Here is a 43,929-nt window from a genome sequence, read left to right on the forward strand (position 1 = left end):
GCGGTCATTGCGACAGCCCCGGCCGGCGGATGGACGGCGCGGGCGAGGCTCATGAGCGCAATCGCAATGCCCACCGCCAAGGCGACGCGGAGCGACGGCTCCGAAACGGTGAGACACACGGCAACGCCGACAATTGCGGCAAGCGTATTGCCGACGATTGCGGACCATGGCTGGGCCAACGGGCTGTTGGGCACTGCAAAGATCAGAACCGAAGTCGCGCCGAAGGGCGCCACGAGATAGAGCCCGAGCCTGAGATCCACCGTCGGCGCCAGAACGAACAGTCCCACGATGACAAGACCGAGCGTGGCGCCGAGCCCCGCCCGGATGGATTCCCGAAGGGAAATGGGCGCCATCGCGGGCCCGATGGCCCGGATCAGACGCCCTGTGATTGTCATTGATTTCGTCATCGCAACCGAGCTTCATTCTACCGCGATCTGGACCAGATCGGTCTGGTCGTGCGATCGTTCTCCTCGTTATGTCGATGCAAACGGGTGTGCAACAGACCATGCCGAGCAAGTATCCCAACCACTGCACCTTCGGCTATGGTTCTGGCGCAAATTCCTTGTAATGACCGACATTTCAAATGAGGCCTGAACTTTTACGCTCAAAACGGGACCCGGGTCGATCGGCTGGAGATTTGAGTCAGCGGCTGAAGCGCAAAATCGAACGAAACAAGTTGAAAGCCGCGCCCTCGGTTCATCTACACCCATATCAGCGGCAGAAACGGCCGCTCAAGCTTGCGCTTCGAGCAGGCGTTCGGCGGTGAACCTGTCGGTAATCAGAAGGTCGATGACGCCGGTGCGGAGCGCGCCGCGAATGGCTTCTGTCTTGGAGCGGCCGCCGGCGAGCGCGATGACGCGGTCGACCTTGGACAGTTCCTCGAGCGTCATGCCGATCACGCGATCGTGCAGCGGCGTCTTGACGAAACCGCCTTCGGCATTGAAGAAGCGCAGGCTGATATCGCCGACGCCGCCGGCTTCGGCGACTTCGGCAAGCTCGCGCGAGGAGAATACGTTGCCGCTGCGCGCCAGCATGCCGGACGGCTCCATGGCGCCGATGCCGACGATCGCCAGCGTGATCCTGGAGAACAGCTCCATGGTCTGGCGCACATAGGTATCGCCGAGCAGCACCAGCTTGGCCTCCCGCGATTGCGCCACGCCCGGCGCGCTCAGAAGATGCGCCTCGGCGCCCGTCAGCCGCGCCAGCCGGGTCGTGAGCTGGTTGGCATGGATCTGGACCGTCGGATCGCCCATGCCGCCGAGCGTCTGCACCACGTAGCGGGCCTTGCCGGATTTCATCGGGTGAATATTGTCCACCATTCGCAGAATGGTTTCCGACCAGCTCGAAACCCCGATGATTTCGCCGGCCTGCAGCGTCGCTTCAAGAAAATGCGCCGCCGCTTCGCCGATCCGCGCCATGATCGCGCCATCGCGATCCTCCGAACACTCGACCACGATCGCCTCGGACAGGCCGAACCGGTTCCTGAGGCCGGATTCGAGTTCGGCATAGGTTCCGGAGGGGGCGACCACCGTGGTGCGGACGATCTCTTCTTCCTGCGCGCGCTTCAGCATGCGCGACACCGTCGCCTGCGAAATCCTGAGATGCTTGGCGATTTCCGACTGACGCTGTCCCTCGATATGATACATCTGCGCCACGCGGGCGATCATCCGTAATTCGTTGAGGCGGGACATGGTCTCTGCTAGCTCGTCGTGGCTTGTGTGAATATTTATTCTCTACACGGCGAATGTGGTCCGGGCAATCGCTTTTGTCCATTCTCCAATAGAACGATCGCGCCTGTCGGCCGGCACGGCAGGCGCAATTTCAGGCTCGGGTCGGGCAAGCGCCGAAAGCGCCTCCAGATCGGGCCAAAAACCGACAGCAAGCCCGGCCAGATGGGCCGCGCCGATCGCCGACGCCTCGGCATTGCGGCACGGCGTGACCGGGCGATCGAGATAATCCGCGACGAGTTGCATCAGGAAGCGGTTGCGGCTCGGCCCGCCATCGACGGAGATCCGCCCGACATGACCGGCCGCTCCCGCCATGATCGCGTAGACGTCGTGCACCTGGAAGGCAAGGCTTTCGGCCGCGGCTCGGGCGATATGCGCCGGCTTGGTGGAAAATGACAGGCCGCAGACGAGACCGCGCGCATCGGCATCCCAGTGCGGCGAGCCGAGCCCGACATGGGCGGGCACCAGCGCGACGCCGCCGGTATCCTCGACGGTTTCGGCAAGCACAAGCAACGCCTCGACGCTTTCGAGACCGAGCAACTCCGCCGTCCATGGAAAGATCGAGGCGCTGACCAGAATATTGCCCTCGAAGGCGAAGGTCGGGCGACCGGCGATAGACCAGGCGATGGTGGTGGTGATCCCGTCCGGCGGCACGATGTAGTCGGCAAGCGTCGTCATCACCGATGAGCCAGTCCCGAATGTCATCTTGCCGTCGCCGGTGGCAAAGGCGGCATGGCTGAACAGCGCCGCATGGCTGTCGCCGATGGCCGACGCTATTGGAAGGCCGTCTGGAAGGACGCCGGCGTCTTTTGTGGCGGCAAAGATATGGGCGCTGTCGAACACGGAAGGCAGCATGACGGGATCGACGCCGAAGAGCCTGCAGAGATCATCGTCCCAGCAACCTTCGGCGAGGTTGAAAAGCTGGGTGCGTGCGGCATTCGATCGGTCGGTGGCATGGACACTGCCGCCGGAGAGCCTCCAGATCAGCCAGCTATCGACGGTGCCGATGCAGATGTCGCTTGCCGCGCGTCCGTGATTGTCGAGCAGCCAGGCGACCTTGGTTGCGGGAAACATCGGATCGAGCGGCAGGCCGGTGCGGGCGATGACATCGGCTTCGTAGCCGGCCTCGCGCAACGCCCTGCACGCGTCGGCCGTGCGGCGGCACTGCCAGCTGATGACCGGACCAAGAGGGCGGCCGGTATTGCGGTCCCAGATCAGGATCGATTCCCGCTGATTGGAAATGCCGAGCGCGACGATTTCGGTCTCCGGCGCCTTCTTGAGGCATTCGGCAATCGCGATGGCGGTTGCCTGCCAGATAGCCTCGGCATCCTGCTCGACCCAGCCGGATTTCGGATGGCTGATGGGCACGGTGGCCGAGGCGCTGGCGATGATGTCGCCGGCATGGGAGACCAGCACCGCCTTAGAATTGGTGGTGCCCTCGTCAATCGCCAGGATCGCCTTGCCCGTCATGTCATCCCTTCCGCGCGATCAGCGCTTCGGCGCTTTCGGCGATCGCTTCAGGCGCCATGCCGAAATCGTCCAGCAGCGTGTTGGCCGAACCGGTATGGGCGAAAACGCCCGGCACGCCAAGCCGTTTCATCGGCACGGGCGCGGCGTCTACCACGACTTCGGCGACGGCGCTGCCCAGCCCGCCGAAGATCGTGTGCTCCTCGCAGGTCAGGATCGCGCCGGTCTCACGGGCCGCGGCGATGATCGCATCCTCGTCGATCGGCCTGACACTTGCCATGTTGAGCACGCGGGCGGCAATGCCGCGCTGTTCAAGAATGGCGGCGGCCAGCACCGCCCGGTGGGTCAGAACCCCATTGGCGATAATGGTGAGGGCGTCGCCGTCACGCAGCATGTCGGCCTTGCCGAGTCTGAACTGATGGCCTTCCGGAAGCAGGTCCGGCACGCCGACGCGGCTGAGCCGCAGGAAGCAGCCGCCCTGGTGTTCAGCAGCCCAGCGAATGGCGGCGGCAGTCTCGATGCGGTCGGCGGGCGCAATCACCGGCACGTTGGGCAATGCGCGGATCCAGGCGAAATCCTCGATCGAATGGTGGGTCGGGCCGAGTTCGCCATAGGCCATGCCGGAGGAGATGCCGACAAGCTTCACATTGGTTTCGGAATAGGCGACATCGGCCTTGATCTGCTCCAGCGCGCGCCCGGTCAGGAACGGGGCTGCGGCGCAGACGAACGGGATCTTGCCGCCATTGGCGAGACCCGCGCCGACGCCGACCATGTTCTGCTCGGCAATGCCGACATTGATCAGCCGCTCGGGAAATTTCTCGCCGAAGCCGCCGAGCTTGGAGGAGCCGACGGAATCATTGCAGACGGCGACGATGTTGCTGTCCTGTGCCGCCAGTTGCTCCAGCGTCTCGGTGAAGGCGTTGCGGCAGTCGTGCAGTTTCGCGGTTTCGAACGGCATGTTCATCGGATGGCCTCCTCGAGTTCGGCCATGGCCTGGCGGTATTGTTCTTCATTCGGCACCTTGTGGTGCCAGGCGACATTGTCCGACATGAAGGAGATGCCGTGGCCCTTGTTGGTGTGGGCGACGATGCATTTCGGTCTGCCGGGGGTGATGGCATCGGCAGAAAGCGCGCGGCAGATCGCCTCCATGTCATGGCCGTCGATTTCTTCAACAGCCCAGCCGAAGGCTTCGAGCTTCGGCGCAAACGGCGCGATATTATTGGTGTCGGCCAGCCGCGCGCCCTGCTGCAGGCGGTTGTGGTCGATGATCAGCGTCAGGTTGTCGAGGCCGAAATGGGCACCGGCCATGATCGCCTCCCAGTTGGATCCCTCCTGCATTTCGCCGTCGCCGGTGATGACGAAGGTGCGCCAGCCGGCCCTGTCGAGCTTTGCCGCCTTCGCCATGCCGACGGCGACCGGAAGACCATGGCCGAGCGGCCCGGTATTGGTTTCGACGCCCGGAACCTTGACCCGGTTGGGATGCCCGTTGAGCCGCGAGCGGTGCTTGAGGAAGGTCGAAATCTCGTCCTTCGCGATGAAGCCCTTTTCAGAGAGCACAATGTAGAGCGCGAGCGCCGTATGGCCCTTCGAAAGAACCAGCCGGTCGCGCGCGGGATCGAGCGGGGCCGCGGGATCAACCTTCATTGTGTGAAAGTAGAGCGCGGTCAGGAGATCGGTGACGGACATTTCGCCGCCGACATGGCCGGCACCGGCTTCGTAGACAGCCGTAACATCGCGGCGTCGGATGCGATTGGCGATAACGCGCAGTTCCTGGGGGTCCATATGTCACCTATGCATAATTATTCTTATACCATTAAACATGCGCAATCGATCTTTGTCAAGGCGGACTGGGCGCCGCAAAGCCAAGATAGTCATTCCATTCTCACGAAGAAAATAGAGAGAAGAAAGCTTTCGCGAAGGAAATTTGTAATTCAGCCACGGCTTGACACGCCTAAATGCATCCGTTATGGATTTTCCATCAAGTGTGAATACATATGCGCATGGAGGAGGAAAACATGGCGATGACACAGGAGTCTCCTGCGCAGAAGCCGCGCCTTTCGGAGGTGGTATCGCTGTCGGGCGCGACCGGGCCGCTGATCGGTCTGGTGCTGCTGTGCATCTTCCTGACCTTCGCGACCGACTCGTTTCTGTCCTTCCGCAATTTCCTGAACATTCTCGACCAGATCACCGTGCTCGGCATCATGGCCGTCGGCATGACCTTCGTCATTTTGATCGGCGGCATCGATCTCTCCGTCGGCTCCGTGCTGGCGCTGGCGATGATGGTGCTCGGCTATCTCAATGTCGAAGCCGGCATGCCGATGATCGTCGCCATCGCGGGCGCGCTCGCCGCCGCCGCGGTCTGCGGCATCGTGTCGGGGCTGATGATCACCGAATTCAAGGTGCCCGCCTTCATTGCCACGCTGGCGATGATGTCGGTCGCGCGCGGGCTTGCCAACATGATCACAAACGGCTCGCAGATCATCGGTTTCGCGCCCTGGTTCAACATGAGCGCGATCATCCGCTATGGCGGGTTCCTGACCATGACGGTCGCCGTCATGCTGGCGGTGTTCGTCGTCGCGATCCTGTTCCTGCGCTATCGCCAGGGCGGCCGCGTGCTCTACGCGATCGGGGGCAATGCTGAAGTCGCGCGCCTTGCCGGCATCAATGTCCGCAGAACCACGATCCTGGTCTATACGAGCTGCGCGGCTCTGGCGGGCCTTGCCGGCGTACTTCTGGCCGCAAGGCTCGATTCCGTGCAGCCAAGCTCCGGCGTTTCCTACGAGCTCGATGCGATCGCGGCCGTGGTCATCGGCGGCACCAGCCTTTCGGGCGGATCGGGCGGCGTCGTCGGCACGATCATCGGGGTGCTGATCATCGGCGTGTTGCGCAACGGCCTCAACCTTCTGTCGGTCTCGCCGTTTCTGCAGGCCGTCATCATCGGCGCGGTCATCGTGCTCGCGGTCGCTGCCGAAACCTTCAAGCACAGGAGCAGGTAGATTTCGGCCGGCTCAGGCCGGCCAGACAATGGGCCCGGAACCGGGCTTCAACAGGGTTGAAAACCCAAACACCAGGAGGAGAATATCGTGAAAACCTACAAGAAAATCATCGCGGCTGCGCTCGCATCCGCAGCACTGGCCGGACCGGCGCTCGCCGAAGACGTCAACAAGATCGGCCTGGCCGTGCCGAACCTGCAGGCCGACTTCTTCAACCAGATCAAGCTTGGCGTTGAAAACTACGGCAAGGAAAAAGGTATCGAGGTCATCGTGGTCGATGCCAAGAACGATACCGCGACCCAGGTCAGCCAGGTTCAGGACCTGATGACCCAGGGCATCGACGCCTTCATCTACATCCCCGCGGGCGCGGCAGCGGCCGCCGTCCCGACCCGCCTCGCCCGCGCTGAAGGCATTCCGGTGATCAATGTCGACCGCACGCCCGAAGGCGCGCCGGGCGATACCTTCATTGCCGGCGAGAGCGTCGAATCCGCCTATCAGGTCTGCAAGCACATCATCGATCTCGCCGGCGGCGAGGGCAAGATGGCGATGATCCACGGCCAGAAGGGCACGACGCCGGAAGTCGACCGCACCAAGGGCTGCATGCGCGCGATCGAGGAAAATCCGAACGTTGAGCTGGTCACCGAACAGTGGAGCCAGATGTGGTCGCCCGACGAAGGCTTCTCCATCGCCCAGAACATGCTGCAGGCGCATCCGGACCTGAAGCTGATCTTCGGTCAGGCTGACGGTCTCGCCATGGGCGCCGCCAAGGCTGTGGACGTTGCAGGCCTCTCCGACCAGGTCATCATCGGCGGCTATGACGGCGACGTCGCGGCGCTCGAATACCTTGCCAAGTGCGAAGGTCCGTTCGTGGCGACCGCTACCCAGAGCACCCAGATGATGGGCCGTCTTGCCGTCGATTCCGCGATTAAGGTTGCCGCCGGCGAGAGCGTGCCGGAGCGCCAGACACCGAATGCGGTTCTGACCACCTGCGAGAATGCGCCGCAGTTCGTCGAGAACCATCCGTAATCCTGCGGACGACGCGACATAGATAAAGGGCGGCGCCATGACGGAAAACGGCAAATCTCCAATCCTGTCCCTGAGGGGCATTCGCAAGTCCTATGGACCTGTCGAGGTGCTGCACGGGATCGATCTGGATATCCATGCCGGCGAAGTCGTGGCGCTGCTCGGCGAAAACGGCGCCGGTAAATCCACCGTTTCAAACGTCATCTCCGGAACGGTCCTCCCCTCGTCCGGCGCGATGACCTGGCAGGGCGCGGCCTACGCGCCCGCCAACCCGCGCGAGGCGATCGACGCCGGCGTCGGCATGATCCATCAGGAACTGCTGCTGCTGCCGCATCTGACGATCGCGGAAAACATCTTCGTCGGCCGCTATCCGATGAGGAACGGACGTGTCGACCGCGCCGAGATGAACCGGCGCGCCGAGCACGGTCTGGAACGGCTCGGCCTCAATATTTCGCCGCGCCGCAAGGTCGAGAACCTGTCGACGGCGAGCCAGCAGCTGATCGAGATCGCCAAGGCGCTGACGCTCAACGCGAAGCTCCTCATCCTCGACGAGCCGACAGCCGCGCTCGGCGGCGAGGAAACCCGGCTCCTGTTCAAGCAGATCGAGCGGCTGAAGGCCGAGGGCGTCGGGATCATCTACATTTCCCACCGGCTGGAAGAGATCAGGCAGATCGCCGACCGCATCGTGGTCATGCGCGATGGCGACAAGGTTCAGGAGTTCGATACCGCCGACCTGCCGGTGCGCACCATTGTCGAAGCGATGGTGGGCCGCAGCATGGAACAGATGTTTCCGCCGCTGCACCAGCCGAGCGAGGAGACCGTGCTGGAGGTCAAGGGCCTTTCGGGGCCGAGCGGGCGGTTCAACGATGTGAGCTTCTCGGTCCGGCGCGGCGAAATCTTCGGCATAGCCGGGCTCGTGGGCGCGGGGCGCACCGAACTGGTGCGCGCCATTGCCGGCGCCGACCCGATCGCCGCCGGCACGATCACGCTGAACGGCGAGGACATCACCCCCGCCTCGCCGGCAGAGGCGATCGCCAACGGCATCGTGCTTGTGCCGGAGGACCGCAAGCTGCAGGGCGTGATCCTCGATCACACGATCGCCGAGAATATCGCTTATTCGAATTTCGAGACGGTCGGCCGCGGCGGCTGGCTGAGCAGGAACCGTATCCGCGCCTTCGCCGACGACAATATCGCGAAATTCGGCGTCAAGGGCAAAGGCCACCAGAAGGCGGGCGAGATGTCCGGCGGCAACCAGCAGAAGGTGGTGATCGCCAAATGGCTCGCCCGCAATCCGCGCGTCGTGCTGCTCGACGAGCCGACCCGCGGCATCGATGTCGGCGCGCGATCCTCGATCTATGAAATCATTCACGATCTTGCCGAGAACGGCGTCGCCGTGATCGTCGTCAGTTCTGACCTCGAGGAGGTGCTCGGCGTCTCCAACCGCATCCTCGTGATGGCGGCCGGACGGCAGACGGGTATTCTGGACCACAGCGAGGCCAATGACATCTCGGTGATGGAACTGGCTACGGCCTGACACATACAGGGAGTTCACCATGAACCGCTTCAAGGGCAAAACCATTGTCGTTACCGGCGGCAACAAGGGCATCGGGCTTGCGATCGCCACCCGGTTTGCGCAGGAGGGCGCCAATCTCGTGATCGCCTCCGTCGAGGCCGAGGTCGAACAGGCGGCGCAGTCGCTTTCGGAGGCGACCGGCGCGAAGACGGCCGGCGTGATCTGCGACGTGACCGACCCGGAAGCCGTCAAGGCGCTTTACGACCGCGCTGAAGCTGAGTTCGGCGGCGTCGATATCTCCGTGCAGAACGCCGGCATCATCACCATCGCCAAGGTCGAGGACCTGACGGTTGCCGAGTGGGATGCCACGATGGCGGTCAACACCAAGGGCGCGTTCCTGTGCTGCCAGCAGGCGATCCGCCACATGCGCGCTTCGGGCAAGGGCGGGCGACTGATCAACATCGCCTCCGGCCAGGCGCGCGACGGGTTCATCTACACCCCGCATTATGCCGCCTCGAAATTCGGCGTCATGGGCATGACCCAGAGCCTTGCCAAGGAAGTGGCGCTCGACAACATCACCGTCAACGCCATCTGCCCCGGCATCATCAAGACCGATATGTGGGATTATAACGACCGCGTCTGGGGCAAGATGCTCGGCGATTTCGGCCCCGGCGAACTGATGGCGAGCTGGGTGGAGAACATTCCGATGAAGCGCGCAGGCGAAGGCAAGGATGTTGCCGGCCTGATCGCCTTCCTCGCCAGCGATGACGCCGAATACATCACCGGCCAGACCATCAATGTCGATGGCGGCCTGATCATGTCATAACGCGTCCGGAAGAAGCTTCCCGACGCCAGATCAAGAGAGCCGGCTTTAAACGGGCGCGACCCGTTGCCGCCGGACGAGAAGAAGGTCACCATCATGAATGACGCCGCAATCAGTTTGAACGCTCCGGCCCTGTTCGATCTTTCGGGCCGGGTGGCTCTGGTGACGGGCGCCGGCAGCGGCATCGGCCAGCGCATCGCCATGGGACTTGCCCAGTGCGGCGCCGACGTCGCGCTCGTCGACCGGCGCACGGATGACGGGCTTGCGAACACCGCCGCCTTCATCGCGAAGACCGGACGCCGGTCCTTGCAGATCGCCGCCGATGTGACCTCGGAGGCGGCCCTTGAGGACGCCGTTGCGAAAACCGAAGCCGAACTCGGGCCGCTGCGTCTGGCGCTGAATGCCGCGGGCATCGCCAATGCCAACCCTTGCGAGGAAATGCCCGAGGATCAGTATCAGACGCTGATGGACATCAACATGAAGGGCGTATGGCTGTCGTGCCGGGCAGAAGCGCGTGCCATGCTTTCCCACGGCAAGGGCGGCTCGATCGTCAACATCGCCTCGATGTCCGGCGTGATCGTCAATCGCGGCCTCAACCAGGTGCACTACAACGCGTCCAAGGCCGGCGTGATCCACATGTCGAAATCGATGGCGATGGAATGGGTCGATCGCGGCATTCGCGTCAACTCGATCAGCCCCGGCTATACCGCCACGCCGATGAACACCCGGCCTGAAATGGTGCACCAGACCAAGGAATTCGAAAGCCAGACGCCGATGCAGCGCATGGCAAGCGTCGACGAAATGGTCGGCCCCGCCATATTCCTGCTCTCCGACGCATCCTCCTACTGCACCGGCGTCGACCTGCTGGTCGATGGCGGCTTCTGCTGCTGGTAAACCTTGAGCCTGAGACCGGTGGCCGGCGGCTCAAGATGTCGCTGTAATTCGGCATAGTCGTTCGACGACACCGAACTTGCTCTATACGTCTTTGAACGATCAAAAGCACGTGAGGCCCCGGCACCGTCCCGAATGACAGGCTGATTCTTCTGCAGAAAAGCAACCTTGATTGACACAGGCGAACACAATCGTCGACAAACGCTATATTGCGGCGACAAACTCGCAATGCATTGAAGGTCATTGCAACGGCATGGCCCCGATTGTGAGCGCCGCCCGGCGCTGGCTTCGCAATTGAAAGCAAGGTGGATATGGACGGCGAGATGGCGAATGTGGCTCACATCGACATGCTCGCAGAGCGGGTGAGCGCCAGCGCCCGCAAGTTCATCGTCATCACCGCCGTCGCCGGCATGGGCAAGAGCCTGCTTCTGAGGAAACTCTCAAAGGCCCTTGATGTCACCGTGTGTACGACCCCGGAAGCGGATGGGACGGCGACCGGGCGGACGTTCCTGTGGGATATTCCATCCCGGGCTGAAACCATCGCCTTCGACGAAGCATTCTTCGAACACTTCGAGCGGGTGGTCATCGCCCGCCGACCCGAAACGGATGTGCCGGGGATCGAGCGCTTGATCGTCCATGGCGATGCCCTTTTTCTCGACGATCATGACCTGCTGCTGCCGGAAGGCGATCCCGCGCATCGCTATCAATGCGGCTGGCCGGTTCTTCATGGCGTCGATCTTGAAGACCCCGCAAGACGGCATCAGTTCAAAGCCTATATCGGTTTTGAAATCCTGCGCCCGCTGACAGCCATGCAACTCGCCACCCTCTGGCGGATGTTCAACGGCCACGCGATTGCTGGGAGCGCCGCCGAGCTGCCATTCCTGCCTTTCGTCGAGAGGACGGCCGACGGCATCCTCTCGGCCTGCGCCAGCGGCGAACTGCGCGGGATCGTGCGCGATGCGGCCAATGAGGAGATCGGGCGGCGCATGGAGCGCTTCGAGGCGGCGACGCCGCTTGCCCGCGCGCTGCATCGGTCCGGCCACACTGAAAAGGCAATATCCGCGCTTCAGTCCGCCGGGATGGAGGAACCGGCCGTCCGTCTTTTTGCCGAGGCGGGTGGGGTTTTCTATATCCATATCGATGGCCCTGAGGCGTATGCCCGTGTGCTTTCGGGCTTCAGCCCCGCGATTTCGGCCGATAACGAGACCGTGGTGATCGCCAATGCCATGCGAGCGCTCAAGGCCGGCGAGACGGGGCGGGCGAAGAAGCTGATCGCCGATCGTTTCGGCCGCCAGAGCCTCGACCCGATGGCCGTCTTTGCGGGTGGCGCGCCCTACTCCCTGTCGTTCAAGGGCTTCCGGCTGGTGATGATGATCTATGAGGATATCGTCATCACCGACGCCATGTTCGAGCGGCTTTACGACTATCTCGACGAGTTGCCTCTGGAAGCGGCGCTGCTGCGCGGGTCATTCTATAATGCCGTGCTTGAATTCTATATCCGTCAGCGCCGCTTCAACGAGGCCGAAATGGCTGCGGCGCATGCGCTCTCCAGCTATCGTGCGGCCGGCGTTCCGCTGCTTGTCTTCTACATCTGCGTCCATCAGGCCGTGATCCGGTTGCTTTCGGGCGACGCCATCGGCGCCGGCAGCCGCATCGCCGAAGCCCGGCGGCACATGGCGGCGGTCGGCTTCGAAAGCCCTGCCGACGCGCGGATCCTGCGGCTGATCGAAGCCTGCCACGCCTATGAGGATGGCCGCCCGCAGGTGCTGATTGCCTTCATCAACCATGAATTCGATACGTTTTCACAGGCCGAAACCTGGCCAAGCCTCGTCGAATTCGCGCTCCACTACGGCAGCCAGGCGCTCAGCGAACATTTTTCAACGATATCCGCGCTCGGCTTTCTGGATCGCTGGCGCCTCCACCAGACGCATGACCGCCAGCTGCGGTTCATGATCGAAATCCGCGCCGCGCTGGTGATGCAGAACGGCAACCGCTGGAACGATGCCGCCGCGACCCTTTCCGCCATGCAGATGCGGATCAACCGCACACGGGTCGAGGCTGCGCTGGACGAACTCGCCCGGCTTTCGATGCACGATGAAATCGAGGTGGCCTTCGCATGGCTCCGACAGATCGTCCATGAGCGACCAGACCGCGCCTATCTGGACCGCCAGATCAATGCGATGATTGCCAACGAAAGGGTGACGGGCCGCCAGCGGCGTGCGCTGCAGATATGGCTGGCCTTCGTGTTGAAACGGACCGGCCGGGCGACGGAAGCCCGCGCGGTTCTGCAGCGCATGTTCGATGATGCCGCCCGCACCGGCACGATCGCGCCACTTCAGGAGGAACGCCGGTTTCTCGGCGAGCTGATGGGCGACAGCCGCATCGAAGGTTTTGTCTCGGCGGCAGGCCCGGCCCGCCGGATCATGAAACGGTTGTCCGAAACCGGCATCAAAGGGCGCACGATCGAGCAGGAATCCGGGTTGTCGCGTCGCGAGGTTCGCATTCTGCTGATGATCTGCGAGGGCGCCTCTAACAAGTTCATTGCCGGCCGGCTCGGTATCTCGGAATCGACGGTCAAATTCCACGTGACCAATCTTTACCGCAAGCTCGGCTGTACAAGACGCCGCGAGGCCATTGCGGTGGCGCGGGCGCGCAACTGGTTGCACTGACCCGCCGCCAGGTCGGTCGCGCATTGCAAAACCTGTCCCTTATTCTTAAAAACCTAGACCTTTTCTATCTTGTCGCATCTTTTTCAGCCCTTCAGACTGAACCCATAAGATCACCGCCGGCACACCCACGATTGTCGGCGGCATAAAGGGAACAGTGGCCCCGACAGGGCCGAGGCTATGGAGCGGCGCATTCGATGCACCTGCGCTATCTGGAGATTTTTGTCAGGCGGCTTGCCGGCTTCGTGCTGGTTCTTTTCGTATTGTCGCTGATGATCTTCGTGCTCGCCCGCGTGGTGCCCGGCGATCCGGCCCGCATGACGCTCGGCCCGAGCGCGACACAGGGCCAGGTCGACCAGCTTCGAGAACGCATGGGGCTCGACCAGCCCATCCTGGTGCAATATGGCCGCTATATCGGCAAGGCGCTTCAGGGCGATCTCGGGGACTCGATCGTCTCCGGCAACCCGGTGAGCCGGGACATCGGGGAATTCCTGCCGGCAACGCTTGAGTTGATCATCGCCACGGTGATTATCGAGCTTATCTTCGCCATCCCCCTCGGCGTCATCACCGCCCGCTATCGCAACAGCTGGATCGACAATGCCGGGCGGCTGTTTTCGCTTGTCGGCGTCACCATCCCGGCCTTTCTGTTCGCGATCACGCTGCAGCTCGTCGCCGCCCGCTTCTTTCCGTCATGGCCCATTCTCGGCCGCGTCGACTACGGTCTCGGCGCGCCGTCCGGGCCTACCGGCTTTCTGCTGGTCGACGCCGTGCTCGCCGGCCGCGGCGATGTGTTTTTGAGCGCGCTCGCCCACCTCGCGCTGCCCGCCACCGCGCTGGCCATGGCCGGTATCGGCCAGATCACCCGCATCACCCGTTCCGCCATGATCGACAATCTTCGGCGCGACCATGTTCTCACCCTGAAATCCTTTGGCGTGCCCGAGCCGGTGATCGTGTTCCGCTATCTGCTGAAGCTGTCGTCGATCGCACCGCTGACGATCATGGGGCTCGAATTCGCCTCGCTGATCGGCAACGCTTTCGTGGTCGAGATGGTGTTTTCCTGGGGTGGCTTCGCCTCCTACGGCCTGACCGCCATCCTGCAGAAGGATCTGAATGCGCTGATGGCCGTGGTCCTGGTCTCCGGCGTCTTCTTCATCGTCGCCAATCTCGTCATCGACATCGTCGTCAGCATCATCGACCCGCGCCTGCGCCTCGGGGAGGCTGGACAATGAGCGAGCAGACAGGCCTGACAGCAGGCTACATGACCTGGTATCGCTTCAGCCGCAATCCGGCCGCCGTCATCGGCGGGCTGATCGTGCTGTCGGTCCTGCTGATGGCGGCCGCGGCCCCCTGGATCACGCCGTTTCCCGACCATGTCGGCGCCGTCGTCGATTTCCGCAACCGCCATGTGGCGCCGAATGCCATCAACTGGTTCGGCACGGACAAGGCCGGGCGCGACATCTTCTCGCGCACGATCTTCGGTTTCCGCGTTTCGCTTCTGCTGGTGGTCGGCGTCCTCGGCATCTCCGTGCCGGTCGGCGCGGTGCTCGGCATGGTCTCCGGCTATTTCGGCGGCTGGTGGGAGCGCATCATCACCGGGCTCACCAATGTCATGCTTGCCATGCCGCCGCTGGTCATGGCGCTTGCCATCGGCAACATCCTCCAGCCGAACCTGATCAACGCGATGATTGCGATCACCCTGCTCTGGTGGACCTGGCACGCCCGGCTCGTCTATCGCGTCACCCGCTCGATCGCGACCGAGGACTTTATCGAAGCTTCACGACTTGCCGGCGCCGGCCCGCTGCATATCCTGTTTCGCGAAATCCTGCCCAACTGCGTCTCGGTCATCTCGGTCAAGACGACGCTCGATGCCGCCTTCGTCATCCTGTTCGGCGCGACGCTTTCCTTCCTCGGCTTCGGGGTGAAGCCGCCGACGCCCGATCTCGGCTCGATGGTGGCCGACGGTCGCCAGTTCCTGCCGGAGAAATGGTGGGAAGTACTCGCCCCCGGCTTCGCCATCTTCTACGCCACGCTCGGCTTCAACCTTCTCGGTGACGGCCTGCGCGACATGTTCGACGTGGAGGCGTAAAACATGGCTGTACTGCTGCTCAAGGTCGAGAACCTCAATATCGCCTTCACCGGCTATGGCCGCCGCAGCCATGTGCTGAAGGATGTCGGCTTCGAGATCGCCGCCGGCGAGCGCGTGGCGCTGATCGGCGAGACCGGCTCCGGAAAGTCCGTGACCTCGAAGGCGATCCTCGGCACGCTGCCCGACAATGCCGTGATCGAAAACGGCGATATTGCTTATCGCGGCACAAGCGTGTTTGCGATGCCGTCCCGGGAGCGGGAGGGACTGAAGGGCACCGCCTTCTCGATCATCATGCAGGACCCGCTGTCCTCGTTCAATCCGGTCTTCAAGGTCGGCCGCCTGCTGGATGACGTGCTTTATTATGCCGACCGGCGCAACGCCGTCGTCAGCAATGCGGGAGATCGCAGAAAGCGGGTCTTCGATGTGCTTCGCCGCGTCCAGCTTGCCGATCCGGAGCGGATTTTCGCGGCCTGGCCGAACGAGCTATCCGGCGGTATGCGCCAGCGCGTGCTGATCGCGCTTTCGCTGCTGCACCAGCCGGAACTGCTGATCGCCGACGAGCCGGGAACCGCGCTCGACGTCACCACCCAGGACGAAATCCTCAAGCTTATCAATCGCCTTGTCGGCGACGAGGGGTTGTCGCTGCTGATGATCACCCACAATCTCGGCGTCGTCCGCCAGACCGCCGACCGGGTGCTGGTGATGCGCCACGGCGAGATCGTCGAACAGGGCACGCTGTCGGAGGTCTTCACCGCCCCGCGGCAGGCCTACACCCGCGACCTGATGGATGCCGTCCCGCCGCTTTACGGGCCACGCGTCGTCAATCAGCCGGCGAGCGCAAAGGCACCGATCGTCACGCTCGAAAATGTAGACAAGGTCTACCAGGCGAAGGGCCTGCTGTTTTCCCGCGGCCCGGGGCACCATGCCGCAAAATCGGTCAATCTCGCGGTCGCCGAGGGCGAGGTCTTCGGGCTCGCGGGCGAAAGCGGCTCGGGCAAGACCACGGTCGCGCGCATGGTCATGCGTCTCGTCAAGCCGACCTCGGGCACCATCCGTGTCGGTTCGGCGGCGGAAGGGGCCGATCCCCGCCGCCTGACCCAGATCGTCTACCAGAACCCCGGGACCTCGCTCAATCCGAAGCGCACAGTGTCGCAGACCCTCTCAGTTCCGCTTGCCTATGGCGGCTACGACCGGACGACGGCGGAGGCGCGCAAGAAGGAGCTGATGGCGCTGGTGCGGCTGCCGGAGAACTTTCTCTCCAAATATCCGCACGAGCTTTCCGGCGGGCAGAAACAGCGTGTCGCCATCGCCCGCGCGCTTGCCGCCGATCCGCGCATCATCATTCTGGACGAGCCGACATCGGCGCTCGACGTTTCGGTGCAGAAGACGGTGATCGACCTCCTTCTAACCCTGAGGCAAGAACTCGGCCTCACCTATGTGATCATCAGCCATGACCTTTCGCTGATGCGCAATTTCTGTTCGCGCATCGCCATCATGCTGAAGGGCGAAATCATCGAGCAGGGCCTGACGGCAGACGTCTTCGCCCGCCCCGAACACCCCTATACCCGCGCGCTGATCGCCGCCATTCCGGTCCTGAGTGACGCGGAAGAGGCCGAGAAACCGAAGGTCAGCGCTGAGGAACGCGCCCGCTTCCTGGTGCAGAGCACCGGCGAGCAGGAGAGATGAGACAAGTGCAGGACCGCGCGCCCGAGGCGCCGGCAAGACAAGGAGACGACCCCGTGTATCGACTGGGAATTGACGTCGGCGGCACGAATACCGACGCCGTGGTAATGGAAGGCAACAAGGTGCTCTCGGGCGTCAAGGCGGCGACCACGGAGGATGTGACGAGCGGCGTCATCGAGGCTCTGGAAGGCGCGATCAGGAAGGCGGGCATTGACCGCGCGAAGATCGGCAACGTCATGATCGGCACCACCCATTTCACCAATGCCGTGATCGAACGGCGGCACCTCAACAAGGTGGCCGCCATCCGCCTCGGCCTGCCGGCAACCGCCTGCCTGCCGCCGATGATCGACTGGCCGGAAGACCTGAAGGGCGTCGTCGGCAATCTCGGCTATCTGGTCAAGGGCGGCTACGAGTTCGACGGCCGCGAGATATCGCCGCTCGACGAGGCCGAGATCGCCCGCATCGCCGGCGAAATCCGCGACAACGACATCAAGGCCGCCGCCATCACCTGCGTCTTCGCGCCAATCAACGACACGATGGAAAAGCAGGCGAAGGCGCTGATCGAAAAGCACTGCCCCGGCCTGCCGGTGGTGCTTTCCACCGATATCGGGCGCATCGGTCTTCTTGAGCGCGAAAGTGCCGCGATCATGAATGCCAGCCTGTTGTCGCTCGCCGACCGCACCGTCAGCGCTTTTGCCAGGGCGCTTGCCGATGCCGGGCTCACCTGCCCGTTCTTCATCACCCAGAACGACGGCACGCTGATGGCCGCCGACACCGTGCGCAATTTCCCCGTTCTCACCTTCGCCTCGGGGCCGACCAATTCGATGCGGGGTGCTGCCTTCCTCACCGGCGTGCGCGAGGCGATCGTGGTCGACATCGGTGGCACGACGAGCGATGTCGGATCGCTGCATCTCGGCTTTCCGCGCCAGGCGGCGACGGTTGTCGATGTCGGTGGGGTCCGCACCAATTTCCGCATGCCCGATGTGTTCTCGATCGGTCTCGGCGGCGGCTCCCTTGTGAGGAACGATCACACCGGCAAGGTCACGGTCGGGCCGCAATCGACCGGCTACCGCATCACTAAGGAGGCGAAGGTGTTCGGCGGCGAGACGCTGACGGCCACCGATATCGCCGTCGCGCTCGGCAAGGCCAGCGTCGGCGATGCCGCGAAGGTCAAGGACATCGACTCGACCTTCGCGAAGGCCGCCGAGGCCGAGATCATCGCCCTGCTTGAAAACGCCGTCGAGCGCAGCCGCATGTCCCCGGAACCGATCCCGGTGATCGCGGTGGGTGGCGGCTCGATCCTGATGCCCGACCGGCTCGGCGACCTCGAGGTGATCCGGCCGGAAAACTTCGCCGTGGCCAATGCCGTCGGCGCGGCCATCGCCCAGATCTCCGGCGAGGTCGACCGCGTCTATGCGCTCGAAAACGGCCTGACCCGCGAACTCTGCCTCGCCGAGGCCGAGAAGGAGGCGACCGAAAAGGCCATTGCCGCAGGTGCTGTCGCCGACACCATCGAGGTGATCGAACGCGAGGACGTGCCGCTCGCCTATTTGCCGGGCAATGCCACGCGCATTCACGTCAAGGTCGTCGGAGAGATGGGAGGCATGAATGCCTGAGACCATCACACGCTCGAAATTCGAATACGATCCCGCCGACATCTGGATCCTGGACCGCGAGGATATCGACGCGCTAGAAATCGGCTCGGCCATTCTCGGCACGGGCGGCGGCGGCAATCCCTATGTCGGCAAACTCAGGGCGCGCCAGGCCATCGATGACGGGTTCACGCTCTCCGTGCTGCCGCTCGACAAGGTGCCGGACGAGGCCTGCTGTGTTTCGCTCGGCGGCATCGGCGCGCCGGTGGTCGGCTATGAACGCATCCGCGAGGGCCGCGAAGGCCTGCGTTGCGTGCGCGCCATCGAGGAGATGCAGGGCTTTCCGGTCGACCTGATCGTGTGCGAGGAAATCGGCGGCTCCAATGCCATGGAACCGCTGATCGTCGGCGGTATGACCGGCCTTCCGGTGGTCGATTGCGATGGCATGGGCCGCGCCTTCCCGGAAATGCAGATGACCACCTATTCGATCTACGGCCACACTTCGACCCCGAGCGTGATGTGCGACGTGCACGGCAATATCGTCATCTTCCAGCATGCCGTGACGGAACTGTTCCACGAACGCATGGCGCGGGCCTGCGTGGTGGCCCAGGGCGGCGGCTCGGACCTTGCCTCCGCGCCAATGACCGGCACGTTTCTGAAGAAATTCGCCATTCCGAATTCCTACACGCAGGCGGTCTCGCTCGGCCGCGCGGTCATCGACGCCAAGCGCCGGCACAGCGACCCGATCGCCGCCATCTGCGAACGGGAAAACGGCCGGCATGTGTTCTCGGGCAAGATCACCGACCTGAAGCGCCATCTGCGCGGCGGTTTCGTGGTCGGCGAAGCCATGCTGTCCGGCATCGACAACCATCATGGCGAGGATGCCTCCGTCCTGATCCAGAACGAGAACCTCGTCTTTACCCGTGAGGGCGAGGTGGCGGTTTCGGTTCCCGACCTGATCGTTGTGCTCGATATCGACAGCGGCCACGCCATCACCACCGAAATGCTGCGCTACGGCCAGCGCGTGGCGATCCTCGCTTTGCCGTGCCATCCGCTGCTGCAGTCTCCGGCAGCGCTCGAGGTCGTCGGCCCGAAGGCCTTCGGCTTTCCCGATATCGTCTATCGACCGGTCGCGGGAGGCTGAAGACATGGCGAAAACACTGATCACAGCCGACGACCTCGACGCCATCGCGCTCGGCGGCGCCTTTCTCGGAACGGGCGGCGGCGGCGATCCCTATATCGGCAAGCTGATGGCCCGCGCGGCGCTCGCCGCAAACGATCCGGTGACGCTGATCGACCCGACCGATGTCGGCGACGACGATCTGTGCGTACCGGTGTTCATGATGGGCGCGCCAACCGTGATGCTGGAAAAGCTCCCGAGCGGCGCGGAGATCATGGCCGCGCTTGACCAGCTCGAGACCTATCTCGGCAAAAAGGCGACCGCGCTGATGTGCGTGGAAGCGGGCGGGCTCAACTCGACCATTCCCTTCGCCGTGGCGGCCGCGACCGGCCTGCCGCTGATCGACGGCGACGGCATGGGCCGCGCCTTTCCTGAACTGCAGATGGTCTCCTTCACCATGTCCGGCATCAGCGCGACGCCGCTGGTGCTGGCCGACGACAAGGGCAATTCCGTCCTGATCAACGCCGTCGACAACCTCTGGACCGAGCGGCTGGCCCGTGCCGATGCCGTGCAAATGGGCGGCGCGGCGCTGGTCGCCGCCTATTCCATGACCGGCGCGCAAATGCGTGACAGCATCCTGCCCGGCACGATGACGATGATCCGCGAGATCGGCGAAACGCTGATGGCCGAGCGCAAGGCGCACCGCCATCCGGGCGCGGCGCTGCGCACCCGGTTCTCAGGCCATCATCTGTTCACCGGCCGTTTGAGCGATATCGAGCGCAAGACGGTCGGCGGCTTTGCCCGCGGCCGCGCCATCATCAAGGGCACGGACGCCTTTGCGGGGCGTGAGTTCAGCATCGATTTCCAGAACGAGTTTCTCGTCGCCCGCGATGACGCCGGCACCGTCCTGGCAACGACGCCGGACCTGATCTGCGCGCTCGATGCCGATGCCGGCATGCCGGTCACCACCGAACAGATGCGCTACGGCCTGCTCATTGAAATAACCGGCCTTCCGGCCGATCCGAAATGGCGCAGCGATGCGGGGCTGAACCTCGTTGGCCCGGCCTATTTCGGTTACGACCACGCTTATGCGCCAGTGGAAAATATCAACAATAACAAAAGCGTAAACCCGGACTGAACAAAGCTCATAAAAGAGAGGAACTTGCAATGACACGGAAAATGCTTGCAATCGCAGGGCTGGCTTTGGCGGCCTCGGCAACGACGGCCCTGACGACCGCCCGCGCCCAAGACGACAAGGTCTCGATCGTGGTGAACGCCACCCAGGTGTTCGGCACCATCGATCCCGCCCGCATCAACGACTACACCGAATACATGGCGGCCGTGAACCTCTATGACGGGCTGACGACCGTCGCCGGCGACGGCTCGATCATTCCCCAGCTCGCCGAAAGCTGGACCGTTTCCGACGACAACCTCACCTACACGTTCAAGCTGAAGGACGGCGCCACCTTCCAGGACGGCTCGCCGGTCGAGGCTTCAGACGTCGTTTACACGTTGAAGCGCCTGCTGGCCATCAACGAAGGCCCGTCCTACCTGTTCTCCAAGCTCATCGATCCGGAAAAGCTGAAGGCAATCGACAGCCATACCGTCGAAATCGGGCTGACAAAGATCTACGCCCCGTTTCTGACCACGACCCCGCTCATTCTTGTCGTCAACGAGGCGGCGGCGAAGGCCAACAGCGACGATGAATGGGCAAGCGACTACATCGCCAACCACAGCATCGGCGCCGGACCCTACATGCTGGCCTCGTGGAACCGCGGCTCGCAAATGGTGATCGACCGCTATGGCGACTATCATGCCGGCTGGGAGCGCGGCCGCCCGATCGACGAAATCCGCTTCGTCATCACCAATGACGAAGCCACGGTGAAGGCGCTTGCAACCAAGGGCGAACTTGGCATGTCGGCCGACTCTCAGGCAACGGAGACATACGACGCAATCGCCGCGATGGACGGCTACAAGATCATCGAAACGCCGACGGCAACCGCGCTCTACATCAAGATGAACACCAAGCTGCCGCCGACCGACGATATCCATGTCCGCCGTGCAATCGCCTATGCCACGGATTACGACACGATCCGCGAAGCCATCTATCCCGGTTCGCCGCTTTCCGGCCCGATGGCGCCGGCCTTTGCCGAGGCCTATCCCGATGACCTTCCGACACCGGAATACAATCTCGAAAAGGCCAAGGAAGAACTGGCCAAATCGAAATATGCCGGGCAGGACATCACGCTGACCCATTCCTATGTGGCCGGCCTCTCCTTCGAGGAAGACATTGCGCTGCTGATGCAGGCCAATCTCGAGCAGATCGGCATCACGCTCGATGTTCGCCCGGAACCGTGGAACCGGATCACCGAGCTTGCCAGCCAGCCGGAAACGACGCCGAACACGACCCAGGTCTTCAACGGCCCGAGCTACCCATCGCCGGACAGCGTGTTCTACGTCCAGTATGATTCCGCGGCCGCCGGTACATGGGCGTCGATGGAGTGGTTGCAGAACCCGGAGATCGACACGCTCATCGACGATGCCCGGACCACGACCGATGTCGACAAGCAGAACGATATCTACAAGGAGCTTCAGCGCAAGATCGTCGATCTGCAACCCGATGTCTTCCTGCTAGTCGAAAACCGCCGCTATGCCGCAAGCGACTGCCTCCAGGGCTATGAATTCGTTCCGATGATGAGCTGGGATACCGACTTCTCGCGCTTCACCTGGGACTGCAGCGCCGAATAGCCTGATTGCATGGAGGACGTTACCTCCGCAGTCCGAACCGACCGTATCGAGCGGGGCTGGCCAGATGGCTGGCCCCGCGTGGTCTTTTCAAATGCCTTTCGCTCTTCAGCGAAGTGGTTCGCGCTCAAAATGGCTACCGGGAGGCGACACCCGGAAATCGTAAAGCACCCCCGCTTCGAACGGCCGGTTTGTTCGGCCGATGTCCCTTCTTCCGCAGCCCACCGGCAGTATTCCGCCTCTTGAGGGGTGAGGTAATAGTAGGCCATGCCGGACGCGCCAGCCCTCCTCGCATAACCCTCGCCGAACCGGTCACCGCCAAATCGGGGGGCAATCCTGAGCCTGCCGGCGCTTCGAAGATGATCAGCTTTCGTGAGAAGGAATTCTCGTGCGTCTATCAGGCTCCCCGGAAGACGGGCAGAATGTCAAACGGTCTCTTGAGAACCGGACCCAGGCAACCTGTTCGACGCTGACGCCTGCGGAAATCCAAAGTGCAGTGTCGCTCAGTGTTCGCATGACCAAAGGTCTTGATGGGATGTGGACAAACGACCCCGGCATCGACTTCTTTTGTTTCCGCATCATAGACCGTCGTCTCAAGACTTAAGCCGCGCAGCAGCGGCGCAAGTGTGCTGGTCAAGTCACTACCTTTGCGAATTGCAATAAGATGATTTTCGTCCCCCGTAGCAATGATGCGGCGGACACCTGCTTCTGTCAGTACAAAATTTCCCTGCGCATCGGAAAAACGCGCAGCCGCTTGCCTGTCGAGGTAGATCGGCACGGCTTCTCCAACCGGAATCTCGACCATTTTCGAGATCGCATGATCGTGAATCTCGATGTTTTGGCGGACCTAATCGGCTCAAAGCATAATGCGATGAGAAGCGGCGGGGCGAGGATTGGCCAGTCGAGGGCCCGGAAACAAATCCGTTGACAGCATATCGAGCAATTTATATTCTCTTAAATGGGACTATATTACATAATAATGGAGCAGCAGTCATGAAACGTCTTATCTCTCAATTGTCATGCGCTTCGGCGCTAGCGCTCGCGATGGCCGTGTCCGGCCACGCCCAGGCGCAAACCGAAATCGACGTCGCCATGATCGGCGAACCCGATACGTTCGACCCCATGGTCTCCACCAAGGACGTGGTCAGCATCGTGACCCAGCACTTCGTCGAGACCCTGTTCACCTTCGACGACAATTGGGCGACGGTTCCGCTGCTTGCAGCGGCCATGCCCGATGTCAGCGATGACGGGCTGACCTATGTCATTCCGATCCGCGAAGGCGTCACCTTCCACGATGGCTCCACCATGGATTCGGCAGACGTTGTCGGCTCGCTGGAGCGCTGGCTCGAAGTGGCCTCCCGCGGCAAAAGCGTTGCCGCTTATGTCGACAGCGTCGAGGCGACCGGCGACTATGAGGTGACCATCAAGCTCAACCAGCCTTACGCGCCGCTTCTTTCCCTGCTCGCATTCTCAAACTCGGCGGCGGTGGTCTATCCCGAGGAGATCCTCGCCGACCATATCGACAATGTGGTCGGAACCGGTCCTTACGAGATAGCCGACTATGTGCCGGACCAGTACATCCAGCTCGTCCGCTTCGACGGCTATACCCAGCCGACGGGCGCGGCCGAACGCAAACAGATTCCCGATGAAATCCGCTTCGTGCCCGTTGCCGATCCGAATACGCGGGTTGAGGGCTTGCTTTCCGGCCAGTTCGATTTTGCCGACAGTCTGTCGTCGGAATCTTATGACAGGCTGGAGTCGAGCGACGTCGCCGAGCCATTGCTGCTGGAGCCCTTCGGTTGGCCGCTGTTCGCAATGAACCACAAGAAGGGCATGATGACCGATATCGAGGTCCGCAAAGCCGTCCAGGCCGCCCTGCCCTTCGACGACATGCTGTATGCCGCCTTTGGCGACGAGAAATTCTATCAGGTCGAAGGCGCGATGTACCCGGAAGGCTGGGTCTGGAACAATGACGGCGGCGTCGAACTCTATAATCAGAACGATATAAAAGCCGCCGCCGAGCACCTGGAGAAGGCGGGTTATGACGACACGCCGCTACGCATCCTGACCTCGCGCCAGTACGAGTTCCACTACCAGATGGCCCTGGTCGCAAAAGCCGCACTTGAAGCCGCCGGCTTCAACGTACAGATGGATGTCGTGGACTGGGCCACGCTCGCCGAGCGACGCAACAACCCCGATCTGTGGGATATCTACATCACCCACTCCCCGTTCCTGCCCGAGCCGGCGCTGATCTCCAGCTTTTCAGCCGAAGCGCGTGAAGGCTGGAATGATCCGGTCAAGAACGAGATTTACGCCCGTTTCACCACCGAGACGGATCCGGAAACCCGCAAGGCCGTATTCAAGGAACTCCAGACCGAACTTTACGAGAATGTCGGCTTCATCAAGCTCGGCAACTTCAATGCGCTTCAGGGCAAATCGAAGACGCTCGAAGGCGTCAGCGCCTCGCCGTGGCCGCAGTTCTGGAATGCCTCGACGTCCGAGTAACGAGGCATGCCGGCGCGGCATCATGATCGCTGCGCCGGTGGCTCCGGAAACGGCCGGCCGCTGAAAAGTCCTTCATGGCCGCAGGACGTTGAATGCGGATATTGTCAGGAGCTCGCATATGCTTCGTCGATATGCCAGGGAATCGAACTGAATGACAAATTACCTCACCAGGCGTTTTATCGGCATGGTGGTCGTGACCTTCCTGGTCCTGACGATTGCCTTCGTGCTTGTGCGGCTCGCGCCGGGAGATCCGGCGGCCCTGATGCTGGGGCCGGACGCGACGCCTCAGGACGTCATGGATCTGCGCGCCAGCCTCGGCCTCGATCAACCGATCTTCGTGCAATACCTCACCTTCGTCGCCAATGCCGCACAGGGCGATCTCGGCCGCTCGCTGTTCTTCGACAATTCGGTGACCTCGGTGCTGGCGGCGCGGGCCGAACCGACCGTGTTCCTGTCGCTGTTCTCGCTGATCTTCGCCCTCGTCATCGCCACGCCGATCGGAATCTACGCCGCCTACCGGCGCGGCTCGGCGCTGGATCAGTCGGCGGTGACGACCGCCATGCTCGCCGCGTCGGTTCCGAGCTTCCTGACCGGCCTGATCTTTCAGCGCTATCTCGCCACCGAACTCGGCTGGTTTCCCGCCTCCGGCTATGGCGGGCCCGATGCCGGTTTCCTCGATCGGATGTGGCATCTAGTGCTGCCCTCAATCACGCTCGGCATCGTGAACTCCGCGCTGATCCTGCGTTTCACCCGCGCTTCGATGCTGGACATTCTCAGCGAAGACTATGTGCGCACCGCCCGGGCCAAAGGCATGAGCGAGCGCCGCGTGGTGCTGCGTCACGCGCTCAAGAACGCCGGCATTCCGATCATCACCGTCGTCGGGCTCACCTTCGCGCTGCTGGTGGCCGGCGCCGTGGTCACGGAGCGGGTGTTCAATCTGCCGGGGCTTGGCAGCCTGGTGGTGAATGCGGTGCTGCGGCGGGATTATCCAGTGATCCAGGGCACGCTCATCGTGGTGGCGATCCTCTACGTCTTCATCAATCTTCTGACCGACCTTCTCTATCTGGTCATCGACAAGCGGGTGCGGTACTGACCATGGCCGATACGACACTTTCCTCCAGCACGCCGGACACGGCCGAACCGGAAGGCACGGGCGAACCCGGTTTCTTCCGTGTCCTGCTTGCGCGGCGCTCGGTTCAGGTCTCGCTGGTCGTGTTCCTGACGATCGCGATTCTCTGTCTGTTCGCGTCGCTGGTGGCGCCCGCCAATCCCGATGCGATGTCGGTGCGCGAGCGCCTGCAGGGACCGAGTGCTGCCCACTGGTTCGGCACGGATGCGTTCGGACGCGATGTACTGTCGCGTCTTCTCTATGCCGGGCGTTCCTCGCTCAGCATCGGACTTTCGGTGGCGATCCTATCGTCGCTGATTGGCGTGGTGATTGGCCTGACGGCAGGCTTCTTCAGCCGGCTCGACTGGCCGTTTTCGCGGTTGATCGACGCGATGATGGCGTTTCCGGACATCCTCATGGCGCTGTCGCTCGTCGCGATCTTCGGCGGCACCCTCACCAATGTCGTAGTCGCGCTCTCGATCGTTTATGCGCCGCGCGTCGCCCGCATCGTCCGCGCCTCGACGATGGTCATCCGCGAAATGCCTTATGTCGAGGCCGCCCGGGCTCTGGGAACGCGGACTTGGCGCATCATGATCACGCATGCGCTGCGCAATATCGTTTCGCCGATCCTGGTGCAGGCCACCTTCATCTTCGCCTATGCGATGCTGGCCGAGGCCGGCCTCTCCTTCCTCGGCATCGGCGTCGATCCCGAGACGCCGACCTGGGGCATTATGGTGAATGAGGGCCGCCAGTACCTCGACTCAGCCATCTATCTCATCCTGTTTCCGGGTGTTGCCATATCGCTGTCCGTACTGACGCTCCAGATCGTCGGCGACGCGCTGCGCGACGCTCTCGACCCGCATCTTGCCAAGGAAGCCTGAATGTCTCTCACCCTCGTTAATTTCCGCATTATCGGGTTCGATGACGCGCCCGATCAAATCCACATCGGCGATGACGGCCTGGTCGCGAAGAACGCCGCGCCGGACGCCCGGCTCATCGATTGCAACGGCGCCTTTCTGTCGCCCGGCTGGTGCGACCTGCATGTCCATGTCTGGCATGGCGGCACGGACATTTCGGTGCGGGCCTCGCAGGCAGGCCGGCCGACCGGCGTCACCGCCATGGCCGATGCCGGCTCGGCCGGTGAGGCAAGCTTTCACGGTTTGCGCGAATACGTGATCGAGCGCCAGTCCGAAACCGTCCGGGCGTTTCTCAATATCGGCTCGATCGGCCTCGTCGCCTGCAACCGGGCGCCGGAACTGATCGACTGGCGCTCGATCGACATCGACAAGACGCTGGCCGTGGTCGAGGCCAATCGCGACGTCATCTGCGGCATCAAGGTGCGCGCCTCGGGCGTGATCGTCGGCTCCTGGGGGATCACGCCCGCCAAGATCGCCAAGCGCGTCGCCGAAATGACCAAGCTGCCGCTGATGGTGCATGTGGGCGAACCGCCGCCGCTGATTGACGAGGTTTTCGAACTGCTGACGCCGGGCGATATCGTGACCCATTGCTTCAACGGCAAGGCGGCCGGCTCGATCCGCGACACCGATGCGCTGTTCAAGATGGCCCAAGACATGGCGGCACGGGGCATATTGATGGATATCGGCCACGGCTCGGCCTCGTTCAATTTCGAGACGGCGCGCGCCTCGATGGCCGATGGCCTGAAGCCGTTCTCGATCTCGACGGACCTCCATCTCCACAGCCTCGAGGATCCGGTGCGCGACCTCGCGACCACCATGTCCAAGCTCTACGGCGTCGGATTGTCGTTCGAGGACTGCATCGAGGCGGTCTGCGCCGGACCGCGCGGCGTGCTCGGTCTCAGCGGGCGCGGCGGTCTTGCCGCGGGCACGCGCGCCGATTTCACGGTTTTCGATTTCGCCGAGGCCTCCCTGCCGGTCCTCGACAGCCAGGGCAACAGCATGACGCTGGAACGGCTGTTCGAGCCGCGCATGACGGTGATCGGCAACGACGTTCAGCCGGCCGCGCGGAGGGCCTCATGAACGAGGACGCCATTCTGGATGTCCGGGGACTGAACGTCCGCTTTCGCGGCCAGGGGCGCGAGGTGGCGGCGCTGCGCGACGTCAGCTTCAGCATCGGCCGCGGCCGGACGCTTGCGCTGGTGGGCGAGAGTGGTTCCGGTAAATCGGTGACCTCGCTGGCGCTGATGGGCCTGCTGCCGCCGAACGGCAGGATCGCGGCGGGCACGCTCGCCTATCGCCACCGCGACGGCCGCGTGCTCGAACTGACGGAACTCGGCGAAGCAGAGCGGCGCCGGCTCCGCGGCGTCCAGATGTCGATGATTTTCCAGGAGCCGATGTCGTCGCTCAACCCGCTGTTCACGATCGGAGATCAGATCGGCGAGATGCTGCTCCTGCACGACACCATGGACGCGGCGACGCGGCGCAGGCGCACGATCGAAATGCTGGAACTGGTCGAGATCCCCGAAGCCGCGCGGCGGATGGACAGCTACCCCCACGAACTCTCGGGCGGCATGCGCCAGCGGGTGATGATTGCCATGGCGATGATCTGCAAGCCGTCGCTGCTGATTGCCGATGAGCCGACGACGGCGCTCGACGTCACCATTCAGGCCCAGATTCTCGACCTGATGCGGCAGTTGCAGAAGGATTTCGGCATGTCGATCCTGTTCATCACCCATGACATGGGCGTGGTGGCCGAGATGGCGGACGATGTCGCGGTCATGTATGCCGGCGGGGTGGTGGAGCAGGCCGGCGTCGACGCGCTCTTCAACGACACCCGGCATCCTTACACCAAGGGGCTTCTCTCCTCGATACCGGGGCCGTGGCGCCGCCGCGGCGAACGGCTGGTGCCGATTCCGGGATCCGTGCCGCCGCTTGCCAGCCTGCCGCCGGGATGCGCATTCGCGCCGCGCTGCGGCTATGCCGAGCCGCGCTGTCGCGAGCCGGTGGCGCTGACGCGCAAGGCGCCCGACCATCTCGCCGCCTGCATCCTGGAAGGTAGTCTGGCGCCATGACAGAGCCGTTTATCAGCATTCGCAACATGACCAAGACGTTCGGCCCCGCGAGCGACCCGGTCTATGCCGTCAACGACGTCAGCTTCGATATCCCGAAGGGGTCGATAACGGGGCTGGTCGGAGAAAGCGGTTCGGGAAAGTCCACGCTGGGGCGCAGCCTGCTCAGGCTGATCGAGCCGACATCGGGCAGCACGGTTTTCGACGGCTGCGACCTCAACAGCCTGAAGGCCGGCGATCTGAGGGCCATGCGGCGGCGCATGCAGATGGTGTTTCAGGACCCGGTTTCCTCCCTCAACCCCAGGCTTTCGGTCGAGGCGATCATTGCCGAAGGTCTCGTCGCACATGGCATCGGCTCGCGGCGCACCCGCCGCGACAAGGTGGCTTCGCTTCTGGAAGAGGTCGGCCTCAGCGCCGACCACATGCGGCGCTATCCGCATGAATTCTCGGGCGGCCAGCGTCAGCGCATCGGCATTGCCCGCGCGCTCGCGCTGGAGCCGGAATTCATCGTCGCCGACGAGAGCGTTTCCGCCCTCGATGTGTCGATCCAGGCGCAGGTGCTCAATCTGCTGCTCGATCTGCGCGAACGGCGCAACCTGACCATGTTGTTCATCGCCCACGACCTGTCGGTGGTCGATTATCTCTGCGATCAGGTCGCTGTCATGTATCTGGGCCGGCTGATGGAAATCGGTCCCGCCGCCGATATCCACGAACGTCCGCGCCACCCCTACACGCTGGCGCTGAACTCGGCAATTCCGATGCCGCGGCCTGGCGCCGCGCGCAACCGGGAGGTTCTCAAGGGCGATATCCCCAGTCCGATGTCGCCGCCATCCGGATGCGTCTTTCGTACCCGATGCGCGCATGCGCGCGAGATCTGCGCCTCCGGCATTCCCTCGCCCGTGGAGGTTTCCGCGGGTCATTACAGTCACTGCAAGAGAATAGAGGCAATTGGTGAAAATTGATAATTTGCGGGAATCGCCCGAGGCGAGGCTCGTCCGATCCGGCCTCGCGCTCCCGGCGGATCCGCCCCGGCCGGTCGGCTCGTTCTGCAACGTACGCCGGTCCGGCAACCTGCTGTTCGTATCCGGTCAGGGGCCCGTGCTCGCCGATGGCACGCTCATGACCGGGAAGGTCGGCGACACGGTTTCGGCGGAAGAGGCGCGCGAACATGCCGAACTCGTCGCGATCAACATCCTGACCGCCCTGCGCGCGTTTTGCGACGGCTCGCTCGACCGGGTGAGAGGCGTGGTGAAGCTGCTTGGCCTCGTCAACGCGACGCCGGAGTTTTCGCGCCACCCCTATGTCATCGACGGCGCCTCGGATCTGCTCGCCCCCATCTTCGGACAGGCCGGCATTCACTCGCGCTCCGCGTTTGGCGTGGGCTCGCTGCCGAACCAGATCACGGTCGAGATCGAGGCAATCTTCGAAATCGATGCGGACGGCATTCAAGCCGGAACAATGGCGGACGTTCTATGACCCACGGCGCGCTCGACAAGTTTTGCGGCCTCGCGCACCTGCACGGAAATGCTGTCGAACTTCTCCTCGAGCCGGTGGCGCGGCATGACCACGGACATGGTGAGCTGGCAGGCGCCATCAGCGTCGCGGATGGGGGCGGCGATGCAGACCACGCCCTCCTCGGAACTGCCCGACTGCACCGAAAGCCCTTCGAGAAAGTCCTTGCGGCTGCGCTCGGAAAGAGCTGCCGGATCGGTTTCGGCAAGCCCGGTGTTGGAGGGACGGGCGCTTTCGGCGAAGGCGGCGGTGCGTTCGGCCGGATCGAGGTGGCCGAGCAGAAGCAGGCCCGAAGCGGTCCAGTTGAGCGGAACGCGGGTGCCGACATCGGAGGTCACGCGAAAGTGGCCCTCGCCCTCGGCCATGCCGATGACGACCATCATGCCGCCGTCGCGGGCGCAGACCTGAACCATCTCGCCGGTTCGCCGGCTGAGCGCGAGCATCTCCTTCTCGGCCTCCACATACATGTTCATGCGCGAGCGGTAGGCAAGGCCGTAATGCATCAGCCGCGGTCCGAACCAGACAAGGCTCTCGGACGTCCGGCTCAACATGCCGCGTTCGACCAGTTCATCGATCAGTCGGTAGATCGTGGAAACCGGCGCGGCGGCGCTCTTGGCAAGTTCGTAGGCGGTCATGGGACGCCTGTAGTCGAGCAGGATATCCATGATCTGCAGCGTCCTGTCGATACCGCTGGTGCGCGAGCGCGGCGCTTTGCTGGTGTCTTGCATTCCAGTTCCGACCTTCCTTGATTGACGTCATCTTATTTCATAATTATGGAGTATTTTTCAATGGGCAATGACCAACCCTCCACAACGCCGGACTGGCGCTGGCACGACGAAAACGGCTTCCGGCGCGTCGTCAACGTCGCCGGCACGATGACGGGGCTCGGCGCTTCGGTAGCGCCCGCCCCGGAGGTTTCGCGCGAGACGGCGGCCGCCACCGAGCGTTTCGTCGACATGCATGAATTGCAGGCGCTCGCCAGCAGGACGATTACGGAACTGACCGGCGCCGAGGCGGGCTGTCTGACGGCTTCGGCGGGAGCCGGCATATCGCTTGCGGTGGCGGCCTGCATCACCGGCCTCGACCCGGCGCGGGTGGAGGCGCTGCCTCTCAACCCCGGCCCGAAGTCGGGGGTCGCGGTGCAGATGGGGCATCTGTGCGAATACGGGTCCTCGATCACGACCGGGGTCGCGCTCGCCGGCGCGAATGTCCGCGTCGCCGGCACGGCGACGCTGTGCAAGGACTTTCAGCTTTCAGCGGTTCTCGACGAGAACACCGCGGCCGCGCTTTACGTGGTGTCGCATCACGTGGTGCATTACGGCCAGATCCCGTTCGAGCGCTTTGCGCGGCTTGCCCATGAAAAGGGCGTGCCGGTGATCGTCGACGCGGCCTCGGAATATGATTTGCGCGGCTTTATCGAGAAGGGCGCGGACCTGGTCATCTATTCCGGGCACAAGTTCCTCGGCGGCCCGACCTCCGGCATCATCGCCGGTCGGCGCGATCTTGTGCGGGCCTGCTATCTGCAGAATATCGGCATTGGCCGCGGCATGAAGATCGGCAAGGAAAGCATCATGGGCGCGATCGCCGCCATGCGGGCCTGGATGAAGCGCGACCACGCGGCGATCCGCGCGCGGGAGACAGCGGCGCTCGAACTCTGGCGCGAGGCGCTCAGCGATCTCCCCGGCATTTCCGCCTATCGCGTCCCCGACCCGACCGGCAATCCACTGGAACGGCTGCAGGTCGACGTCGATCCGGACAAGGCCGGCGCGGGCGCTCCCGTGATCGCGGCCGCCCTCAGCAGACGCGATCCGGCCATCATCGTGCGCGGCCACGAGGCCGAGCTCGGATACTTCCAGCTCGATCCCTGCAATCTTCTGCCGGGCCACGCCGAACTCGTCGCCGCAGCGCTCAGGGACGAAATCTCGCGCGGCGCATGGGAAGAGATCGACCCGGAAGAAGCGCTCGCCTCCGCACGCAACGGCGGCACGGAAGGCTACCTGCGCTGGCTTGGCAACGGCTGAGGCATGCCTTTATCAGCGATCGCTCCAAGGGGCGCGGTATTCGGCAAACTATTGCTATCCACAGCGCATACATGATGTTATTCGGCGGCTCACAAAGGTGGTGCCCATGACCCCGAATACCGATACCAACGCCAAATCCCCGTTTGCCGCGATCCATCCGGCCCTTGCCTCCGCCATCGCGGCGAAAGGCTACAGCGCGCTGACGCCGGTTCAAATGGCGATGACGAATGAAGATCACGGTGACGCCGATCTCCTGGTCTCGGCGCAGACGGGCTCGGGAAAGACGGTCGCCTTCGGCATCGCCATCGCGTCGACGCTGCTTGGAAACGGCGCGCGGTTCGATGCCGCCGCCGCGCCGCTCGGTCTGGTCATCGCGCCGACCCGCGAACTTGCCATTCAGGTCCAAAGGGAGCTGGAGTGGCTCTACGCGACCGCTGAGGTCAGGATCGCCACCTGCGTGGGCGGCATGGACATGCGCAATGAACGCCGCGCGCTCGACCGTGGCGCCCATATCGTCGTCGGCACGCCCGGACGCCTGCGCGATCACATCATGCGGGGCGCGCTGGACCTCGGCGCCATTCGCGCCGTGGTGCTCGACGAAGCCGACGAGATGCTGGATCTCGGTTTCCGCGACGACCTGGAATTCATCCTCGGCGCCGCACCGCAGGAGCGCCGCACACTCCTGTTTTCGGCGACCGTGCGGCGCGGCATCGCCGAACTGGCCAGGACCGTCCAGAAAAACGCGGTGCGCATCGAGACGATGGCGTCCACCGCGCAGCATGCCGACATAGAATACCAGGTGATGCTGGTGCGGCGCGACGAACGCGAACACGCCATTATCAACACCCTGCTCGATACCGACAGCGCAAGCGCACTGGTGTTCTGCCACACGCGCGAAGCCGTCCGCCATCTGACGGCGCGGCTGGCAAATCGTGGCTTCGCGGTGGTTTCGCTTTCGGGTGAGATGGCGCAATCGGAGCGGTCGAATGCGTTGCAATCGATGCGCGACGGGCGCGCGCGTGTCTGCGTCGCGACCGATGTCGCGGCGCGCGGCATCGACCTTCCGAATCTCGACCTCGTGGTCCACGCCGACGTGCCGAGCAATCCGGAGACGCTGCTGCATCGCTCCGGCCGGACCGGCCGCGCCGGCCGAAAGGGCATCTGCGTGCTGATCGTTCCGGAAAACAGGCGTGGCGCGGTTCGGCGCGTGCTTGCATTGGCGAAGCTGACGGCGACCACCCGCGCGGCCCCCGGCATCGCCGATATCGAGGCGCGCTACCGCCGACGGATCATCGATGCGGCCGCCTCTGCCGCGCCCCCCAACGGAGCGGAGGTGGAATTCGTGGCCGAATTGCTGGACCGGGTGGGGCCCGAGCGCATCGCGGCGGCATTCCTGCGCCAGCAACTGGCCGCAAACCCCGTTCCCGAGGAGCTCGTGCCGCTGCCCGTCGAAACGCTCGAGAGCAAGACGCCGGGTCGCGACCGTCGGTCCGCAGACAAACAAGCGTCGGTTCGCGAGGCGCGCGGCCCGGACCTGCAGGACGGCGTATGGTTCACCATCTCGCTCGGGCGCAAGCAGCGCGCCGATCCGAAATTCCTGCTGCCGATGATCTGCAACGCCGGCGTCGTGACCAAGCGCGATGTCGGCAAGATCAAAATCGACGACACCGAAACCCGTTTCGAAATCTCCGCCGACAAGGCCGCCGGTTATGCGAAACAGATCAGGCAGCCAGGCAGTCTCGAAAGAGGGATCATGATCGCGCCGGCTGGCGAGATGCGCGAAAAGCCGAGACAGGCGAAACAGAAATTCAAGCAGGACGGCAAGCCGCCCCGCAAACATCCGGCCCCATCGGTCGACCGCGGCAAAACCGCGAAACACAAGGGCCGCAAACCGAAGCGCCCTGCCTGATCGAAGCGTTTCGGCCCAGCCCCGCCTTGATGGCCGCGTTCGCGAACCACGCGCGACCGACCCAACGTCCGGCTTGGAAGCGTGACGCTGCCTTAAAAAGGCCGGCTAAGCCTGAGGGACATGGTCCATGGTGAAGGGCAGCGTGAGGTCTTGATGGGATACGAACCGGCGACCCGGTTGTCATGATATCGCTCAACTTTGAACTCCTGGAAACCGAACACATACGAGAAGCGGGGGGACGTACATTCGTACCGGCCGGCACCCGACGCTAGCTGCCAGCATCCCCGTGCGGCAAGATTGGAATGCCGAGGACGGGCCCAATCTGGTTTGATGGCTGTTTCAGCTTTGCATTCAATCCGCCGTTTCCATACCTATAGCGTCAAATCGTGAAATATGGAGATCGCAACAATTGAGACGGCGCGCGGTACTGACAACCGTTGTGGTTATGGTGGTCGCCGCGGGATTTCTCCTCTGGCGGCTGACTGATCATGACCTCGACCGGCGCAACAGCGAGCGCTTCGATTTCGTGTCCGCGGGCGAAACCGTGTCGGGGACGCTCTGGCTTCCCGACGGGGCGCCGAAGGCGGCGGTCTTGCTCGTCCATGGTGACGGCGCTCAGGATCGCACCTCGGCGGGCGGATATGCGCCGCTGATCAACACAATGCTCGATCAGGGCATCGCCGTAGCGTCGTGGGACAAGCCTGGCGTTGGCGCGTCTCAGGGAAACTGGCTGCGCCAGACCATGGAAGACCGCGCGGACGAAACGCGCGGTGCGCTCGAACGCCTGGCCCGGCGTTTCGATGGCCTTGCGCGCGGTGCTGTCGGCTTTTCGCAGGCCGGCTGGGTGCTGCCGCAGCTTTCATCGGACGATGCGGATTTCATTGTGCTGATCGGCGCAGCCGTGTCCTGGCAGGATCAGGGGGACTACTATACGCGTACAAGGCTTTTGCGCGAGGGGCTTGATCCACAGGCAATCGATCGGGCGATTGCGGAACAAAGCCTTAAAGACGAGCGCATCTTCGGGCCGGAAGCGGCCGGCCCGCCCGCCGGGATGAGTGCCGACCGCTGGCAGTTCATCAGGATCAACCGAGACGCCGATGCGCGCGATGCGCTGGCCCGGCTCGATCTGCCTTTGCTCGCGATCTGGGGCGCGGACGACCTGAATGTCGATCCCGCCCGCAATGCGGCGATCTTTCGCGCGCTGTTGGCCGGGCGGGACAAGGAGACCGAAATCATCATCTGGCCTAAGGCCACGCACGGCCTTCTGAAAGCCTCCGCCTACAACTGGCAACTGACCGAAGAATGGCCATGGTTTGCAACGGCCCGGTTTTTCCTCGAAGGCCGGCATGCCTTTGCGCCCGGCGCGCTCGATACGGTAACCGAATGGATCCTCGCCAGAGACCAAGACTGACCAGCGTCCGATCGGCCACGCCAGCCACGGATTTCGCCGGTGCGGGCCGAGGTCGGACGGTTCTTTGCCCTCGCCGATCATGCGCCCCGCGTCAGGCCGGCATAAACGCCGTCGAGCGCCATCAGCCGGTCATGACTGCCCTGTTCGACGATGCGGCCCGCCTGCATGACCACGATCAGATCGGCATGGCGGATGGTCGACAGCCGGTGCGCGATGGTGATCGTCGTGCGCCCCTTCGACATCCGCTCGAGCGCCTGCGACATCGCGCGTTCGGTGCGGGTATCGAGCGCGCTGGTCGCCTCGTCCAGAAGCAACACCCGGGGGTCGCGCAGAATGGTGCGCGCCAGCGCCAGACGCTGCTTCTCGCCGCCGGAAAAACGGTAGCCATCATCGCCGACCAGCGTGTCATAACCCTCTGGCAGGGATGCGACATGGTCGTGGATCTGGGCGATCCTTGCGGCCGCGACCAGTTCGTCGTCGCTCGCCTCCGGCTTGGCAAAGCGCAGGTTCTCGGCCACCGATGCATGCAGCAGATAGGGATCCTGCGAGACGACGCCCAGCATGTCCGACAACGACTGAAAGCTGAGGTCGCGCAGATCAACGCCGTCGAACCGGATTGCGCCGCTGTCGACATCATAAAGCCGCGCCAGCAGGTATCCGAGCGTGGTCTTGCCCGAACCCGTGGGGCCGACAATCGCCACATGGCTGCCGGCCGGAATGGTCAGGCTGATATCATGCAGGGCGGGACGCCCCTCCTCGCGATAGGCGAAGCTGACGTGATCGAGCGCGACATCGCCTCGCATCGCGGCCCGCGGGATCGTCACGGGATCGGCCCGTTCGGTGATTTCCACGGGCTTGTCCAGATATTCGAAGATCCGCGCGAACAAAGCGCGCGTCTTGCGCGTGTCGCGACCGATTTCCAGCAATTGCTCGAACGGCCACAACAGCTGTTCCTGCAGCGCGATCATCGCCACCAGCGTGCCGATGCTGGCAGGATTGCCGGTCTGCATCAGAAGGCCGCCCGCCAGCAACGTCATCGCCGGCAGGATCGCCAGCGCCAGGCCGATCAGCGACCATTGCCATTCGCCGGCGGTGCGCGACTGCACTTCCAGCTTTGCCAGATCGCCGGAAATCCGCGCGAAACGCTGCGTCAGATGGGTGCCTCTTCCCATGGTGCGCGCAAGGATAATGCCCGAGGCCGAAAGCGTCTCCTGAACGGCGACGGACATGTCGGCGGCGCGCGCCTGCTGCTGATAGGTCAGCGCCTCGCGCATCCGCGCCACGCGGCTGCTGATCAGCACCGTTCCCGGCACGATGAAAAGCACGAACAGCGCCAGACGCCAGTCAAGGATCAAAATGGCGATTGCCGCCATGATCACGGCGCTCAGTGAGCGTCCCAGCTCATTGGCGGTATCGGTGACCAGCGATTGCAGCCCGTCGATGTCGCTGGCGATCCGTGACTGAACCTCGCCAACGCGGGTGCCAGTGAAAAAACGCAGCGACAGGCTCTGGAGATGGGCGTAGAGCCGCACCCTAAGATCATGCAGGACCGTCTGTCCGATGCGCGAAGCGAGAATAACCTGACCGGCGCCGATGACAGCCGACAACAGCGCGACAAGCACCATGCCCGCGACGAGCCAGAGCAGCAGGTCGATATCATTTTGCGGCAGGGCCTGATCGATGATCGCGCGCAACAGGAATGGACCCGCCAGACCGGTCGCGGAAGCAACCACCATCAGCAGCATGACCATGGCGATCCGCTTTCGATAAGGCGCGAACAGGACCAGCACGCGCCGCATGGACACATGCCTGGCGGCGATGCCGTCATAGGCGTCGGGGTCGTGGAGATGATCTGACATCGGTAATCTCGCTGAAAAGGCTAATCCCGGCGCGGCAGCCGGATTTCGACGGCAAGGCCGGCGTTTTGGGAAGGAAGGATCAGCGCGTCGCCGCCATGCGCCTTGGCGATCGCCTTGACGATCGGCAGGCCGAGACCCGAACCGCCCCTTGCCCGGCCGCGCGACTCGTCCGCCCGCCAGAACCGCTCGAAGGCGCGCGCCCGGTTTTCGGCGGAAAGGCCGGGGCCGGTATCGGTGCAGCGGAAGAAGACATGCTCTGCGGAAACGCCCGTCTCCACGAGCACGCTGCTTCCCGGTGCATAACGGCAGCAGTTGTCGAGAAGCGCTACGAAGGCCTGTCGCAACCTTGCGCGATCGGCGTTCGTCCCAGCGCTACCCAGATGCCGGGTCGCGGCGATCCCCGCCCTTGCAAGCGCCTCCTCGAGCGAATTCATCGCCGCCTCGGCCTCCTCCGCGAGGTCGAGGCGTGCGACCTGCAGATCGAGCTGGCCGGCATTGCCCAGCGCCAGCGTGCGCAATTCCTCCACGATGGCCGACAGGTCGTCCACATGTTCGATCAGCCGGGAATAAAGTTTCGGGCTGGGAGTGAAAGCGCCGTCCGAAAGGCCCTGCAACCGCCCGCGCAGAATGGTGAGCGGGGTCCTGAGCTCATGCGCAATCGCCGAGTTGGAATATTGGAGCTCGGTCTCGGCGCGTTGCAGCCGTTCCGCCATCTGGTTGAAATCGTCGACAAGGTCGCCGGCCTCGCCGAAATTGCCGCTGCGCAACGAGGCGCGCGCCGAAAAATCGCCCTCCGCGACCCTGCGCGCGGCTTCCGCAACCGATTTCAGTGGTTCCACGATCCGTCGCGCCAGGATCCAGCCGAGCAATGAGGCGGTGGATATGCCGATCCCCAGAAGCAGGCCCAATGTGACGATATCGCCGGTGCGCAGAAAGTCATCGTCAGTGAATTCGGGATAGAGCCATTCATAGATGAAGAAGAAATACGCAATCAGGCCGAAATAGACGACGGCGAAGGCAAGCAGGGTCAGTGCGATCATCGCACGGACGATCCGGGAATTCAGGTTTCTAGCCATCGATGCTGTCCAGCCGGTAGCCGACGCCGCGCACGGCAGTGAGCAAGCCGTCCGCTCCGGCGGCGGAAAGCTTGCGGCGCAGATTGCTGACATGGCTATCCACCGTGCGGTCGAGCGCTTCGCTCTCCGGCATGCAGGCATCGACCAGTTCCGCGCGCTCGAATGCCCGGCCGGAGCTTGCGGCCATATGGGCGAGAATGCGGAACTCGGTCCGGGTCAGGTCGAGCGCCACCGATCCGGCGGGCGTTTCGACCGCTGCGCGATAGGCCTGCGGATCGACGGTCAGCGGGCCGACGCGCAGCACCTCGGCGGCCCCGCGGCCCATGGTCCGGCGCAAAACGGCCTTGGCGCGGGCCACGATCTCGAGCGGGTTGAACGGTTTAACGACATAGTCGTCAGCGCCGATGCGCAGCGCTTGCAGCTTGTCGAGATCCTCCGCAAGTGCTGTGACCATGATCACCGGCGTGTCGCCGCGTCGCCTGATCGCCGCCAGCACCTCGTAGCCGTCCTGTCCGGGAAGCTTGATGTCGAGCACCACCAGATCGGGGCGCAAGCGCAGATGATGGGCAAGCCCGACGGTCCCGTCGCCCGCGGTGATGACCCGGAAGCCCTCGCGCGCCATGTACGTGCCGATGATTTCCGCAATCTCGGGTTCGTCTTCGATAATCAGGATCAGAGCATTGTTCATGGCCATGTCTTCGATCTTTGAAACGCGGTCCGGAGCGTTCCCCGTCCATCCTTTCGAATGACGGGGAACGCCCGAACTCATTGCGCCGGCGCGGCGGGTTCGGGTTTGTCGGCAACACCCGTCCTCCGCGATCCGCTGAGCGTCAGTCGGCTGACTGTAACGTAGAGCACCGGCACGAAGAATACCGCAAGCGTCGTCGCCGACAGCATGCCGCCAAACACGCCGGTTCCGATTGCGTTCTGGATTTCGGAGCCGGCGCCATGCGCGAGCATCAATGGGACGACGCCGAGGATGAAGGCCAGCGAGGTCATCACGATCGGCCGCAGCCGCAGCCGGGATGCCCGCAGCACGGCCCGATGGAGGCTCATGCCGTCATTTCTCAGATGGCGGGCGTATTCGACCAGAAGAATGGCGTTCTTGGCCGAAAGCCCGATGATGGTGATCAGGCCCACCTTGAAGAAGACGTCATTGTCCATGCCGCGCGCCAGCACCGCCACGACCGCGCCGAGCGCGCCGAGCGGCACGACCAGCATGACCGAGAGCGGGATCGACCAGCTTTCATAAAGTGCCGCAAGCACGAGGAACACGACCAGCATCGAGGCGGCCAGCAGCATTGGCGTCTGCGTGGCGGATTGCCGTTCCTGCAGCGATTGCCCGGTCCATTCCACAGCGAAGCCGCGCGGCAATTGTTGCGCCAGACGCTCCATCTCGGTCATCGCCGCGCCGCTCGAAACGCCCGGCGCCGCCGCGCCCGAGATGTTCGCTGCCGGATAGCCGTTATAGCGTTGCACCTGCAGCGGCGTTGTTTCCCACACCGGCTCGACGACTTCCGACAGGGACACCATGCCGCCATCGATATTGCGCACCTTGAGACGCAGCACATCCTCGACATGCATCCTTGCGGGCGCATCGGCCTGCACGACCACCTGCTGAAGCTGCCCGTTATTGGGGAAGTCGTTGACATAGGTCGACCCGATCGCCGTCGAGATCATATCGCTGATGGCCGAGAAGGACACCCCGAGCGCCAGCGCCTTCTGGCGATCGATCCTGAGCGCGATGCTCTGGCCATCGGGCAGCCCGTCCGCCATCACGCCGGTCACCAGCCTGCTTTCGGCGGCGAGCGCGATCAACTGGTCTTCGGCCGCCTTCAGCGCCTCCGGCCCGGCATTGGCGCGGTCCTCGAGCCTCAGCGCGAAGCCGGATGTGGTGCCGAGCGATTCGATCGCCGGCGGTTTCATGATCATGGCCATGCCTTCAGGAATGTCGGCCATGGCGGCTTCCGCCGCCGCGATCTCCCGGTCCACCGTGGTGTCGCGGTCGCCCCAGTCCTTCAGGCTGGTGAAGGCCTGGGCGGCATTGGGGCCGGAGCCGGAAAAGCCGAAGCCCAGAATCACGAGGCTCTCGACAATATCGGGCCGTGTCGCGGTATGGGCCTCATAGATCTTGACGACCGCGCGCGTGCGTTCGGCGGTGGCGCCTGCCGGAAGCTCGAACATCGCCATGAAGTTGCCCTGATCCTCTTCCGGCACGAACGATGTCGGTATCTTCGAATAGCCGTAGCCGAGTGCCGCAAGCAGCGCGACATAGATGACCAACATCCGCCCGCCGCGCCGCAGGACCCAGCCGACCGCGCCGGTATAGCGCGTCGCCAGCGCATCGAATCCCCTGTTGAACCACCCGGAGAAACCGTCTTTGGCATGGGTCTGGACGGGTTTCAGGATCGTGGCGCACAGCGCCGGCGTCAACGTCAGCGCAAGGAAGGCGGAGAACAGGATCGACACCGCCATCGACAGGGTGAACTGGCGATAGATCGCGCCGACGGACCCGGCGGCCATGCCCATCGGGATGAAGACGGCGGCGAGAACCAGTGTAATTCCGAAGATCGCGCCTGAAATCTCGCGCATCGCCTGGCGGGTGGCGTCGCGCGGCGACAGCCCTTGCCGCGACATGATCCGCTCGACATTCTCGACGACGACGATGGCATCATCGACGATGATGCCGATGGCGAGCACCATGCCGAACATGGTCAGAACGTTGATTGAATAGCCGGCGAGCTGCATCACCGCAAATGTGCCGAGCAACGCGATCGGCGCGACGATGGTCGGGATCAGCGTATAGCGGATGTTCTGCAGGAACAGCAGGATCACCAGGAAGACCAGCACCATAGCCTCGATCAGCGTATGGACGACCTTGGTGATCGAGACCTTCACGAAGGGCGCGGTGTTGTAGGAGATCGCGATCTCCATATCCTGCGGCATTGAGGGCCTCAGTTCCGCGAGGCGCTTTTCGATTGCGGCGGCCGTGCTGACGGCGTTGGCGCCGGGCCGCATCTGGATCGCGGCAGCAGCGGCCGGCTTGCCATTGCTGCTGACGCTGAAGGCCAGCGTCTGGGCGCCGAGCTCGACCCGCGCCACATCCGAAAGCAGAAGCCGCCCGCCATCGGCCTTGGCCCTGAGCGGTATCGCCGCGAATGCCTCCGGCGTGGTCAGCTGGCCATGGACGGTCAGCGGCGTCGAGACCTTTGTGCCCGGAACCGTCGGTTCGTCGCCGACCCGACCGGGTGAGACCTGCGCGTTTTCGCGGGTGATCGCCTCGGTCACATCGGCCATGGTCAGGTCGTAGGCCGCGAGCTTGGCCGGATCCACCCAGACGCGCATGGCCCGTGGCGAGCCGAATTGCTGGACGCGCCCGACGCCCGGCAGGCGCTTCAGCTCCTCGCTCACATTGCGGGTCATATAGTCGCCAAGGGCGAGCTCGTCGGTCTCGCCGCTGACCGACCGGAGCGTGAGCACCATCAGGAAGCCGGATTCAGCGGCCTCGACGCTGATGCCGCCGCGACGGACCGCCTCGGGAAGCTGCGCTTCGGCATTCTTCAGCCGGTTTTGAACATCCACCTGCGCCAGTTCCGCATCGGTTCCGGGCTTGAATGTCACCATGATGTTGGCGCCGCCGGTCGAGTCGGCGGTGGATTCGTAATAGAGCACGTTCTTGACGCTCGAGAGTTCCTTCTCGATGGGCCGAACGACGCTGTCATTGACCGTATCGACGCTCGCGCCGGTATAGGTCGCGAAGATGCTGATGCTTGGCGGCGCAATGTCCGGAAAGCGGGCCACGGGAAGCTTCGGAATGGCGACGAGACCGGCCAGCGCGATGAAGATCGCGATAACCCAGGCAAAGACCGGACGGTCGATAAAGAATTGTGGCATGATGTCTGACCTTCAAAGCAATTCCAGGTGAAGTGGATGCCGGTTCACCGTCCGGAATTGCGCGAAAAACAAAGAATTAGAGCGTATCGACCGCCATTGCGGCATCCTGCGGCACGCTCGCCGGGCGCACGCGCATTCCGCCCTGAACGCGATCCTGACCGCGAATGACGATCATCTCGCCCGCTTTCAGCCCCGCTGTGACGACAAGGCGTCCGCCGATAGCATCGCCGAGAACCACGCTGCGCCGCTCGGCCCGGCCATCCGCCGTCACGACGACGAGCTGCGCCTCGCCGGCGCCATTGCGCACGACCGCTTCCTCCGGCACCAGCAGCGCATCGGGAAGGACGCCGCGCGGCAGGCGAACGCGGACATACATGCCGGGCAGGAGGCTGAGACCGGGGTTTTCCACCTCGACCCGGACCGCGGCATCCCCGGTTCCCGGATCGACCGTGACATCGGAAAGCGCCAGCCGGCCCGGGCGGGGATGCGGCTTGCCGTCCGCGTCGAGGATCTCCGCCGGCCCCAATCCCGCCTCGGCGGCAGACTGCACGCCATCCAGCTTCGTTGCCGGCAGGCGCAGATCGACATAGACACGGTCCAGTTCCTGCACCACGGCCAGCTCCGTCTGGCTGGAGGCAAGCGCGCCCTCATCGGCGACCGTGCGGCCCACATAGCCGCTGATCGGCGAGCGTATCGTGGCGAAATCGAGGTCGAGCTTGCGGCGATGCGCGACAGCCTTTGCTTCGGCAAGGTTCGCCTCTGCCGCGGTTAGATCATTTTGCGCTTCCTCGTAATTCTTGCGGCTGGTCACGTTTTCCGCGATCAACGCCTTTGCCCGCGCCAGCCCCTGGCGGGCATGCGCCAGCGCCCCTTCCGCCCGCATCACCCCTGCCTGCGCCGTTTCGAGATCGGCCTCAAGCAGGGCGGGATCGATTTCGAAGAGGACCTCGCCCGACTCGACCTCGGTCCCGCCTTCGACAAGCCGCTTCTTGATGATGCCGGTGACCTGCGGCCGGATTTCAACCCGCCGATAGGCCGCCACGCGCCCGGGAAAGGCGTCGATCAGGACCACGCGCTCCGGCTGAAGCGTCAGCGTGGTGACCTGCACGGCCCCTCCCGCATCGGCAGACGGTTCTTGCGGCTGCGAAACCGCCCCGTGGCGGAGAACCAGAAACAATGCGAGGGCGGTGACGCCAACGATAGCGGCGACAAATGAAAGGCGATGCGACATGGAAGGCGTCCGGACTGGTGTTTGTCATCCGCACCTGACATGCGCCCTTCGGTTTTCGGTCGAGAAATGATGGAGATCTGGTGGAGAT

General features: G+C 63.6%; 35 protein-coding genes. 23 read left to right on the forward strand and 12 right to left on the reverse strand.

Going from position 1 to position 43,929, the window contains the following annotated elements:
• The 5 genes from K7H91_RS15295 to K7H91_RS15315 form a co-directional block, all read right to left on the reverse strand.
• Window positions 1-353 (reverse strand): HPP family protein (locus tag K7H91_RS15295; protein WP_230721134.1); only part of this gene is annotated, 353 nt, incomplete at its 3' end.
• Window positions 354-731: 378 nt separating this feature from the next.
• Window positions 732-1,691: a sugar-binding transcriptional regulator gene (locus K7H91_RS15300; RefSeq protein ID WP_230721135.1), complete on the reverse strand. Its 960-nt coding sequence runs from the start codon at window positions 1,689-1,691 to the stop codon at window positions 732-734.
• A 42-nt stretch (window positions 1,692-1,733) separates the two neighbouring features.
• A complete protein-coding gene (locus K7H91_RS15305) occupies window positions 1,734-3,197 on the reverse strand; it encodes an FGGY family carbohydrate kinase (RefSeq protein ID WP_230721136.1) in 1,464 nt (487 codons plus the stop codon).
• 1 nt (window position 3,198) lies between these two features.
• Window positions 3,199-4,158 carry a transketolase family protein gene (locus tag K7H91_RS15310; protein ID WP_230721137.1) on the reverse strand — a complete coding sequence of 320 codons (960 nt, stop codon included), beginning with the start codon at window positions 4,156-4,158 and terminating at the stop codon, window positions 3,199-3,201.
• Window positions 4,155-4,976: a transketolase gene (locus K7H91_RS15315; RefSeq protein ID WP_230721138.1), complete on the reverse strand. Its 822-nt coding sequence runs from the start codon at window positions 4,974-4,976 to the stop codon at window positions 4,155-4,157. The genes K7H91_RS15310 and K7H91_RS15315 overlap by 4 nt, the downstream gene beginning before the upstream one ends.
• Window positions 4,977-5,215: 239 nt before the next feature.
• Here K7H91_RS15315 and K7H91_RS15320 point away from each other — a divergent pair, with 239 nt between their 5' ends.
• The 13 genes from K7H91_RS15320 (at window position 5,216) to K7H91_RS15380 (ending at window position 22,332) form a co-directional block, all read left to right on the forward strand.
• A complete protein-coding gene (locus tag K7H91_RS15320; protein WP_419197483.1) occupies window positions 5,216-6,190 on the forward strand; it encodes an ABC transporter permease in 975 nt (324 codons plus the stop codon).
• 87 nt (window positions 6,191-6,277) lie between these two features.
• Window positions 6,278-7,213: a substrate-binding domain-containing protein gene (locus K7H91_RS15325; RefSeq protein WP_230721140.1), complete on the forward strand. Its 936-nt coding sequence runs from the start codon at window positions 6,278-6,280 to the stop codon at window positions 7,211-7,213.
• A 37-nt stretch (window positions 7,214-7,250) separates the two neighbouring features.
• Window positions 7,251-8,744: a sugar ABC transporter ATP-binding protein gene (locus tag K7H91_RS15330; protein ID WP_230721141.1), complete on the forward strand. Its 1,494-nt coding sequence runs from the start codon at window positions 7,251-7,253 to the stop codon at window positions 8,742-8,744.
• A gap of 19 nt (window positions 8,745-8,763) precedes the next feature.
• The gene (locus K7H91_RS15335; protein ID WP_230721142.1) at window positions 8,764-9,549 is read left to right on the forward strand and encodes an SDR family NAD(P)-dependent oxidoreductase; all 786 of its coding nucleotides are present in this window, start codon (window positions 8,764-8,766) and stop codon (window positions 9,547-9,549) included.
• A 93-nt stretch (window positions 9,550-9,642) separates the two neighbouring features.
• Complete coding sequence (locus tag K7H91_RS15340; protein ID WP_230721143.1) at window positions 9,643-10,440, forward strand: SDR family oxidoreductase; 798 nt, start codon at window positions 9,643-9,645, stop codon at window positions 10,438-10,440.
• 320 nt (window positions 10,441-10,760) lie between these two features.
• Window positions 10,761-13,106, forward strand: a complete 2,346-nt coding sequence (locus tag K7H91_RS15345; RefSeq protein ID WP_230721144.1) for a helix-turn-helix domain-containing protein — start codon at window positions 10,761-10,763, stop codon at window positions 13,104-13,106.
• A gap of 194 nt (window positions 13,107-13,300) precedes the next feature.
• On the forward strand, window positions 13,301-14,332 hold the full coding sequence (locus tag K7H91_RS15350; protein WP_230721145.1) for an ABC transporter permease: 1,032 nt from the start codon (window positions 13,301-13,303) through the stop codon (window positions 14,330-14,332).
• Complete coding sequence (locus tag K7H91_RS15355; protein WP_230721146.1) at window positions 14,329-15,189, forward strand: ABC transporter permease; 861 nt, start codon at window positions 14,329-14,331, stop codon at window positions 15,187-15,189. Before K7H91_RS15350 ends, K7H91_RS15355 begins: the two co-directional genes overlap by 4 nt.
• A gap of 3 nt (window positions 15,190-15,192) precedes the next feature.
• Window positions 15,193-16,875, forward strand: a complete 1,683-nt coding sequence (locus tag K7H91_RS15360) for an ATP-binding cassette domain-containing protein (RefSeq protein ID WP_230721147.1) — start codon at window positions 15,193-15,195, stop codon at window positions 16,873-16,875.
• A gap of 53 nt (window positions 16,876-16,928) precedes the next feature.
• Window positions 16,929-18,488, forward strand: coding sequence for a hydantoinase/oxoprolinase family protein (locus tag K7H91_RS15365; RefSeq protein WP_230721148.1), 1,560 nt, complete (start codon window positions 16,929-16,931; stop codon window positions 18,486-18,488).
• Window positions 18,481-19,608, forward strand: coding sequence for a DUF917 domain-containing protein (locus K7H91_RS15370; RefSeq protein ID WP_230721149.1), 1,128 nt, complete (start codon window positions 18,481-18,483; stop codon window positions 19,606-19,608). The genes K7H91_RS15365 and K7H91_RS15370 overlap by 8 nt, the downstream gene beginning before the upstream one ends.
• A 4-nt stretch (window positions 19,609-19,612) precedes the next feature.
• Window positions 19,613-20,722, forward strand: coding sequence for a DUF917 domain-containing protein (locus tag K7H91_RS15375; RefSeq protein WP_230721150.1), 1,110 nt, complete (start codon window positions 19,613-19,615; stop codon window positions 20,720-20,722).
• Window positions 20,723-20,751: 29 nt separating this feature from the next.
• On the forward strand, window positions 20,752-22,332 hold the full coding sequence (locus K7H91_RS15380; RefSeq protein WP_230721151.1) for an ABC transporter substrate-binding protein: 1,581 nt from the start codon (window positions 20,752-20,754) through the stop codon (window positions 22,330-22,332).
• A 394-nt stretch (window positions 22,333-22,726) separates the two neighbouring features.
• Here K7H91_RS15380 and K7H91_RS15385 read toward each other — a convergent pair whose 3' ends face one another.
• Window positions 22,727-23,134, reverse strand: coding sequence for a hypothetical protein (locus tag K7H91_RS15385; protein WP_230721152.1), 408 nt, complete (start codon window positions 23,132-23,134; stop codon window positions 22,727-22,729).
• Between the two features lie 188 nt (window positions 23,135-23,322).
• Between K7H91_RS15385 and K7H91_RS15390 the strand changes: the two genes are divergently transcribed.
• The 7 genes from K7H91_RS15390 (at window position 23,323) to K7H91_RS15420 (ending at window position 30,404) form a co-directional block, all read left to right on the forward strand.
• Window positions 23,323-24,834 carry an ABC transporter substrate-binding protein gene (locus tag K7H91_RS15390; RefSeq protein ID WP_230721153.1) on the forward strand — a complete coding sequence of 504 codons (1,512 nt, stop codon included), beginning with the start codon at window positions 23,323-23,325 and terminating at the stop codon, window positions 24,832-24,834.
• 151 nt (window positions 24,835-24,985) lie between these two features.
• Window positions 24,986-25,927, forward strand: a complete 942-nt coding sequence (locus K7H91_RS15395) for an ABC transporter permease (RefSeq protein WP_230721154.1) — start codon at window positions 24,986-24,988, stop codon at window positions 25,925-25,927.
• A 2-nt stretch (window positions 25,928-25,929) separates the two neighbouring features.
• Window positions 25,930-26,823, forward strand: a complete 894-nt coding sequence (locus K7H91_RS15400) for an ABC transporter permease (RefSeq protein WP_230721155.1) — start codon at window positions 25,930-25,932, stop codon at window positions 26,821-26,823.
• Complete coding sequence (locus K7H91_RS15405; RefSeq protein WP_230721156.1) at window positions 26,824-27,939, forward strand: amidohydrolase family protein; 1,116 nt, start codon at window positions 26,824-26,826, stop codon at window positions 27,937-27,939. It begins immediately after the preceding gene.
• Complete coding sequence (locus K7H91_RS15410) at window positions 27,936-28,931, forward strand: ABC transporter ATP-binding protein (protein ID WP_230721157.1); 996 nt, start codon at window positions 27,936-27,938, stop codon at window positions 28,929-28,931. The genes K7H91_RS15405 and K7H91_RS15410 overlap by 4 nt, the downstream gene beginning before the upstream one ends.
• Window positions 28,928-29,890, forward strand: coding sequence for an ABC transporter ATP-binding protein (locus K7H91_RS15415; protein ID WP_230721158.1), 963 nt, complete (start codon window positions 28,928-28,930; stop codon window positions 29,888-29,890). The genes K7H91_RS15410 and K7H91_RS15415 overlap by 4 nt, the downstream gene beginning before the upstream one ends.
• Window positions 29,880-30,404 (forward strand): RidA family protein, encoded by a 525-nt coding sequence (locus K7H91_RS15420; RefSeq protein ID WP_230721159.1) that lies wholly within the window; start codon window positions 29,880-29,882, stop codon window positions 30,402-30,404. Before K7H91_RS15415 ends, K7H91_RS15420 begins: the two co-directional genes overlap by 11 nt.
• Here the strand turns inward: K7H91_RS15420 and K7H91_RS15425 are convergent.
• The gene (locus tag K7H91_RS15425) at window positions 30,374-31,168 is read right to left on the reverse strand and encodes an IclR family transcriptional regulator (protein ID WP_230721160.1); all 795 of its coding nucleotides are present in this window, start codon (window positions 31,166-31,168) and stop codon (window positions 30,374-30,376) included. The two genes, K7H91_RS15420 and K7H91_RS15425, sit on opposite strands and share 31 nt — an antisense overlap.
• Before the next feature lie 60 nt (window positions 31,169-31,228).
• Between K7H91_RS15425 and K7H91_RS15430 the strand changes: the two genes are divergently transcribed.
• The 3 genes from K7H91_RS15430 to K7H91_RS15440 all read left to right on the forward strand — a co-directional run bounded on the left by K7H91_RS15430 (window position 31,229) and on the right by K7H91_RS15440 (window position 35,781).
• A complete protein-coding gene (locus tag K7H91_RS15430) occupies window positions 31,229-32,461 on the forward strand; it encodes an aminotransferase class V-fold PLP-dependent enzyme (RefSeq protein WP_230721161.1) in 1,233 nt (410 codons plus the stop codon).
• Window positions 32,462-32,567: 106 nt separating this feature from the next.
• Entirely contained in the window at window positions 32,568-34,370 is a 1,803-nt protein-coding gene (locus tag K7H91_RS15435) for a DEAD/DEAH box helicase (RefSeq protein WP_230721162.1), read from the forward strand.
• A 409-nt stretch (window positions 34,371-34,779) separates the two neighbouring features.
• Window positions 34,780-35,781: an alpha/beta hydrolase family protein gene (locus K7H91_RS15440; protein ID WP_230721163.1), complete on the forward strand. Its 1,002-nt coding sequence runs from the start codon at window positions 34,780-34,782 to the stop codon at window positions 35,779-35,781.
• Between the two features lie 77 nt (window positions 35,782-35,858).
• Here K7H91_RS15440 and K7H91_RS15445 read toward each other — a convergent pair whose 3' ends face one another.
• The 5 genes from K7H91_RS15445 to K7H91_RS15465 form a co-directional block, all read right to left on the reverse strand.
• Entirely contained in the window at window positions 35,859-37,640 is a 1,782-nt protein-coding gene (locus tag K7H91_RS15445; RefSeq protein WP_230721164.1) for an ABC transporter ATP-binding protein, read from the reverse strand.
• Window positions 37,641-37,660: 20 nt separating this feature from the next.
• Window positions 37,661-38,716, reverse strand: coding sequence for an ATP-binding protein (locus K7H91_RS15450; RefSeq protein ID WP_230721165.1), 1,056 nt, complete (start codon window positions 38,714-38,716; stop codon window positions 37,661-37,663).
• Window positions 38,709-39,404: a response regulator gene (locus tag K7H91_RS15455; protein WP_230721166.1), complete on the reverse strand. Its 696-nt coding sequence runs from the start codon at window positions 39,402-39,404 to the stop codon at window positions 38,709-38,711. Before K7H91_RS15455 ends, K7H91_RS15450 begins: the two co-directional genes overlap by 8 nt.
• 77 nt (window positions 39,405-39,481) lie before the next feature.
• Window positions 39,482-42,610, reverse strand: coding sequence for a multidrug efflux RND transporter permease subunit (locus tag K7H91_RS15460; protein ID WP_230721167.1), 3,129 nt, complete (start codon window positions 42,608-42,610; stop codon window positions 39,482-39,484).
• 76 nt (window positions 42,611-42,686) lie between these two features.
• Window positions 42,687-43,841, reverse strand: coding sequence for an efflux RND transporter periplasmic adaptor subunit (locus K7H91_RS15465; RefSeq protein ID WP_230721168.1), 1,155 nt, complete (start codon window positions 43,839-43,841; stop codon window positions 42,687-42,689).
• Between the last annotated feature and the right edge of the window lie 88 nt (window positions 43,842-43,929).

It is taken from the genome of Martelella mediterranea, from assembly GCF_021021415.1.
Classification (GTDB): Bacteria; Pseudomonadota; Alphaproteobacteria; order Rhizobiales; family Rhizobiaceae; genus Martelella; species Martelella mediterranea_C.

Bases quoted from the DNA above. Each gene is read 5' to 3' on its own strand.
- K7H91_RS15300 (WP_230721135.1), bottom strand. From the start codon at position 1,691: ATGTCCCGCCTCAACGAATTACGGATGATCGCCCGCGTGGCGCAGATG.
- K7H91_RS15305 (WP_230721136.1), bottom strand. From the start codon at position 3,197: ATGACGGGCAAGGCGATCCTGGCGATTGACGAGGGCACCACCAATTCT.
- K7H91_RS15310 (WP_230721137.1), bottom strand. From the start codon at position 4,158: ATGAACATGCCGTTCGAAACCGCGAAACTGCACGACTGCCGCAACGCC.
- K7H91_RS15315 (WP_230721138.1), bottom strand. From the start codon at position 4,976: ATGGACCCCCAGGAACTGCGCGTTATCGCCAATCGCATCCGACGCCGC.
- K7H91_RS15320 (WP_419197483.1), top strand. From the start codon at position 5,216: ATGACACAGGAGTCTCCTGCGCAGAAGCCGCGCCTTTCGGAGGTGGTA.
- K7H91_RS15330 (WP_230721141.1), top strand. From the start codon at position 7,251: ATGACGGAAAACGGCAAATCTCCAATCCTGTCCCTGAGGGGCATTCGC.
- K7H91_RS15335 (WP_230721142.1), top strand. From the start codon at position 8,764: ATGAACCGCTTCAAGGGCAAAACCATTGTCGTTACCGGCGGCAACAAG.
- K7H91_RS15340 (WP_230721143.1), top strand. From the start codon at position 9,643: ATGAATGACGCCGCAATCAGTTTGAACGCTCCGGCCCTGTTCGATCTT.
- K7H91_RS15345 (WP_230721144.1), top strand. From the start codon at position 10,761: ATGGCGAATGTGGCTCACATCGACATGCTCGCAGAGCGGGTGAGCGCC.
- K7H91_RS15350 (WP_230721145.1), top strand. From the start codon at position 13,301: ATGCACCTGCGCTATCTGGAGATTTTTGTCAGGCGGCTTGCCGGCTTC.
- K7H91_RS15355 (WP_230721146.1), top strand. From the start codon at position 14,329: ATGAGCGAGCAGACAGGCCTGACAGCAGGCTACATGACCTGGTATCGC.
- K7H91_RS15360 (WP_230721147.1), top strand. From the start codon at position 15,193: ATGGCTGTACTGCTGCTCAAGGTCGAGAACCTCAATATCGCCTTCACC.
- K7H91_RS15370 (WP_230721149.1), top strand. From the start codon at position 18,481: ATGCCTGAGACCATCACACGCTCGAAATTCGAATACGATCCCGCCGAC.
- K7H91_RS15375 (WP_230721150.1), top strand. From the start codon at position 19,613: ATGGCGAAAACACTGATCACAGCCGACGACCTCGACGCCATCGCGCTC.
- K7H91_RS15380 (WP_230721151.1), top strand. From the start codon at position 20,752: ATGACACGGAAAATGCTTGCAATCGCAGGGCTGGCTTTGGCGGCCTCG.
- K7H91_RS15385 (WP_230721152.1), bottom strand. From the start codon at position 23,134: ATGGTCGAGATTCCGGTTGGAGAAGCCGTGCCGATCTACCTCGACAGG.
- K7H91_RS15390 (WP_230721153.1), top strand. From the start codon at position 23,323: ATGAAACGTCTTATCTCTCAATTGTCATGCGCTTCGGCGCTAGCGCTC.
- K7H91_RS15395 (WP_230721154.1), top strand. From the start codon at position 24,986: ATGACAAATTACCTCACCAGGCGTTTTATCGGCATGGTGGTCGTGACC.
- K7H91_RS15400 (WP_230721155.1), top strand. From the start codon at position 25,930: ATGGCCGATACGACACTTTCCTCCAGCACGCCGGACACGGCCGAACCG.
- K7H91_RS15405 (WP_230721156.1), top strand. From the start codon at position 26,824: ATGTCTCTCACCCTCGTTAATTTCCGCATTATCGGGTTCGATGACGCG.
- K7H91_RS15410 (WP_230721157.1), top strand. From the start codon at position 27,936: ATGAACGAGGACGCCATTCTGGATGTCCGGGGACTGAACGTCCGCTTT.
- K7H91_RS15415 (WP_230721158.1), top strand. From the start codon at position 28,928: ATGACAGAGCCGTTTATCAGCATTCGCAACATGACCAAGACGTTCGGC.
- K7H91_RS15425 (WP_230721160.1), bottom strand. From the start codon at position 31,168: ATGCAAGACACCAGCAAAGCGCCGCGCTCGCGCACCAGCGGTATCGAC.
- K7H91_RS15430 (WP_230721161.1), top strand. From the start codon at position 31,229: ATGGGCAATGACCAACCCTCCACAACGCCGGACTGGCGCTGGCACGAC.
- K7H91_RS15435 (WP_230721162.1), top strand. From the start codon at position 32,568: ATGACCCCGAATACCGATACCAACGCCAAATCCCCGTTTGCCGCGATC.
- K7H91_RS15445 (WP_230721164.1), bottom strand. From the start codon at position 37,640: ATGTCAGATCATCTCCACGACCCCGACGCCTATGACGGCATCGCCGCC.
- K7H91_RS15450 (WP_230721165.1), bottom strand. From the start codon at position 38,716: ATGGCTAGAAACCTGAATTCCCGGATCGTCCGTGCGATGATCGCACTG.
- K7H91_RS15455 (WP_230721166.1), bottom strand. From the start codon at position 39,404: ATGAACAATGCTCTGATCCTGATTATCGAAGACGAACCCGAGATTGCG.
- K7H91_RS15460 (WP_230721167.1), bottom strand. From the start codon at position 42,610: ATGCCACAATTCTTTATCGACCGTCCGGTCTTTGCCTGGGTTATCGCG.
- K7H91_RS15465 (WP_230721168.1), bottom strand. From the start codon at position 43,841: ATGTCGCATCGCCTTTCATTTGTCGCCGCTATCGTTGGCGTCACCGCC.